Annotated in this window: 59 protein-coding genes (1 of these 59 running past the window's edge); 41 read left to right on the top strand and 18 right to left on the bottom strand. The window is 42.8% G+C overall.

From position 1 onward, the window contains the following. The 5 genes from gyrB to dnaA all read right to left on the bottom strand — a co-directional run. Nucleotides 1–1519: the 5' portion of a DNA topoisomerase (ATP-hydrolyzing) subunit B gene (gyrB, locus tag AWV70_RS03990; RefSeq protein ID WP_060204623.1), read on the bottom strand. The gene continues 404 nt to the left of window position 1, outside the view; the window shows 1519 of its 1923 coding nt (coding positions 1–1519); the start codon lies at nucleotides 1517–1519; its stop codon lies off the left edge, out of view. 71 nt (nucleotides 1520–1590) lie between these two features. Beyond that, entirely contained in the window at nucleotides 1591–2712 is a 1122-nt protein-coding gene (gene recF / locus AWV70_RS03985) for a DNA replication/repair protein RecF (protein WP_060204621.1), read from the bottom strand. Beyond that, complete coding sequence (gene yaaA / locus AWV70_RS03980; protein WP_060204615.1) at nucleotides 2702–2941, bottom strand: S4 domain-containing protein YaaA; 240 nt, start codon at nucleotides 2939–2941, stop codon at nucleotides 2702–2704. Before yaaA ends, recF begins: the two co-directional genes overlap by 11 nt. Nucleotides 2942–3103: 162 nt before the next feature. Further along, nucleotides 3104–4237, bottom strand: coding sequence for a DNA polymerase III subunit beta (gene dnaN, locus AWV70_RS03975; protein WP_060204613.1), 1134 nt, complete (start codon nucleotides 4235–4237; stop codon nucleotides 3104–3106). Nucleotides 4238–4408: 171 nt separating this feature from the next. Next, nucleotides 4409–5758, bottom strand: coding sequence for a chromosomal replication initiator protein DnaA (gene dnaA / locus AWV70_RS03970; protein ID WP_060204611.1), 1350 nt, complete (start codon nucleotides 5756–5758; stop codon nucleotides 4409–4411). Nucleotides 5759–6274: 516 nt separating this feature from the next. Here dnaA and rpmH point away from each other — a divergent pair. The 11 genes from rpmH (at nucleotide 6275) to AWV70_RS03910 (ending at nucleotide 16988) form a co-directional block, all read left to right on the top strand. After that, nucleotides 6275–6409 (top strand): 50S ribosomal protein L34, encoded by a 135-nt coding sequence (gene rpmH, locus AWV70_RS03960; RefSeq protein WP_060204601.1) that lies wholly within the window; start codon nucleotides 6275–6277, stop codon nucleotides 6407–6409. Between the two features lie 287 nt (nucleotides 6410–6696). After that, nucleotides 6697–7041 carry a ribonuclease P protein component gene (gene rnpA, locus AWV70_RS03955; protein WP_060204598.1) on the top strand — a complete coding sequence of 115 codons (345 nt, stop codon included), beginning with the start codon at nucleotides 6697–6699 and terminating at the stop codon, nucleotides 7039–7041. A 98-nt stretch (nucleotides 7042–7139) separates the two neighbouring features. Next, nucleotides 7140–7910, top strand: a complete 771-nt coding sequence (gene yidC / locus AWV70_RS03950) for a membrane protein insertase YidC (protein WP_060204596.1) — start codon at nucleotides 7140–7142, stop codon at nucleotides 7908–7910. Continuing rightward, nucleotides 7907–8722, top strand: a complete 816-nt coding sequence (gene jag / locus AWV70_RS03945; RefSeq protein ID WP_060204594.1) for an RNA-binding cell elongation regulator Jag/EloR — start codon at nucleotides 7907–7909, stop codon at nucleotides 8720–8722. The genes yidC and jag overlap by 4 nt, the downstream gene beginning before the upstream one ends. A gap of 175 nt (nucleotides 8723–8897) precedes the next feature. After that, nucleotides 8898–10283 (top strand): tRNA uridine-5-carboxymethylaminomethyl(34) synthesis GTPase MnmE, encoded by a 1386-nt coding sequence (mnmE, locus tag AWV70_RS03940; RefSeq protein WP_060204592.1) that lies wholly within the window; start codon nucleotides 8898–8900, stop codon nucleotides 10281–10283. Between the two features lie 223 nt (nucleotides 10284–10506). Further along, entirely contained in the window at nucleotides 10507–12396 is a 1890-nt protein-coding gene (gene mnmG, locus AWV70_RS03935) for a tRNA uridine-5-carboxymethylaminomethyl(34) synthesis enzyme MnmG (RefSeq protein ID WP_060204585.1), read from the top strand. Between the two features lie 62 nt (nucleotides 12397–12458). Beyond that, nucleotides 12459–13175 carry a 16S rRNA (guanine(527)-N(7))-methyltransferase RsmG gene (gene rsmG, locus AWV70_RS03930; RefSeq protein WP_060204583.1) on the top strand — a complete coding sequence of 239 codons (717 nt, stop codon included), beginning with the start codon at nucleotides 12459–12461 and terminating at the stop codon, nucleotides 13173–13175. Nucleotides 13176–13576: 401 nt separating this feature from the next. Continuing rightward, a complete protein-coding gene (gene noc / locus AWV70_RS03925) occupies nucleotides 13577–14437 on the top strand; it encodes a nucleoid occlusion protein (RefSeq protein WP_060204581.1) in 861 nt (286 codons plus the stop codon). 190 nt (nucleotides 14438–14627) lie between these two features. After that, nucleotides 14628–15389, top strand: coding sequence for a ParA family protein (locus tag AWV70_RS03920; protein ID WP_060204579.1), 762 nt, complete (start codon nucleotides 14628–14630; stop codon nucleotides 15387–15389). After that, nucleotides 15382–16218 carry a ParB/RepB/Spo0J family partition protein gene (locus AWV70_RS03915; protein ID WP_060204577.1) on the top strand — a complete coding sequence of 279 codons (837 nt, stop codon included), beginning with the start codon at nucleotides 15382–15384 and terminating at the stop codon, nucleotides 16216–16218. The genes AWV70_RS03920 and AWV70_RS03915 overlap by 8 nt, the downstream gene beginning before the upstream one ends. A gap of 62 nt (nucleotides 16219–16280) precedes the next feature. Continuing rightward, nucleotides 16281–16988 carry a DUF554 domain-containing protein gene (locus AWV70_RS03910; RefSeq protein WP_060204575.1) on the top strand — a complete coding sequence of 236 codons (708 nt, stop codon included), beginning with the start codon at nucleotides 16281–16283 and terminating at the stop codon, nucleotides 16986–16988. Here the strand turns inward: AWV70_RS03910 and yyaC are convergent. Further along, complete coding sequence (gene yyaC, locus AWV70_RS22790; protein ID WP_153009892.1) at nucleotides 16957–17535, bottom strand: spore protease YyaC; 579 nt, start codon at nucleotides 17533–17535, stop codon at nucleotides 16957–16959. The genes AWV70_RS03910 and yyaC overlap by 32 nt on opposite strands. Nucleotides 17536–17630: 95 nt before the next feature. On the opposite strand from yyaC, the gene AWV70_RS03905 reads away from it, so the two are divergent. The 3 genes from AWV70_RS03905 to ychF all read left to right on the top strand — a co-directional run bounded on the left by AWV70_RS03905 (nucleotide 17631) and on the right by ychF (nucleotide 20066). Further along, nucleotides 17631–18518, top strand: a complete 888-nt coding sequence (locus tag AWV70_RS03905; protein ID WP_060204573.1) for a mechanosensitive ion channel family protein — start codon at nucleotides 17631–17633, stop codon at nucleotides 18516–18518. Nucleotides 18519–18677: 159 nt separating this feature from the next. Then, a complete protein-coding gene (locus AWV70_RS03900) occupies nucleotides 18678–18884 on the top strand; it encodes a DUF951 domain-containing protein (protein ID WP_060204571.1) in 207 nt (68 codons plus the stop codon). An 81-nt stretch (nucleotides 18885–18965) separates the two neighbouring features. Further along, nucleotides 18966–20066, top strand: a complete 1101-nt coding sequence (gene ychF, locus AWV70_RS03895; protein ID WP_060204569.1) for a redox-regulated ATPase YchF — start codon at nucleotides 18966–18968, stop codon at nucleotides 20064–20066. A gap of 47 nt (nucleotides 20067–20113) precedes the next feature. On the opposite strand, the gene AWV70_RS03890 is transcribed toward ychF, so the two are convergent. Beyond that, entirely contained in the window at nucleotides 20114–20674 is a 561-nt protein-coding gene (locus AWV70_RS03890; RefSeq protein WP_060204567.1) for a DUF3267 domain-containing protein, read from the bottom strand. Between the two features lie 385 nt (nucleotides 20675–21059). Here AWV70_RS03890 and rpsF point away from each other — a divergent pair, with 385 nt between their 5' ends. From rpsF to rlmH, 16 genes are all read left to right on the top strand, one after another. Next, nucleotides 21060–21347 carry a 30S ribosomal protein S6 gene (gene rpsF / locus AWV70_RS03885; protein ID WP_060204565.1) on the top strand — a complete coding sequence of 96 codons (288 nt, stop codon included), beginning with the start codon at nucleotides 21060–21062 and terminating at the stop codon, nucleotides 21345–21347. A gap of 72 nt (nucleotides 21348–21419) precedes the next feature. Beyond that, nucleotides 21420–21929, top strand: coding sequence for a single-stranded DNA-binding protein (gene ssb / locus AWV70_RS03880; RefSeq protein ID WP_060204563.1), 510 nt, complete (start codon nucleotides 21420–21422; stop codon nucleotides 21927–21929). 45 nt (nucleotides 21930–21974) lie between these two features. Then, nucleotides 21975–22211 carry a 30S ribosomal protein S18 gene (rpsR, locus tag AWV70_RS03875; RefSeq protein ID WP_060204561.1) on the top strand — a complete coding sequence of 79 codons (237 nt, stop codon included), beginning with the start codon at nucleotides 21975–21977 and terminating at the stop codon, nucleotides 22209–22211. Between the two features lie 327 nt (nucleotides 22212–22538). Next, a complete protein-coding gene (locus AWV70_RS03870) occupies nucleotides 22539–23480 on the top strand; it encodes a YybS family protein (protein WP_060204559.1) in 942 nt (313 codons plus the stop codon). Between the two features lie 12 nt (nucleotides 23481–23492). After that, on the top strand, nucleotides 23493–25460 hold the full coding sequence (locus AWV70_RS03865) for a DHH family phosphoesterase (RefSeq protein ID WP_060204556.1): 1968 nt from the start codon (nucleotides 23493–23495) through the stop codon (nucleotides 25458–25460). Nucleotides 25461–25462: 2 nt separating this feature from the next. Beyond that, nucleotides 25463–25909 carry a 50S ribosomal protein L9 gene (gene rplI / locus AWV70_RS03860; RefSeq protein ID WP_060204554.1) on the top strand — a complete coding sequence of 149 codons (447 nt, stop codon included), beginning with the start codon at nucleotides 25463–25465 and terminating at the stop codon, nucleotides 25907–25909. Nucleotides 25910–25921: 12 nt separating this feature from the next. Further along, nucleotides 25922–27280 (top strand): replicative DNA helicase, encoded by a 1359-nt coding sequence (gene dnaB / locus AWV70_RS03855; protein ID WP_060204552.1) that lies wholly within the window; start codon nucleotides 25922–25924, stop codon nucleotides 27278–27280. A 269-nt stretch (nucleotides 27281–27549) separates the two neighbouring features. Further along, complete coding sequence (locus tag AWV70_RS03845; RefSeq protein ID WP_060204548.1) at nucleotides 27550–29013, top strand: M23 family metallopeptidase; 1464 nt, start codon at nucleotides 27550–27552, stop codon at nucleotides 29011–29013. A gap of 206 nt (nucleotides 29014–29219) precedes the next feature. Beyond that, a complete protein-coding gene (gene yycF, locus AWV70_RS03840; protein ID WP_060204546.1) occupies nucleotides 29220–29930 on the top strand; it encodes a response regulator YycF in 711 nt (236 codons plus the stop codon). A 5-nt stretch (nucleotides 29931–29935) separates the two neighbouring features. Beyond that, complete coding sequence (walK, locus tag AWV70_RS03835; RefSeq protein ID WP_060204544.1) at nucleotides 29936–31762, top strand: cell wall metabolism sensor histidine kinase WalK; 1827 nt, start codon at nucleotides 29936–29938, stop codon at nucleotides 31760–31762. Further along, nucleotides 31753–33090, top strand: a complete 1338-nt coding sequence (locus AWV70_RS03830; protein WP_060204542.1) for a YycH family regulatory protein — start codon at nucleotides 31753–31755, stop codon at nucleotides 33088–33090. Before walK ends, AWV70_RS03830 begins: the two co-directional genes overlap by 10 nt. Next, nucleotides 33077–33913, top strand: coding sequence for a two-component system regulatory protein YycI (locus AWV70_RS03825; RefSeq protein ID WP_060204540.1), 837 nt, complete (start codon nucleotides 33077–33079; stop codon nucleotides 33911–33913). The genes AWV70_RS03830 and AWV70_RS03825 overlap by 14 nt, the downstream gene beginning before the upstream one ends. Before the next feature lie 12 nt (nucleotides 33914–33925). Then, nucleotides 33926–34714 carry an MBL fold metallo-hydrolase gene (locus AWV70_RS03820; RefSeq protein ID WP_060204538.1) on the top strand — a complete coding sequence of 263 codons (789 nt, stop codon included), beginning with the start codon at nucleotides 33926–33928 and terminating at the stop codon, nucleotides 34712–34714. A gap of 98 nt (nucleotides 34715–34812) precedes the next feature. Beyond that, nucleotides 34813–36078 (top strand): S1C family serine protease, encoded by a 1266-nt coding sequence (locus AWV70_RS03815; RefSeq protein ID WP_060204536.1) that lies wholly within the window; start codon nucleotides 34813–34815, stop codon nucleotides 36076–36078. A gap of 204 nt (nucleotides 36079–36282) precedes the next feature. Then, the gene (locus AWV70_RS22785; protein WP_082713455.1) at nucleotides 36283–36447 is read left to right on the top strand and encodes a CxxH/CxxC protein; all 165 of its coding nucleotides are present in this window, start codon (nucleotides 36283–36285) and stop codon (nucleotides 36445–36447) included. A 79-nt stretch (nucleotides 36448–36526) separates the two neighbouring features. After that, nucleotides 36527–37006, top strand: coding sequence for a 23S rRNA (pseudouridine(1915)-N(3))-methyltransferase RlmH (gene rlmH, locus AWV70_RS03810; protein ID WP_060204534.1), 480 nt, complete (start codon nucleotides 36527–36529; stop codon nucleotides 37004–37006). A gap of 228 nt (nucleotides 37007–37234) precedes the next feature. Here rlmH and AWV70_RS03805 read toward each other — a convergent pair whose 3' ends face one another. Further along, nucleotides 37235–38287, bottom strand: coding sequence for a DUF4179 domain-containing protein (locus AWV70_RS03805; protein ID WP_060204532.1), 1053 nt, complete (start codon nucleotides 38285–38287; stop codon nucleotides 37235–37237). Next, nucleotides 38271–38834, bottom strand: coding sequence for a sigma-70 family RNA polymerase sigma factor (locus tag AWV70_RS03800; RefSeq protein ID WP_060204530.1), 564 nt, complete (start codon nucleotides 38832–38834; stop codon nucleotides 38271–38273). The genes AWV70_RS03805 and AWV70_RS03800 overlap by 17 nt, the downstream gene beginning before the upstream one ends. A gap of 457 nt (nucleotides 38835–39291) precedes the next feature. Here AWV70_RS03800 and AWV70_RS03795 point away from each other — a divergent pair, with 457 nt between their 5' ends. Continuing rightward, a complete protein-coding gene (locus tag AWV70_RS03795) occupies nucleotides 39292–39978 on the top strand; it encodes a response regulator transcription factor (RefSeq protein WP_060204633.1) in 687 nt (228 codons plus the stop codon). After that, complete coding sequence (locus AWV70_RS03790) at nucleotides 39965–42016, top strand: HAMP domain-containing sensor histidine kinase (protein WP_201024312.1); 2052 nt, start codon at nucleotides 39965–39967, stop codon at nucleotides 42014–42016. Before AWV70_RS03795 ends, AWV70_RS03790 begins: the two co-directional genes overlap by 14 nt. 105 nt (nucleotides 42017–42121) lie before the next feature. Here the strand turns inward: AWV70_RS03790 and AWV70_RS03785 are convergent, their stop codons facing one another. The 3 genes from AWV70_RS03785 to AWV70_RS03770 form a co-directional block, all read right to left on the bottom strand. After that, nucleotides 42122–43138 (bottom strand): aminoglycoside phosphotransferase family protein, encoded by a 1017-nt coding sequence (locus AWV70_RS03785; protein ID WP_060204526.1) that lies wholly within the window; start codon nucleotides 43136–43138, stop codon nucleotides 42122–42124. Between the two features lie 356 nt (nucleotides 43139–43494). Further along, nucleotides 43495–44166 (bottom strand): class I SAM-dependent methyltransferase, encoded by a 672-nt coding sequence (locus tag AWV70_RS03780; RefSeq protein WP_235588539.1) that lies wholly within the window; start codon nucleotides 44164–44166, stop codon nucleotides 43495–43497. Nucleotides 44167–44470: 304 nt separating this feature from the next. Next, the gene (locus tag AWV70_RS03770; RefSeq protein WP_060204522.1) at nucleotides 44471–45433 is read right to left on the bottom strand and encodes an aromatic acid exporter family protein; all 963 of its coding nucleotides are present in this window, start codon (nucleotides 45431–45433) and stop codon (nucleotides 44471–44473) included. 240 nt (nucleotides 45434–45673) lie between these two features. Between AWV70_RS03770 and AWV70_RS03765 the strand changes: the two genes are divergently transcribed. Continuing rightward, nucleotides 45674–46153 carry a nucleoside deaminase gene (locus tag AWV70_RS03765; protein WP_060204520.1) on the top strand — a complete coding sequence of 160 codons (480 nt, stop codon included), beginning with the start codon at nucleotides 45674–45676 and terminating at the stop codon, nucleotides 46151–46153. A gap of 91 nt (nucleotides 46154–46244) precedes the next feature. On the opposite strand, the gene AWV70_RS03760 is transcribed toward AWV70_RS03765, so the two are convergent. The 3 genes from AWV70_RS03760 to AWV70_RS03750 all read right to left on the bottom strand — a co-directional run bounded on the left by AWV70_RS03760 (nucleotide 46245) and on the right by AWV70_RS03750 (nucleotide 48272). After that, the gene (locus AWV70_RS03760; RefSeq protein ID WP_060204518.1) at nucleotides 46245–46937 is read right to left on the bottom strand and encodes an LrgB family protein; all 693 of its coding nucleotides are present in this window, start codon (nucleotides 46935–46937) and stop codon (nucleotides 46245–46247) included. Then, a complete protein-coding gene (locus tag AWV70_RS03755) occupies nucleotides 46907–47311 on the bottom strand; it encodes a CidA/LrgA family holin-like protein (RefSeq protein ID WP_060204516.1) in 405 nt (134 codons plus the stop codon). The genes AWV70_RS03760 and AWV70_RS03755 overlap by 31 nt, the downstream gene beginning before the upstream one ends. 307 nt (nucleotides 47312–47618) lie before the next feature. Then, nucleotides 47619–48272: a GntR family transcriptional regulator gene (locus AWV70_RS03750; protein WP_060204514.1), complete on the bottom strand. Its 654-nt coding sequence runs from the start codon at nucleotides 48270–48272 to the stop codon at nucleotides 47619–47621. A 357-nt stretch (nucleotides 48273–48629) separates the two neighbouring features. Here AWV70_RS03750 and AWV70_RS03745 point away from each other — a divergent pair, with 357 nt between their 5' ends. From AWV70_RS03745 to AWV70_RS03720, 6 genes are all read left to right on the top strand, one after another. Next, nucleotides 48630–49379: an SDR family NAD(P)-dependent oxidoreductase gene (locus AWV70_RS03745; RefSeq protein ID WP_060204512.1), complete on the top strand. Its 750-nt coding sequence runs from the start codon at nucleotides 48630–48632 to the stop codon at nucleotides 49377–49379. A 27-nt stretch (nucleotides 49380–49406) separates the two neighbouring features. Continuing rightward, entirely contained in the window at nucleotides 49407–50141 is a 735-nt protein-coding gene (locus AWV70_RS03740; protein ID WP_060204510.1) for an SDR family NAD(P)-dependent oxidoreductase, read from the top strand. A gap of 68 nt (nucleotides 50142–50209) precedes the next feature. Then, complete coding sequence (locus tag AWV70_RS03735; protein WP_060204508.1) at nucleotides 50210–50629, top strand: MarR family winged helix-turn-helix transcriptional regulator; 420 nt, start codon at nucleotides 50210–50212, stop codon at nucleotides 50627–50629. A gap of 211 nt (nucleotides 50630–50840) precedes the next feature. After that, nucleotides 50841–53087 carry an EAL domain-containing protein gene (locus AWV70_RS03730; RefSeq protein WP_060204506.1) on the top strand — a complete coding sequence of 749 codons (2247 nt, stop codon included), beginning with the start codon at nucleotides 50841–50843 and terminating at the stop codon, nucleotides 53085–53087. 1 nt (nucleotide 53088) lies between these two features. Continuing rightward, nucleotides 53089–54723, top strand: a complete 1635-nt coding sequence (locus tag AWV70_RS03725; RefSeq protein WP_060204504.1) for a thiamine pyrophosphate-binding protein — start codon at nucleotides 53089–53091, stop codon at nucleotides 54721–54723. 2 nt (nucleotides 54724–54725) lie between these two features. Next, entirely contained in the window at nucleotides 54726–55097 is a 372-nt protein-coding gene (locus tag AWV70_RS03720; protein ID WP_060204502.1) for a carboxymuconolactone decarboxylase family protein, read from the top strand. Between the two features lie 63 nt (nucleotides 55098–55160). On the opposite strand, the gene AWV70_RS25060 is transcribed toward AWV70_RS03720, so the two are convergent. Next, nucleotides 55161–55283, bottom strand: a complete 123-nt coding sequence (locus AWV70_RS25060; RefSeq protein WP_268777124.1) for a hypothetical protein — start codon at nucleotides 55281–55283, stop codon at nucleotides 55161–55163. Between the two features lie 160 nt (nucleotides 55284–55443). Between AWV70_RS25060 and AWV70_RS03715 the strand changes: the two genes are divergently transcribed. Then, entirely contained in the window at nucleotides 55444–55722 is a 279-nt protein-coding gene (locus AWV70_RS03715) for a hypothetical protein (protein WP_060204500.1), read from the top strand. A gap of 45 nt (nucleotides 55723–55767) precedes the next feature. Here the strand turns inward: AWV70_RS03715 and AWV70_RS24110 are convergent, their stop codons facing one another. Both AWV70_RS24110 and AWV70_RS03710 read right to left on the bottom strand, forming a co-directional pair. Continuing rightward, entirely contained in the window at nucleotides 55768–55938 is a 171-nt protein-coding gene (locus AWV70_RS24110; protein WP_201024311.1) for a hypothetical protein, read from the bottom strand. A gap of 9 nt (nucleotides 55939–55947) precedes the next feature. After that, entirely contained in the window at nucleotides 55948–56529 is a 582-nt protein-coding gene (locus AWV70_RS03710; RefSeq protein ID WP_060204498.1) for a TetR/AcrR family transcriptional regulator, read from the bottom strand. Between the two features lie 168 nt (nucleotides 56530–56697). On the opposite strand from AWV70_RS03710, the gene AWV70_RS03705 reads away from it, so the two are divergent. Next, nucleotides 56698–57612, top strand: a complete 915-nt coding sequence (locus AWV70_RS03705) for an ABC transporter ATP-binding protein (RefSeq protein WP_060204496.1) — start codon at nucleotides 56698–56700, stop codon at nucleotides 57610–57612. Nucleotides 57613–57671 lie beyond the last annotated feature (59 nt).

Raw genomic sequence — 57671 nt, 5'->3', positions numbered from 1 at the left:
CGACGTCGGCATCCGTCATGATGACGATTTTATGGTAGCGTGCCTTCGAAAGATCAAATTCATCCCCGATGCCTGTACCGAGCGCCGTGATCATCATCCTGATTTCCGCATTGCCTAAAATACGGTCCAATCTTGCTTTTTCAACGTTCAGGATTTTCCCCCGCAATGGCAAGATCGCCTGGAAGTGACGGTCACGTCCGCTTTTTGCGGAACCGCCCGCCGAGTCCCCTTCAACGATGTACAATTCACTGATAGCAGGATTACGTGATGAGCAGTCTGCAAGCTTTCCTGGAAGGCTTGATACTTCCAAGGCAGATTTCCGGCGTGTCAGTTCACGTGCATTTTTGGCAGCAATCCGAGCGCGTGCCGCCATAAGACTTTTATCGATTACCATACGTGCGGTCACCGGGTTTTCAAGAAGGAAACGTTGGAAGCCTTCCGAGAATAAAGCATTCGTAATTGTGCTCACTTCGGAGTTGCCCAATTTCGTTTTTGTCTGCCCTTCGAATTGGGGATCCGGGTGTTTGATTGAAATGATCGCCGTCAATCCTTCCCGCACATCATCGCCTGAAAGGTTCGGATCCGCCTCTTTCAGCATTCCGTTCTTCCTGGCATAATCGTTGACAACACGTGTCAATGCGGTCTTGAATCCTGATTCATGTGTACCGCCCTCATACGTATTGATGTTATTCGCGAACGAAAACAGGTTTTCCGCATAGCCGCTATTGTATTGCATCGCAATTTCGATAGAAATGCCGTCTTTCTCGCCTTCTATGAAAATCGGTTCCTCGTGGATAGGCTCTTTGTTTTTATTCAAATGTTCAACGTAGGATTTGATGCCGCCTTCGTAGTAAAACGTATCAGTGCGGTTTTCCTCCTCGCGTTCATCTGTAATGCTGATGCGCAAGCCTCTGTTCAAGTATGCGAGCTCACGAAGACGATGCGCCAATATTTCATATTCATAGACTGTCGTTTCCGTGAAAATTTCCGGGTCGGCTTTGAATCGTGTGCGTGTTCCGGTTTCGTCTGTTTCACCGATAACTTCCAATTCATGTGACAAGATACCCCGTTCAAACTTGATGAAATGAACCTTGCCATCCCGTCGAACATATACTTCCGTTTCCTCGGAAAGTGCGTTCACAACAGAGGCGCCGACACCGTGCAAACCGCCCGATACCTTATAGCCTCCGCCTCCGAATTTACCTCCGGCATGAAGGACTGTCATAATTACTTCAACAGCCGGTCTGCCTGTCGATTCCTGAATGCCTACCGGAATGCCTCGTCCATTGTCGTCGACGCGGATCCAGTTATCTTTTTCAATCGTCACTTCAATATGATCACAATAGCCCGCAAGCGCCTCGTCGATACTGTTGTCGACAATTTCCCATACGAGATGGTGAAGCCCTCGCGAACTTGTTGTGCCGATGTACATGCCCGGACGTTTACGGACAGCTTCCAGGCCTTCTAAGACCTGTATCTGATTCGCATCATATGCCGTCTGCAATTCTTTTTCTTCCATAGCCAAACTGTTCACCTTTCCTTTCCGAACATCAATCTAACCTTCTATCACTTTCAAACAGGAATGGATCTTCAATTCCCTTTATCGCTGACCTTGCCCGCCGATACTTCATACAGTTCGGCGTCGCGTATCGTCTCATGGTCGATTCCTGCAATGTTCGTCGTCGTGACGAATGTCTGCACTTGGCCTTGCATCGTGTTCAACAGATGGGACTGGCGATAATCATCGAGCTCGGAAAGCACGTCATCCAAAAGAAGGACCGGCGTCTCTCCGACTTCCTGTTTGACAAGGTCTATTTCCGCAAGTTTAAGGGACAGCGCCGTTGTCCGCTGCTGCCCTTGCGAACCGTACGTTTGGATATCATAGCCATTCACAAAAAAATGGAGATCGTCACGGTGCGGTCCGATCAGTGTCATTCCGCGTTCCAACTCACGACGTCTCACTTCGTGCAATTTTTGGCTGAGTATTTCTTCCATCTGTTCAGCAGTCTGCCCAGAATCCAACTCTTTTAATGTCCCATACGTCACTTTTAACTGCTCAAGGCCCCTGGAAATCCCTTTATGGATCGGCTCCGCCCATTTTTGAAGCAGTTCGATGAAATAAAATCGTTTCCGTATGATCTGAACAGCGAGCTGTATATATTGTTCTGTATAAATATCGAACATGACGTCCGTAAAATCCAATTTACCGCGATGATCTTTGAGGATTGCGTTCCGTTGTTTTAAGACCTTTTGAAAAGTCAGCAGGTCATGGAGATAGACGGGGGAGATTTGTCCGATTTCCATGTCTAAGAATCTTCTTCGGACCTGTGGACTTCCCTTTACAAGATTCAAGTCCTCCGGAGCGAACATGACAACATTGAGTTGCCCAATATAGAGGCTAAGCCGGTTTTGTTCCAAATGGTTGACCCGCGCTTTTTTGCCTTTTTTCGATATCGTCAATTCAAGCGGGAGACGTCCGTATTTTCGCTGGATGTCCCCTTCTATTTTACCATACTCTTGTTCCCAACGTATAAGTTCACGATCATTTGCTGTGCGATGCGATTTCGCCATCGATAATACGTAGATCGCCTCCATAATGTTCGTTTTTCCTTGTGCATTTTCACCAATTAAAACGTTGATATGCGGGGAAAAGGATAGTTCAAGAGAAGAATAATTCCGGTAATCCGTTAGAGCAAGCCGTTCAATGAACATCCGATTGACCGTCTAAGGATGTGGATATTTTGAATTTGCCTGCACCGGGAATAGTGACGATATCTCCGTCATATAGCTTTTTGCCCCGTCTACGATCGACTTCCCCGTTTACGTAGACAGTGTTTTCCTCCAAAAACCATTTGGCCATGCCGCCGGAGCTTATACAATTCGACATTTTCAGCAATTGGCCTAATGTGATGAATTCAGTATCTATTTTCATGAGTTCCATCCGCTTCAGTCCTTCATAAGTTAGTCTGTCCCTCTATTTTACCGAACTTTCAGCTGTAAGTAAAAATGTAAGTGAAAAGGATGTATACGAAATAAAAAGAAACAGGCGAAGGAAAACGTTTTGCATTCCTTTGCCTGTTGTAAATAGACAGTCTCCTGATTGTTAAAATGTCCTGACAGGTAAAATCAATTGTAAAATTGCGTCGCTTTCCATTGATTTCAAGATGAATGGCCTCATCGCACCTGTGAAATGGATCGCAATGTCCTGGCCTTCGATGGCTTTTAAGGCATCCATCATATATTTGGCGCTGAAGGAAATTTTCAAGTCCTCGCCATTTACATCGAGCGCCTCGATCAATTCCTCAACCTTTCCGATTTCCGGAGAATTGGATGAGACTTCAATAGTGTTACCGCCTTCTGCAGAGAATCGTACAATATTATTTCGGTCTTCACGGGCGAGCAACGAAGCCCGATCGATCGCCTGTAATAATTTACGGCCGTTCACTTGTACAGTCGTTTTATATTCGGAAGGGATCAATCTTGATGTATCTGGATAATTCCCTTCCAGGAGTCTTGAATAAAACAATACGTTCCTAGATTTGAAAAGGACTTGCTGATCTGCAATGACGATTTCGACAAGATCTGTGTTATCCGGAAGGATTTTATTCAACTCCTGAAGGCTTTTACCTGGAATGACTACGCTGAATGGGCTTTCCGGCATCATTTCAGGGACGATTTCCCTTCTGGCGAGACGGTGGCTATCGGTTGCTACACAGACAAGCTTTTCTTCGTCCGTTTCCCAATGCACACCCGTTAAAATCGGGCGCGTTTCCTGCTGGGATACAGCAAAGACAGTTTCCTTGATAATCGATTTCATCAAATCGGAAGGCAAAGAGAAACGGTATTCGTCTTTCACATTTGGAAGAACAGGGTATTCATCTGAATTTGAACCGATCAGATGGAATTCAGATTTTCCTGATTGGATATGGGTTTGCATGTTTTCAACTTCGATGATGACATCGTTCGTCGGCAGTTTACGGACAATTTCACTGAAGACTTTTGCCTGAAGGATGATAGAACCTGGTTCAATGACACGGATGATCTGTTCGCCATCTTGTTCAACAGGGATGAATGTGCAGATCGTAATATCCGAATCACTTCCTGTCATCGTCAATCCTTTTTCATTCACATCCATTTTTACGCCGGTCAAAATGGGGTTGGCCACTTTCTGACTGATTGCTTTCATGACGTCATTCAATCCTTCGAGTAACCAATCTCTCATTATTTCAAATTTCATTTTGCACCCTCGCTTATATAATTATTAGTTAAGTAATAAAGATAGTAATAGTAATAGGGGCTGTGGAAATGTGGATAAGCCCCAAAATCCTATATGTTAGGAAACGATTCACATGTGAATAATATGTGCACAGCTTGTTCAGTTTCTAGAAGGTTATTCACATGTGGATACTCATCCTCGACCAAGTATGCTCTTAATATCCTGAATATCCTGCTGTAAATTTTGATCATCTTTCAGCTGATTAGAGATCTTTTCATGGGCATGGATGACGGTTGAGTGGTCTCTGCCTCCAAATTCGGATCCTATTTTCGGCAAAGAGGAATCCGTTAGCTCACGCGAAAGATACATAGCGATTTGACGAGGGAATGCAATCGCCCTCGTTCTTTTTTTGGCTGTGAAATCTTCCAGTCGGATATTATAATGCTCGCCGACTGTTTTTTGGATATCTAATATGCTGACAGTGCGCGGACGGGAATTGGGAATGATATCTTTCAAAGCTTCGGCTGCCAGATCAGTCGTTATATCCATATTGACGAGAGATGAATAGGCAACGACGCGGATTAAAGCCCCTTCCAATTCCCGGATGTTCGTGTCAATTTGATTGGCGATATACAACATTACTTCGTCCGAAATATCAAGCAGCCCATCCGCCTTCGCCTTCTTTCGCAATATGGCTATACGGGTCTCCAGATCAGGCGGTGCAATATCAGTGATCAAACCCCATTCGAAACGTGATCTGAGACGATCTTCCAACGTAGGGATTTCCTTCGGAGGACGGTCACTGGAGATGATAATCTGCTTCGATTCCTCATGCAACGTATTAAACGTATGGAAAAATTCCTCTTGCGTCTGTTCTTTTCCAGCGATGAATTGAATATCGTCAATTAGCAGGACATCTACGTTCCGGTACTGGTTTCTGAAATCGCCTGCCTTGTTATTCATGATCGAATTGATGAATTCATTCGTAAACTTCTCCGATGATAAATAAACGACCTTTTTGGACGGGTCTTGTTCCAAAATATAATGCCCGATAGCGTGCATTAGGTGGGTCTTTCCGAGTCCTACGCCTCCATAGATGAACAACGGGTTATATGATTTAGCCGGTGCTTCGGCTACAGCTAGCGATGCGGCGTGGGCAAATCTGTTCCCCGAGCCGATGACGAATGTATCGAATGTATATTTTGGATTCAACATGACAGATGCTGATTGGATAGCTGACTTGTCTGCCTGTTTTACCGCAGGTTTCGGTACTTGGAAATCGTTTTCTTCCATTTCTTTTGGAACGACGAAATGTATGAGTCGATCTTCTCCGGTCAATTCCGAGAGGATGCCTGTAATCAAATGCACATAATGATTCTCAAGCCAATCCTTCGCAAACGAATTTGGAACAGCAATTGTAACGTTCTCGTCGCCATAGGACATCAATTTTGTCGATTTAAGCCAAGTTTCAAAACTGGGCCTTGAAATTTTGTCTTCAATTTTCGACAAAACATTGTTCCATAATTTTTCAAGCTGATCCACTCGTGGGCCTCCTTTACATAGAAAATAAAAAAACACAGGAATATGTATTATACACAGAATTCGCTCCTGTGGATAAGAAATATCCAAAAGTGTTGAAAAAATTATCCACAACATATCAACAATTGTGGATAAGAAAACTAGTTTTTAAATTTGTTAACAGCAAAATCCTCTATATTGTATCAAGAAACTATAAGATTGACAAGGGATTCTATGAGTTATTAACAGTAGCGACACTTGTGGAAAATTACTTTATCCACAACCTTTTGTATGTGTAAAAGGTGTAGATAAGACCTGTGCATAAAAAAACGGGGGAAAATTTCTATGAACATATTATTCGTTTGTCGATTTTTGAAGATGTGGATAACCTTGTTGTCGAATGATGGGGGTTGAATTTTGTAAAACGGTGTACTCATAGAAAACTGCATGCAGAAAAAACATTTGACATCTTTGGATATGCCCTTTATACTGTTCAAGACTGTCAGATTGTAAAGGGACAATGCAGGAGGTGTCTTTGAAATGAAACGTACATTCCAACCAAATAAACGTAAACGTAGTAAAGTTCACGGCTTCCGTGTAAGAATGAGCTCAAAAAGCGGTCGTAAAATTCTCGCTGCTCGTCGCCGCAAAGGAAGAAAAGTGCTTTCAGCATAAGACCACTAAAAATAGTGGTCTTTTTTTTTACTAATTTATAGTGAAATATATTCTGTGTCATATGAGCATCCCGTTGGTCGTTTGGATTGTAACCAGCGAATACTCATTTGTTGATTGGAGAGGAAGGCGGCGGCTGGATCGTACAAGTTCTTGTCCAGCTCCAGGCGCTAGATGCTCGGGTCATATGTCAAAATTGCTCCGTGGTAAAAACCACCACTCCGCATTTTCGCCTTATGCCTGTCGCATCTGAGCAAGCGCCTTCCGCTTTTCGTTAGGAGGTGAAGGGTTTGAAGAAACGTCAGCGGGTCAAAAAGAACGAAGACTTTCAAAAAGTATTCAAAAAAGGTAAGTCCGTCGCGAATCGGCAATTTGTTGTCTATTCCTATAGGAAAGAAGGCCAACAAGAGTTCAGAATCGGATTATCGGTCGGCAAGAAATTAGGGAATGCGGTGACGCGTAACCGTATTAAACGGTACATCCGCCAAGCCTTCTTGGAAATGAAAGAAGAGCTGAAAAATGACCGCGACTATGTTATTATCGCCAGACACCAGGCGGCCACACTTGATTTCCATGAAACAAAAAAAAGTTTGCAGCATGTCTTACGAATTGCGAAAGCGTTCAAGATGAAATAAGTACAGAGCCGTAATTGAGTAAGAAGTAGAACGTACTAAACGTTCATGATAAACTGAAATCATTGATATTTCATAGAAGCAGATTTGGGGGAAACGATTTGAAGAAAAAAGCCGCGTTATTACTTATGCTGACCGTATTGTCAGTATTCCTTGCCGGGTGTTCGGAATTCAATCAACCGATATATGACACGAGCGAAGGTTTTTGGAATAAATACATTGTCTGGCCGATTGTGTCCTTGATCGTCACGTTCAAAGACCTGTTAGGCACATACGGACTAGGAATCATCGCCGTAACAATCATCATCCGACTTATCTTGCTGCCGTTAATGATCAAGCAAGCACAAAATTCGAAGCGAATGCAGCAAATGCAGCCGATCCTTGCCGGCTTGAAAGAAAAATACAAATCGAAGGATGCTGTGACGCAGCAAAAATACCGTGAAGAAATGCAAAGAGTGATGACGGAGCAAAAAATCAATCCTGCTGCAGGATGTCTGCCGGTTTTGATTCAAATGCCAATCATCATTGGACTATATCATGCGATTAACAGGATGAATGCCACTCCAGAAATCGAAATTGGAAACTTCCTTTGGTTCGAACTTGCAACGCCAAGCATTACGCTCGCCATCGTCGCGGGACTCATGCAATTCGTTGTTTTACGGACAGGCCCTGCAATGGATAATCCGCAAATGAAAGTAATGATGTATATCATGCCTTTCATGATCATGATTTTTGGTACATTCCTGCCTGCAGCACTTGCACTTTATTGGGTTATCGGTAATATCATTTCAATTATCCAGAATATCTTCATTTACAAACCATTTAAGAAAAAAGAAGTGGCACCTGTAAAAGTAGGAGGGAAACGGAAATGAAAAAGATAACGCGAAAAGGGGCGTCAGTGGATGCCGCACTTGCGGCGGCTCTACAAGAGCTCAATGTTACGCGTGATGATGTCGAAGTCGAAATAGTGGATGCCGGAAAGAAAGGGTTTCTCGGATTTGGAGCAAGGGAGGCTGAAGTTACCGTTACCGTAAAGGAAACAGTCAAGCAAGAAACGATTGAGCCTTCTGAGAAAAGGGAATCAGTCCAAGAAGTTCCCGAATTACCGACTGAACCCACACTTTCGGGCCAACCCTTATTACCGCCAAATGTAGAAGAAACGGTTGCTGAGGCTGTCGAACTAGCGATGCAAACAATCGAGTTGGAAGGTAAGAATCCAGCTATGTCGGATGAACAGGCAATTAATGAAACGAAAGCCTATGTGACGGAAATCGCTAAAGCGATGGGAATCGACGATTTAGTCGTTAAACACGAAATGGATGGGAAATATCTTTCCTTCCAATTGGAAAGCGAGAAAGCTGCATTCTTGATCGGCAAACGTGGTCAAACATTGAACGCCTTACAGCAGCTGGCCCAGCTCGTCGCCAATAAAACGTCCGAGCAATTCAAAGTCGTGCGTCTAGACGTAGGTGACTATCGCGAACGACGCGAACAATCACTTGAGCAATTCGCAGAACGGATGGCCGACCAAGCTGTCCGGAATGGAAGGAAAGTTCAACTGGAACCGATGCCTTCCTATGAAAGAAAAGTCATTCACAACGCATTGTCGAATCGATTGGATATCGAAACATATTCGGAAGGAACAGATCCGAACCGTTATCTCGTAATCGAACCGATTAGTTAATCAGAACCCCGTGAAGCCATCACGGGGTTTTTGTGTGCGGTAAATTAAAACTTATCCACATTTTTGAACCCCGGAACTATGAGAACGGCTGGATTTATGTTATTATATGTTGTCAGATAGTCAAGTCAAAACGGGTTATCCACATGTGGGTAACCGGGTTAGGAAGGTGAAGAGTTTGCATTTTGATACAATAGCCGCCATATCGACTCCGATGGGGGAAGGGGCTATCGCCATCGTCCGGCTTAGTGGAGATGAGGCTATCGGCATTGCAGATAAAATTTTTCGTTCTCCGTCAGGGAAAAAACTCGCGGATGAACAATCACATACAATCCATTACGGGCATTTGACCGATCCATCCACGGAGGAAATCGTCGAGGAAGTCATGGTATCCATCATGAAAGCTCCGAAAACATTCACCCGTGAAGACGTTGTCGAAGTAAATTGCCACGGCGGCGTGGTGGCGGTGAACCGTGTCCTCAACCTTGTGTTGAAAGAAGGGGCTCGCCTTGCGGAACCGGGCGAATTTTCCAAGCGTGCATTTCTGAATGGCCGCATCGATTTATCGCAGGCGGAAGCAGTCATGGACCTGATTCGTGCAAAAACGGACCGAGCGATGAATGTTGCTTTGAATCAGATGGAAGGAAAGCTTTCCAAGCTGATAGGCGAACTGCGGCAGGCGCTTCTTGAAACATTGGCACAAGTCGAAGTGAATATTGACTACCCGGAATATGACGATGTCGAAGAGGTAACCATTCCGCTCATGATTGAAAAAGGGACATGGGTGAAAGAAGAGATCGAAAAGCTTCTACGCACTTCATCTCAAGGGAAAATCCTTCGTGAAGGATTATCGACCGTCATCGTCGGAAGGCCGAACGTCGGAAAGTCTTCTTTGTTGAATAGCCTCGTTCAAGAAAATAAGGCGATTGTCACCGACATTGCAGGTACAACACGTGATATTATCGAGGAATACGTAAATGTCAGAGGTGTGCCGCTACGTCTCGTTGATACGGCCGGCATCCGGGAGACGGAGGATATCGTCGAGCGGATCGGGGTGGAAAGATCCCGTCAAGTCTTGAAGGAAGCGGATCTTATCTTGCTTGTTTTGAACAGTTCCGAGGAGCTGACGGACGAAGACATCCGACTATTCGAAGCGACTAAGGGGATGGATCTCATTGTCGTCATTAACAAAACGGACTTGCCGCAGAAAATCGATATGCAACAAGTTAGCGAATTAGCTGGCAAAGGCTCGATTGTCACGACCTCCATCTTGAAAGAAGAAGGCATCGATGAATTGGAAGAGGCAATCGCCAAGTTATTCTTCGAAGGAACACTCGAAGCGGGCGATTTGACGTACGTGTCCAATGCGCGGCATATCGCTTTGCTGCACAAGGCACACAAATCTATCCAGGATGCCCTGTTCGCTGCAGAGAGCGGAGTGCCTGTCGACATGATTCAAATCGACGTAACACGCACGTGGGAGCTCCTAGGCGAAATTGTCGGCGACACCGTCCAAGACAGCCTTATTAACCAGCTATTTTCACAGTTCTGTTTAGGTAAATGATATTTATTCATTTAAATTTAAAGTAGGCACTTAGGATTGAAGCGTAAGGCGGCGACTCCTGGGGGATTAGCGGGACAGGTAAGACCCCGCAGTGTCGCATAGCGACCGAGGAGGCTTACCGCCCGCCCCCCGGAAAGCGTCCGCCTGGAGCGTAAATCCGGTTTTATGGTCAATTCATATATAAACAGAAACATAATTCATAAAATAGGAAGGATGAACGAACATGCCACAATTTGAAGCAGGCACGTTCGATTGTATAGTCATCGGAGCAGGGCATGCCGGCGTCGAAGCCGCATTGGCATCTGCGAAGATGGGTGCATCGACATTGGTGCTAACAATGAACCTTGACATGATCGCTTTCATGCCATGCAATCCGTCGCTCGGAGGTCCCGCAAAAGGGATTGTCGTGCGGGAAATTGACGCGCTTGGCGGAGCGATGGGGAAAGTGATTGATAAAACACATATCCAAATGCGGATGTTGAACACAGGGAAAGGGCCAGCAGTTCGTGCGCTCCGTGCGCAAGCAGACAAAGTCCTTTACCAACAAGAAATGAAACGTGTCCTTGAAGAACAGGAGAATTTGACGGTTCATCAAGGAGTAGTTGAAGAATTGATCGTCGAGGATAATGAAGTGAAAGGGCTCATCACACAAATCGGCGCCATCTACCGAGCTAAAACGGTCATCATTACGACAGGAACTTTCCTTCGTGGGGAAGTCATTATCGGCGACTTGAAATATTCTAGTGGTCCGAACAACCAAATGCCGGCCATTAAACTTGCTGAAAATCTGCAAGCGCTTGGCCTGGAAACGGTCCGTTTCAAAACCGGTACACCGCCGAGAATTAACGGCAAAACAATTGATTACAGCAAAACGGAAATTCAACCAGGCGATGACGTGCCCCGTGCATTCAGTTACGAAACGACTCAATTCATCATGGATCAACTGCCTTGCTGGTTGACATATACAACACCGCGAACACATGAAATTATCAATGAAAACCTTCACCTCTCCCCGATGTATTCAGGAATGATCAAAGGGAAGGGGCCAAGCTATTGCCCTTCGATCGAAGACAAAATCGTCCGTTTTGCGGATAAATCACGCCATCAAATCTTCCTGGAGCCGGAAGGGCGAAATACGAAAGAGTATTACGTTCAAGGACTTTCAACAAGTTTGCCTGAACACGTTCAACGCAGATTGATCGAAAGCGTGCCAGGATTGGAAAAAGCGGAAATGATGCGTGCCGGTTATGCAATCGAGTATGATTCAATTATTCCTACACAGCTTTGGCCAACCCTTGAAACGAAAAAAATCAAAAATCTGTATACAGCAGGTCAAATCAACGGCACATCCGGCTATGAAGAAGCAGCTGCCCAAGGAATCATGGCGGGAATCAATGCTGCGAGCAAAGTGCTTGGCAAGGAAGAAGTCATTCTAGGAAGGTCGGATGCTTATATCGGCGTTCTAATCGACGACCTCGTAACGAAAGGAACGAGCGAGCCATATCGTCTTCTCACTTCAAGAGCCGAATACCGTCTCTTGCTACGCCATGACAATGCGGATATGCGCCTGACGGAAATTGGATACAAGCTCGGGATGATCAGCGAAGAACGGCACGAGAAGTTCCTCCTCAAAAAGCAGCAAATTGAAGAGGAAATTGACCGACTTCGAAAAGTGACGATTAAACCGAGTGAAGCAGTCCAAGAGATCATTCGTGAATCAGGCGGAACAGAGCTTCGCGAACCGATGAAAGCGGCAGATCTGTTAAAACGGCCGGAAATGAAATACGAACAAATCATCACTGTTATGCCACCTGAGGAAGAAAAATCCGAAGAAGTGGCGGAGCAAGTCGAAATCTTCATCAAGTATGAAGGATATATCGAAAAATCGATGCAACAAGTGGAACGCATGAAGAAGATGGAGAACAAAAGAATACCTGAGAACATTGATTACAATGCAATTTCAGGCATTGCCAAAGAAGCGAAAGCGAATCTGTCCGCTGTCAGACCGTTATCCATTGCGCAAGCATCCAGGATATCCGGTGTGAATCCAGCAGACATATCTATCCTGCTCGTTTATATCGAACAAGGGAAGATTGCAAAAATTACTGGTTAACATCATGTGACTGATGTGGGGATAAGTCCGCATCAGTCTTTTTTTAAAGAAGGAGGATTCAATTGAACGAAGAACAATTCATAGAGGCGTTGAAAGAGAAGGGGATCGACCTTTCGGAACAGCAACTCCTCCAATTTAACAAATATTTCCAAATGTTGGTCGAATGGAATGAAAAGATGAACTTAACAGCAATAACGGATGCCACATCGGTTTATCTGAAACATTTTTATGATTCCATTACCGCCGCATTCTACACAGACTTGACTGGAAATAAAACTATTTGTGACGTAGGTGCTGGAGCAGGATTTCCGAGCATTCCTTTGAAAATCTGTTTCCCTGATCTATCTGTAACGATCGTAGACTCGTTAAACAAAAGAATTACATTCTTAACCGAGCTTTCAAAAGAACTTGAACTTGATAACGTAAGATTTGTCCATGATAGAGCTGAGGATTTTGGACAAAATCCAAAATATCGTGAGCAATTCGATATTGTAACTGCCCGAGCGGTAGCTCGTTTATCTGTACTTTCTGAATTATGCCTGCCCCTTGTAAAAGAGGGTGGAATCTTCCTATCCATGAAAGGTGCAGCTGCGGAAGAAGAGTTGGTGGATGCAAAAAAAGCAATCAATGTACTGGGAGCGGAACTCGTCGAGAAATTTTCTTTCAGTTTACCGATGGAAGAAAGTGAAAGAAATATATTCATCTTGAATAAAGTCAAAAAAACACCTAAGAAATATCCTCGAAAGCCAGGCATCCCAAATAAAACGCCAATCAAGTAAAATGTTTCACGTGAAACAAATATCTACTTATCCTGAATTCTGATTCAAAAGAAGATAAAAATAGGTACTTTTTATAAAAGAGATATCTTTGTTAAGTTCTTCTAAATGCTTAATTCTCGTAGCTCCGTTAATTGGAGTGTAAGGCGGCGACTCCTGTGGCAAAAGCGTGTCCGGGTGAGACCCCGAAGAAGCGAAGCTTCGAGGAGGCTCACGGACCGCCCACGGAAGCGTCCGCCTGGAACGGGAATTAACAATATTCTTGAACAGGGACTTGTAATACTTAGTAATAGTTTTGTAATCTTATAGAATTCTACTCTTTAATAAGTAATAAAGAGGATATATAATAGATATGACGAAATAGCTATTAACGATGAGCAGTTTTGTAAAGGTGGGTGCCGGCGATGAAAAACACGTTTTCACGGTTTTTTGGTAGTGGAGAAAAAGAACCTGATTTACAGAACATAGATAGTACTCCACAAGAAAAAGTCGATCAAGTAAAGATTGATTTGATTAAACCGAATAAATATCAACCTCGTACTATTTTTTCTGAAGAGAAGATTGAAGAGCTTGCGCGTACAATCCATACACACGGCGTGATTCAACCAATCGTCATTAGAAAAAGCGACGATGGATACGAAATCATTGCAGGTGAACGAAGATTTCGCGCAATGAAGAAGCTGGGTTGGGAAGAAGTACCAGCGATTATTCGTGATCTTGACGATAAAGAAACAGCGTCTATTGCGTTGATTGAAAACTTGCAGCGTGAGGAATTGACAGCAATCGAGGAAGCATATGCTTATGAAAAGTTGTTGGAGCTACATGGGTTAACCCAAGAAGCTTTAGCGCAGAGACTGGGAAAAGGACAATCCACAGTTGCCAATAAGCTGCGTTTATTGAAACTTCCGGAAGAAATTAAAAATAAAATCCTTACAAAGGAAATATCCGAAAGACATGCGAGGGCATTAATTTCTGTTAAAGATGTTGAATTGCAACATAAGTTGTTTCAAGAAGCGATTGACGAACAGCTCAATGTAAAGCAATTGGAAGAACGAATCCAGCTAGCATTGAACCCGGTTGAAGAAGAGAAGGAAAAAAAGAAAGTCATTAAAAGAAAATCGGTCAGCAAAGACGTCCGAATTGCTTTGAATACGATTCGGCAATCATTGGCGCTTGTTACGAAAAGCGGTATCGACGTAAAAACAGAAGAGGAAGATACTGAGGATTTTTACACGATTACTGTTAAAATACCGAAAAAGAAATGAAAAATAACATAGTATTCTCGTAATATGTGCGAGATGACTCTTGCTTGACTGAAGCAGGAGTTTTTTTGTGCTATACATTACCACGGGCAACGTTTTTTTGATAAACTAGTAAAGAGTAACGGAAATAGAATGAATCTATTCATTATTAACGATAACTGTTTGATAGATGAGTGAGAAAGCAGGTGCAAGTGTGGGTAAAATTTTAGCCATTGCCAATCAAAAAGGAGGAGTTGGTAAGACAACCACTTCGGTAAATCTTAGTGCTTGCCTTGCACATATCGGCAAAAAAGTTCTTTTGATAGATGCCGATCCACAAGGAAATGCGACGAGTGGGGTAGGGGTCAATAAAGGAGACGTTCATCAATGCATTTATGATATGTTAATCGATGATGTCAACATAAAAGAAGTCATCCATCAAACGAAGATGGAAAACTTGGATATTGTACCGGCAACCATTTCATTGGCCGGAGCGGAAATTGAACTAGTTTCAACGATTTCTCGGGAAGTTCGTATGAAACACGCCATCCAAGAGGCAAAGGAATTGTATGATTATATCATCATCGATTGTCCACCGTCGCTAGGATTATTGACGATCAACTCTCTGACTGCTGCAGACTCAGTCGTTATTCCGGTTCAATGTGAGTATTACGCTTTGGAAGGATTAAGCCAATTGCTCAGTACCATTAGGCTTGTCCAAAAGCATTTGAATGAAGGTCTCACGATTGATGGTGTGTTATTGACAATGTTCGATGCGAGGACAAATTTAGGAATTCAAGTCATTGAAGAAGTGAAAAAATATTTTCAAGATAAAGTGTACGGAACGATCATTCCTCGAAATGTACGATTGAGTGAAGCGCCGAGCCATGGAGAGCCGATCATTATGTATGATTCAAGATCGAGAGGCGCGGAAGTATATTTAGAGCTGGCAAAGGAAGTGGTGCACAATGGCTAAAGGTCTTGGAAAAGGATTGAACGCTTTATTTCCAGATGAGTCTCTAACAAAAGCGGAGTCAATCGAAAGTATCCGATTGAAAAGTATTACAGTGAATCCGTATCAGCCAAGGAAGTTATTTGACGAAAATGCCATCCAAGAGTTGAGTGAGTCAATCAAGGAGCATGGAATATTACAGCCGATCATCGTCCGAAAAGTAGGGACGATATATGAAATTGTAGTAGGGGAAAGGCGATTCAGAGCTGCTAAACTGGCGGGACTGGCAGAGATTCCAGCAGTCATCCGTCAACTCACTGATGAAGAATCGATGGAAATGGCGATTCTTGAAAACTTACAACGTGAAGATTTAACACCGATTGAGGAAGCGGAAGCTTATCAAAAGCTTATGGATAACCTTAGTCTTACGCAGGAACAACTTGCATTCAGACTAGGAAAAAGTCGTCCACATATTGCCAATCATATCCGATTGCTCACCTTGCCTGAAAAAGTGCGCAATATGATTACAGATGGAAAGCTGTCGATGGGGCATGGTCGCACATTGCTTGGTCTCCGGAAGAAAGAACAAATCCTGTTGATTGCTGAAAAAACAATTAGTGAAGGCTTAAATGTCCGCCAATTGGAAAAGCTAGTTCATAGAATAAACGAAAATGTTCCACGTGAAACAAAACCAGAAAAGAAAAACATCTTCCTAGAGGAGCAGGAGTCAAACTTGAGGGAATACTTCGGAACAAACGTGACGATAAAGAAATCAAAGAACAAAGGTAGAATTGAAATAGAGTTTTTCACGGAAGAGGATCTTGAAAGAATCCTAGATCTATTGAATGAATAAGCCTGTACCTATTTTGCTTAATGCAAAATAGGTATTATTTTTACAGATGGAAGTGAAAAACGATGATTTTATTCGGTTCGATTGTAAATGCCCTTCTTATCGTAGTCGGAGCTATGCTTGGCCGATTTTTATATAATATACCGGAGCGGATGAAAGAGACCGTCATGTATGGAATCGGATTGGCGGTTACAGCAATCGGAGTTCAAATGACATTTGAAAGCACACAAATATTGATTGTTATCATTAGTATCGTTATTGGAGCAATTATTGGGGAATGGATGAACCTAGATGATAAAATAAACAAATTGGGAAAATGGATTGAACGGAAGCTTCCTTCGAAAAATGAAGGGCCTGGCCTTGCGCAAGGATTTGTCACTGCAACACTCATCTTCGTGGTGGGCTCAATGGCCATTATTGGAGCGATTGACAGTGGATTGCGGAATGATCATGATGTATTGATCATGAAGGGGATCATAGATGGATTTACCTCTGTCATTCTCAGTTCCACGCTTGGCATCGGTGTCATGATTGCTGCAATACCGGTATTCCTCTATCAAGGCATCATTACAATATTCTCAACACAAATTAGCCGCTTTGTTCCGGATGATCTATTGCAATTTTTCATTTCTGAAATGACTGCGACAGGTGGTTTAATGATTGTCGGCATCGGTTTGAATTTGATTGGTATTACAAAAATACGGGTGGCGAATCTCATTCCGGGAATTGCTGTCGTCGCTGTTATTGTGACAATCGTTCATTTCCTGTTTTGAATCTTCCGTAGGCTAGTTGTAGGGACCGGGAAATGATTCGGCTCATTTCAAAAGGAAGGTGCAGCCGGGTGCTTTGCAGAACAGCTTGTTCCATGAAACCTGAAATGTTGACGACCCCTTTTATGGATAAATTACCGACAGGCGGCAATTCCTTACCGACTGCTTTGCCTGGGTAAAGTGGTCCTTGCTGGAAGAGTAAGTGACCGATTGAATCGCTTTTCCCTAAGCAGGCATCGATTGCAACGATAAAAGGGGAAGGGTCCATCGCTAGTCTTTCATCCAGATGTTGTTGTAAATTAAGGGCATGTAATGGCTTTTCCAATGTCCCAACGACATGAAATGGAAACAGCAAAGACTCAGCTAAATGGGATCCTGTTAACGGTCCTAATGCGTCTCCCGTCGATCGATCTGTTCCGATGCAAAAAAATGTCAAGGATTCCTCATGAAATGGGATTTGTTCAAGGAAATAAGTGCTGAGCTTCCAAACAGCACCCGTTTCATTATAATGAAGCCGGAAATCATAATCTGTGGAAAGTACTGTGTGCATGACAAAACTCCATTCTTGTTCATAGTCTACAATGAATTGATTGTGTAGCAGTATACGCGGCTTCGAGTTGATTTATACGGAAAGGCAGGATGCGAATGACGAGCAAGTTAACAGAAATTATTAAAGAACAGTTGTTTGGTGATGAAACAGAAAAAATCGGCAAATTCCTCTTCTCCGAAGAAACGTGGGTTCATTTAATAGTTATCGCTATTAAGATTGCCTTTATCATCGCGATCTCTATTATTGTTGTACAAGTAGGCAAGTATATTATTCGAAAGATCTTTAGGATCAAATTAAAAGGTCCTATTCGAAAAGAAGTGCGCAGGGAACAGACATTGCTTAAACTGCTCGAAAACGCGCTTAGTTATGTTGTTTATTTCTCTGCAATCTTGGCCATCCTCCAAGAGTTTAATATTGACGTGAAGGGTCTTCTTGCAGGAGCAGGCGTACTGGGCCTCGCTGTCGGTTTTGGAGCACAGAGCCTTGTGAAGGATGTCATTTCAGGATTCTTTATTCTTTTCGAAGACCAATTTTCAGTTGGCGATTACGTTAAAATCGGAACCGCTGAAGGCAGCGTTGAAGAAATCGGTTTGCGGACTACGAAAATTAAAAACTTTACAGGTGAAATTTTCATTTTACCGAATGGAACAATTTCACAAGTCGTCAATTATTCAATGAAAAATTCATTGGCCATTGTCGATGTCACCATTCCGTTTGAACTCGGCGTCGAGAAAATCGAAAAGTCTATTAATTTATTTCTTGAGTCGATGGGCAGAGATAACCCTGAACTTCTGGGAAAACCGAAACTGATCGGCGCGCATGATTTCACGGAGGACTCCGTTATTGAACGCATCATTGTGGAAACGAGACCGATGCGTCATTTCGATATTGCGAGGAACATTAGCATGGGAGTAAAAAGACATTTGGAACAAGAAGGAATCGAAATTCCTTATCCAACACTTGTGTCGAAGTCATTTAACTGAATTCAGCCGGGGTTCAAACCCCGGCTGAATCAGTTAAGCCTCCGGCGGATGTCACAAATTTTAAGTGGAGATTTTCGAGCAAGCTCGAAAAAATCTGGACGCAATTACGCCAAGGCGTAATTGATTAATCAGTAGGTAAATAAGGGAGGAAAGAGAGAAATGGTGGAGAAGGAGTTTCATTTAAAAGACGTAGTGGAAATGAAAAAACCGCATCCATGCGGAACAAATGCATGGAAAATCATCAGGATGGGCGCTGATATCCGGATAAAATGCGAAGGCTGTGGCCATAGTGTAATGATTCCACGAAACGAATTTGCAAAAAAGATGAAAAAGGTGCTTGTCAAGGCAGAAGCCGAGCAAAATTAGACAGGAACGCCAACAATTCTTATAATAGAAGAGTTGCAAAGATGATTATGAAATTGACCTATATGAAAGGTTGGGAAATAAATGGCGTTAACAGCAGGTATCGTCGGTTTGCCGAACGTAGGAAAGTCGACACTATTCAACGCAATAACGAAGGCGGGAGCGGAGGCTGCCAACTATCCATTCTGTACAATCGATCCGAACGTCGGAATCGTAGAAGTGCCGGATGAAAGGCTCCAAAAATTGACGGAGCTCGTCGTACCAAAAAAGACAGTCCCGACAGCATTTGAATTCACAGATATAGCCGGAATTGTCGAAGGGGCGAGCAAAGGGGAAGGGTTAGGGAATAAATTTCTATCCCATATCCGCGAAGTCGATGCAATTTGCCAAGTTGTCCGTTGTTTTGATGATGAAAATATTACACATGTATCAGGAAAAATAAATCCAATTGATGATATAGAGGTCATCAACTTGGAATTGATCCTCGCTGACATGGAAAGTGTGGACAAGCGGTTGACACGTGTATCCAAAATGGCGAAGCAAAAAGATAAAGATTCCATGGCTGAAGAGCCGGTGCTATTGAAGTTGAAGGAAGCTTTCGAGAACGAAAAGCCTGCTCGCTCTGTCGAATTGTCACCGGAAGAGTTCCAGCTCATCAAAGGGATGCATTTGTTGACGATCAAGCCGATGCTTTATGTCGCAAACGTCTCTGAAGATGAAATTGCAGATGCAGAAAACAACGAATATGTGAAAATCGTCCGAGAATTTGCCAAGAAGGACAATGCTGAAGTCATCGTTGTCTGTGCGAAAATTGAGGAAGAGATGGCAGAGTTGGATGAAGAGGAAAAAGCGTTGTTCCTTGAAGAACTGGGCATCAAAGAATCCGGTCTCGACCAATTAATCAAAGCAGCTTATCATTTACTGGGCTTAGCCACATATTTCACGGCAGGCGTCCAAGAAGTCCGCGCATGGACATTCCGTAAAGGGATGAAAGCACCACAATGCGCAGGCGTCATCCATACAGATTTCGAACGCGGCTTTATCCGTGCAGAAACCGTGTCCTATGATGCACTTGTTGAAGCAGGCTCCATGGCAGCTGCAAAAGAAGCAGGCAAAGTCCGTCTAGAAGGAAAAGAATACATCGTCCAAGACGGGGACGTCATGTTATTTAGATTTAACGTATAATAAAGTGAAAATAAACAACCGGAGAAGGGGTGTCCTTTTCCGGTTGTTTACTGTATATTTCGATCAGGTTTAAACAAATATAGCTTCGGCAGCTCGGGATCATCCTTCACAAGCCAATCATCCGGAAGCTTTTTCAACTCTTTATACATCGCAAAGTCACCAGCGGCACCACCAATCAGAAAAGCAGCCAAGCCGAGCCATATGCCATTTCCGTTCATCAATCCAATAATCGCGGGCACTACACCTGTCGTCCAAAAAGGAAGCAACAAAGCCTTCCGAATAGCCCTGTTCGTCATCGGCACATCCGTCGTCGCATAAGCAATCCCCAGCTTAAGATTCATCCCAACAATCATCTTTTTCCAAGGAACCTTGCCAAACACCCGGAAACCAAGCAAATGAAAAAGCTCATGAAGGACAATCAAAACCACATAACCCCCCACAAATAACAGCACATTCCAAATGGAAAACGTGAAAGAAAGCCCCTGATTAATAAGCCCATCTACGACCAGCAATCCAATGAGCGTCACAATCGTGATCCACAAACCATTCTTAGCTACCTTAGGCAAATCAATCTCAATTATCTTATCCGGTTGAGTAGAATTCTCCATCACAAATCACCTCTTCTTATTAAGTATACACAATTGGATAAACCGAAATAAAATTAAGCAGGACTTGCTTAGGATTGGAGTGGAAGGCGGCGACTCCTGTGAAAGCCGTCACGAAGAACGGCTTTTGCGAGCAGGTATTGTCAGGCGGATGCCTTAATTTCTGCAAAGAACGCAGAATTAAGGCCAATCGAACTCTTCGTGGTTCGATTGGCTTACCCGCGCCCCACGGAAAGCGTCCGCCTGGAACGGAAATTCGATTTACTCATATTTAATAGTTGATTGTCCGAAGACATCATGTTAAAATATGATGATGTGAGTAATAAACATTACTTACTCCTTGCCCGCCGTAACAAGTGGGCCAAAGTCCATAAGGAGGTGACTAAAGATGAGAAAGTACGAAATCATGTACATCATCCGTCCAACAGTAGAAGATGAGGCGAAAAAAGCATTGATCACTCGTTTCGATGACATCCTTACTTCTAACGGAGCGGAAATCATCGAGTCGAAAGAGTGGGGCAAGCGCCGTCTTGCATACGAAATCGACGACTTGCGTGAAGGCTACTACCAATTGGTAACAGCAAACGCAGGCATTGAAGCAATCGATGAATTTACACGTCTTGCGAACATCAATGAAGATATCATTCGTCATATGGCTGTTCGTCTGGACAACTAATCCATATAAGAACGAAATGCAATACCTTGTTAAAAGGTGGAGCTTGAAAATGATGAGGGAGGTTGCATTCTGATGATTAACCGTGTCGTTTTAGTTGGCCGATTGACAAAAGATCCCGAGCTCAAGTACACACAGAGCGGAATCGCGGTAACACGCTTTACGCTAGCGGTGAATCGGACATTCGCAAGCCAGTCGGGCGAGCGTGAAGCTGATTTCATCAACTGTGTTACTTGGAGGAAACAAGCGGAAAACACTGCGAACTTTTTACGTAAAGGAAGTCTTGCCGGAATCGAAGGCCGTATTCAAACGAGCAGCTTCGATGGACAAGACGGCAAACGCGTCTTCATGACAGAAGTCGTGGCAGACAGCGTGCAATTCCTTGAGCCGCGCAGTGCAAATGCTGAGAGATCTGGAGCTGCTTATGGTGGAGCACCACAGAACGAACAACCTTATTATCAGAATCAGCAGCCGAACCAGCAATATCAACAACCAGCTCAACAAAACTATACACGTACTGACAATGATCCGTTTTCGACGAGCAGTGGTCCGATAGAAGTATCGGATGACGATCTGCCGTTCTAATGGTCGATTGCCAGGTGACGTAGTCAAGTAAGGAGGGAAAGCGATATGGCACCACGCCGTGGAGGTCGCAGACGTCGTAAAGTTTGCTATTTTACATCGAACAACATTACACATATCGATTATAAAGATACTGATCTACTTAAGAAATTCGTTTCTGAACGTGGAAAGATCTTGCCTCGCCGTGTAACTGGTACAAGCGCAAAATATCAACGTAAATTAACGTCTGCTATTAAACGTGCTCGTATTATGGCACTTCTTCCGTTCGTTTCGGAAGAAAGATAAAAATACTTTTTTAACCGCCTTGTGATACCGGCATTCCCCGGTCCAAGGCGGTTTTTTGAATTTCATTTTTATGCGTGATTTGTAATCATTTATGAACGTTTCCTGGGAAATATGCGTTTCTGGGGATATTTATGCGTGATTCGAAATAGTTATGCGTATTTGCCGAAAGGGGCTTGCCGGTTTTATCATTTGCATGCAAAAAAAGCCACTGGTTAGGATCCATCCTGTCCTTTGGTTAATCGGCAACAATCATGATACAATTATAGGAACTCACTTTCAATGAGGAGAAAGACAATACAGAGTCCATTGACTGGACGGAGGAACTGAATGATGCAGGACCAATCACAAAAAATTACATACGGTGCGATGATGCTCGCATTGTTCATGATACTTCTGGCGGGGGCTTTCTTTATCCCTTTCCTTGGAAATATCATTATGATCTTCATCCCGTTGCCGATCATGCTTTATCGGCTGCGCTATGATAGAATCTCTACGATTTTCGTGGCGATTGCCGGTACCATCCTTTCCCTCATCGTTGGGGGCATTTGGTTAGTGCCTTTTGCAGTGATGTTCGGATTACTTGCCATCCTGATTGCCGAATCAGTGATGTTGGGTAAATCAAAGCTATACACGTTCATGGCATCGGGACTTTTTTTCATCGTGATAGGCGTATTAGTTTACCTTATCGCCGCCCTTGTTTTCGAGGTCAATGCCATCGACAGCCTGATGGCAATGCTAAAGGAATCGGAGACGCAATTTAAGGCATCGCTTGAAAGCTTGGGGGCATTGCCGGAAAGCTATGAAAAAATTGTGGAAGAGGCATTCACGATGTACCGTTCTGCCATTCCGGCACTGTTCATCATGTCGGTGTATGTGTTTACATTCATCATGGTCATTCCCAATTTCGAGTTGCTGCGAAGACTTGGCCATGAAGTGCCAAAGTTTCCGCCATTCCGGGAGATGAGGCTGCCTGTGATCACTATTTTCATTTACGGGCTAATCATTATACTTCCTTGGATGATGGAAATGAAGCCTGACTCATCGGCTTATTTGCTATATGTCAATGCGACATTAATTTTACGATTCCTCTTGCTATTGCAAGGGGTGGCATTAGTCCACTATTTTATGTACAAAATGAAATTGCCTACTGTTGTCACGGTGCTCTCCACCATTTTCGCATTGCTTTTCAGTCCAATAACCACACTTCTTGGCATACTTGATATAGGCGTGAATATCCGTGCTTGGATCGGAAAAGACAACTTGAAGTAAGGGGATGAGACAATGAGGTCATTTTTTAGAAGAAGAGCTGTCCGTTATCCATTGACTGTCATATCTCTCCTTGGATTGATAGCAGCTGTCCTATTGTTCCTGTCGAATTTCTGGGAGGGTCTTTTATTCACAATTCCTTTCACGGTAGCGGTAGGAGTCGCTTGGAAGCTGGAGGAACAGACGTACATCGAAACGGAGAAGCATATCGAATCCCTCTCCTATCGGATGAAAAAGGTCGGCGAAGAGGCGCTGCTTGAGCTGCCGATCGCCATCATCCTTTTTAATGAAAAAAATATTATCGAATGGGCGAACCCCTTTGCCGTCAATATCTTTGATAAAGAGACGTTGATTGGGGAAGAATTGTTCCAGCTATCTGAAACATTCCAATCCATTCTTAAAAATGATGGGCAGAAGACGATTTTGAAAGTCGGCGGATCTACCTATCAAGTCATTTACAGGGCTGAGGAAAAACTGATTTATTTATTCGACATCACTGAAAAAGTGGAGATCGAATCCCTTTATCATCAGGACCGTACTGTCCTCGGGGTTATGCTTATCGACAATTATGATGAACTTGCACAAACGATGGACGACCAGACGAGAAGCAATCTTAACTCGCTTGTCACCTCACTTGTGAATCAATGGGCGTTGGATAACGGTATTTTTGTGAAAAGGATTGCATCTGATCGTTTCTTAGCGGTTTTCAATGAAGCGATTCTCTCCAAGTTGGAAACGGTGAAGTTTACGATATTGGATGATATTCGGGAGAAGACCGCTAAGCAGAATGCAAGTCTGACGCTGAGCATAGGAGTCGGAACCGGCTCCGCCTCGCTGACAGAGCTGGGAGAGCTGGCGCAATCCAGTTTGGATCTTGTCCTTGGGCGTGGCGGCGATCAGGTCGCCATTAAGCATAAGGATGGCAAGCTCAAGTTTTTCGGCGGCAAGACGAATCCGGTGGAAAAGAGGACCCGTGTACGCGCAAGGGTCATTTCACACGCTTTACGGGATTTGATCCAAGGAAGCGATAAAGTGCTGATTATGGGTCATAAAATGCCCGATATGGACGCGATCGGAGCTTCCATCGGTGTCCGGAAGATGGCGAGAATGAACAACGTGGAAGGCCATGTCGTCCTTAATTTTGACGAGTTGGATGGAAGCGTGACCCGACTGATGGATGAAATCAAAAAGGACGACGGGTTATTTTCACAATTTGTCGATCCGGAAACCGCATTATCTATGCTGACCGAAAGATCCCTTCTTGTTATTGTCGATACGCATAAGCCGAGCATGGTCATCGATGAGCGGCTGATTGAGAAGGCCGAAAAGGTTGTCGTCATCGACCATCATCGACGCGGCGAGGAATTCATCAATAATACGATGCTCGTCTATATGGAACCATACGCATCCTCGACGGCCGAGCTGGTGACGGAGCTTGTGGAATATCAGCCGAAGAATGAAAAGTTGACGATGCTTGAATCGACTGCATTGCTCGCGGGAATTGTCGTCGATACGAAAAGCTTCACCTTGCGAACGGGATCAAGAACGTTCGAGGCGGCATCCTATTTACGGACAAATGGAGCAGACACCGTCCTCGTACAGCGGCTGTTGAAGGAAGACATCGAGACGTATATCCAACGGTCCAAATTAATTGAAACGGTAGAGCTTACCTCTGCCGGCATTGCGATAGCAAAAGGAGAAGAAGGCGTCGTCTATAATTCGGTGCTGATTGCACAGACTGCTGATATCCTTCTGACGATGCAAGGGGTTATCGCCTCGTTTGTCATCGCATCCCGCGCAGACGGGAAAATCGGAATCAGTGCCAGGTCCCTTGGAGAGCTGAATGTACAGCTTGTCATGGAGGAGCTGGGCGGCGGTGGACATTTGACGAATGCCGCTTGCCAGCTTGAAGTGGAAACGATAGAAGAAGCGGTTCATTTATTGAAATCTGCAATAGAAGATAAATTGGAAAGGGGAAAATGAAAATGAAAGTTATTTTTTTGAAAGATGTTAAAGGAAAAGGTAAAAAGGGCGAAGTGAAAGAAGTATCAGTCGGTTATGCGCAAAACTTCCTGTTGAAAAACAAATTGGCGATTGAAGCGACACCCGCAAACTTGAGCCAACTTGAAGGCCAGAAGAAGCGTGCTGAAAAAGACGCGGCAGCGGATTTGGCTGAAGCGGAAAAACTAAAAGAGCTTATCGATGAGAAGACGGTGGAAATGAAAGCGAAATCCGGAGAAGGCGGACGTCTCTTCGGCTCCATTACAACAAAGCAAATTGCCGATGCCCTTGAAAAAAATTATAAAATCAAAGTGGATCGCCGTAAGATGGAACTGCCTGACGCTATTCGGGCTCTCGGTTATACAAATGTGCCGATCAAACTGCACCCGGAAGTTACAGCTACGCTTAAAGTCCATGTAACCGAAGAATGATAGGGAGCGATAATGATGGACCAGATGTATGATCGCGTCCCCCCGCATAATAACGAAGCCGAACAATCTGTCATTGGGGCGATCTTCCTTCAGCCGGAAGCATTGATCACGGCTTCCGAAGTTCTTCGCCCGGATGACTTTTACAGGACGGCGCATGAGAAAATCTTCGACACGATGCTAATCCTGAGTGATAAAGGACAAGCGATTGACGTCGTCACGGTAACAGAAGAGCTTTCAGCGAAGAAGGAATTGGAAGACGTCGGCGGCATTTCGTATTTGACCGAAGTTGCAAATGCTGTCCCGACTGCTGCGAATATCGAGTATTATGCCAAGATAGTTGAAGAGAAATCCATCTTAAGACGGCTTATCCGGGTAGCGACCAATATCGTCGAGGAAGGTTTCACGAAAGAGGATGAGGTGGAAGCGGTCCTTTCCGAAGCGGAAAAAAGGATCATGGAAGTTTCCAATCGAAAAAATGCCGGCGACTTCAAGCATATTAAAGATGTGCTTGTAGAGACGTACGACAATATCGAGCTCCTTCATACTAGAAAAGGTGAAGTGACAGGCATTCCGACCGGTTTCCGTGATCTCGATAAGATTACGGCCGGTTTTCAGCGGAATGACTTGATCATCGTTGCAGCCCGTCCATCTGTCGGTAAAACGGCGTTCGCCTTGAACGTGGCGCAAAACGTGGCAACCAAAACGGATGAAAACGTCGCGATTTTCAGTTTGGAGATGGGGGCGGAACAACTCGTCATGCGTATGCTTTGCGCGGAAGGGAATATTGACGCACAAGTCATGCGGACAGGGAATTTGGAAGCGGAAGATTGGCGTAAGTTGACGATGGCGATGGGAAGCTTGTCCAACGCGGGAATCTTCATCGACGATTCCCCGGGAATCCGGATTAATGAAATCCGTTCCAAATGCCGACGACTTCAGCAGGAACACGGACTTGGCATGATCATGATCGATTATTTGCAGCTCATCATGGGAAGTGGTCGATCAGGCGAGAACCGGCAACAGGAAGTTTCCGAGATCTCCCGTTCCTTAAAGGCGCTTGCGCGGGAATTGAAAATCCCAGTCATCGCGCTCTCCCAGCTTTCCCGGGGCGTTGAGCAACGGCAGGACAAACGTCCGATGATGTCCGACTTGAGGGAATCGGGAAGTATTGAGCAAGATGCTGATATCGTTTCCTTCCTGTACCGGGAAGATTACTATGATAAAGAAACAGAGAATCAGAACATGATTGAAATCATCATCGCGAAGCAGCGGAACGGCCCAACCGGCACCGTCACTCTCGCTTTCGCAAAGGAATATAACAAGTTCCTGAATATCGACTGGAGCCAACACCAAGCTCCGTCTTATGAATAATGGATAGATAGAGAAAAGCCTTGATGGCCTGTCAAACAGGTCTATCAAGGCTTTTTGCCATAAGACTATTTTCACAGCCGATGTTCTCCTCATTTACAACTAACATATGGAAGATAATAAGGAATAATTGGTTGCAATACTACAAGTTCATTACAAATGATCACAAAGCAACAAGCGACTTACTAGATATGATAAATTGGAGAAGCGTGAAAATCTTTCAGTATGATAGGCGTCTAGTAGCAGTTGCCAGTCGGAAGGAGTAATAAACGATGTTTTTCAAGAAACAAAACATGAACGGACAACAGAATAGAACCACCCTATATAAAAAAGTTCAAAAGGTAGGCATCATAACGGTCCTCTTTGCAGGAATCGGCATCAGCTCGGGGTATGCACTCGAAAAAGAGGGAGATTCCTCTATCCATACCGTCTACCATGTATATTCGGACAGCGAGTATGTCGGAATGCTATCCGACGACAAAAAGATCGAACAACTCAAACAAGAGGAATTAAAGAAGGCGGCTTCCGAATTCGAAGGTCTCCCATTGACAATCGGGACTGAATTGTCTGTCGTGCCGGAAAAAGTATTTTCGGTCGGAACAGACGATGAACAGGTCCTTGGAAAACTTGAGGACATGCTTACCGTGGAGGCGGAAGCGATCGGTGTCCAAGTTGACGAAGAAACAGCGTTTTACGTCAAAGACATGGCCGACTATGAAGAAGTGATCCAGGAACTGACATTACAAACAGTCACAGAGCAGGAGCTTGCAGCATTCGAAGCCCGCCAACAATCTACTGAACCTATACCACCGTTACAAGAAAATGAAACAAGATTAGCGGATATTCAATTCAGTGCTACTATCGAGGCGACGGAAGGACAGATAGCACCCGAAGAGGTACGAAGCGTGGAAGAGGCAATGACCTTATTGAATAAAGGCACATTGGAAGAGAAGAAATACGCCATACAGGCAGGGGACGTATTAGGAAAGATCGCCAGTGCCCATAATATGAAGACAGCAAAACTGATGGATATCAATCCGGGCATTACGGAAGATACGGTTCTTCAAATTGGTCAGGAGCTGAATGTGACGGCGCTTGAACCCTACATAGAAGTGGAAGCACACTATGAGTCAAAAGAGATTGCCCCGATCCAGTTCAAGAAGCTGACCGAAAAGGATGCATCGACATTCAAAGGTGAAGAGAGAGTTAAGCAAAAAGGAATAGACGGCAAGAAATCGGTCACCCATTTGATTCGCAAAAAGAATGGGGAAGTGATCGGCAAGTCCGTGGCGGAGGAACATGTATTGGAAGAGCCGGTCCATGAAGTGACGGTCGTCGGTACAAAGGTCATCCCTTCGCGCGGGACGGGCAACTTCAAGTGGCCGGCAGACGGTGGATATGTTTCGAGCCAAATGGGGAAACGATGGGGCAGAGTACACCAAGGCATTGACATCGCTCGACCATCATCACGTTCGATTGTCGCTTCAGATAATGGAGTCGTGACGGACGTCGGATATCATGGGACATATGGAAATCGCATTGTCATTACGCATAACAATGGGTATAAGACGCTATACGCCCATCTGGCATCCATCGAAGTCAAAGTGGGACAAACAGTTCCTCAAGGTTCGAAAATTGGTGTCATGGGCTCCACGGGACGCTCAACAGGCATGCACTTGCATTTTGAAGTATTCAAGAACGGTTCCAATATCAATCCGTTGAGTGTGTTAAGATAAAGAGAAGGAATGGAGACGCTACAGTATTCTGTTGCCGTCTCTTTTTCTAATTGGGTATAGGTTCAGAATGGAAGGTTTATCGCGAAAGAAATAGAATATATAATAAAGGCGATAAAATTGAAATGAGAATAGTTGCAAGCTAAGCATGTAAGAGGAATATATAAGATAATAAGCAGGCGCCAATCTGGCGGGAAAGGGAATGAATGATGCAAAATAAAACGATCTTAGTCGTAGATGATGAAAAACCAATAGCGGATATATTAGAGTTCAATTTAAAAAAGGAAGGCTTTACCGTTCACTGCGCCTATGATGGCGAAGAAGCGCTTGAAAAAGTGGAAGAGGTGCAGCCGGATATTATGCTGCTCGATATCATGCTTCCGAAGCGCGATGGCATGGAAGTATGCAGGGAGGTTAGGAAGAAGTATGATTTCCCGATCATCATGCTGACGGCGAAAGATTCGGAAATCGATAAAGTGTTGGGATTGGAATTAGGCGCGGATGACTATGTGACGAAACCATTTGGCACACGTGAATTAATTGCAAGGGTCAAGGCCAATTTACGCAGACATTCGAAAACGTTGTCAGAGGAACAGGATGAAGCGACAAACGAAATTACAGTCGGCGTTCTCGTCATCCAGCCAGATGCTTATTTGGTCCAAAAGCGTGGGGAGTCAATTGAACTGACGCACCGCGAGTTCGAGTTGCTGCATTATTTGGCGAAGCATATCGGACAGGTCATGACGAGGGAGCATTTATTGCAAACAGTATGGGGCTATGATTATTTCGGAGATGTGCGGACAGTCGACGTAACGATTCGCCGTCTTCGCGAAAAAATCGAGGACACTCCAAGCCATCCGACGTGGATTGTGACAAGACGTGGAGTCGGCTACTATTTGCGTGATCCGGAACAGGAGTAAGGACAATGCAGAAAGTCGGTTTTTTTCGATCCATCCATGTAAAATTTGTCCTCATATACATCATGCTTATCCTTGTGGCGATGCAGATCATCGGCTTGTATTTTGCAAGTAAGCTTGAAGACACGTTGAAGACGAACTTCACGACATCGGTCAGAGACAGGGTGAACCTTGTCGAATTCAGTGTGCGTGAAGAGATGATAAAAGACCGGTCTCCGGACGATCCGACGCCCGAACAGAGCTTGCGGACCGTCCTTTCGGGCTTTACTTCGGAAGATATAAATGAAATACGGGTCATCAAATCAAATTACCGCATCTTGGCCACATCAGAATTGGGCAATCAATCATTGGTCGGCCAACGATCGATGGAAGACAGTGTAAGAAGGTCCATCTCCACCGAAACGTTCTATGAGAATATTAACTATGACCCGGCAAAACGCGAACGCGTCATGGTTCGTGTGACGCCGATCATGGATAATAATATGGAAGTTGTCGGCGCGTTATACGTTACGGCCAATATTGAAAAAGTGTACAAGCAGATCAATGAAATCAATCAAATACTCGCGGGTGGAGTGGCGGTTTCCTTATCATTTACGATTATTATCGGCATCTTCATAGCCCGGACTTTCACGAGACCGATCTCAGATATGAGGCGCCAGGCACAAGCGATGGCGCAGGGGAACTTCTCAAGGAAGGTCCACGTGTACGGAAATGATGAAATGGGCCAACTGGCGATCGCTTTCAACCATCTGACGAATCAGCTCCAAGAGTCGCAGTCTACGACGGAAAGCGAGCAAAGGAAACTCGCCTCGGTTCTAGAAAATATGACGGATGGCGTCATTTCAACGGACCGCAAAGGCAGGGTGAGCCTCATTAACGACTCCGCGCTCATGATGCTGCGGATGACGCGCGACCTTGTACTGAACCGCCCGATTGCAAGCATTTTGGGCATGGAGCAAGAGTATACATTCGAAGATCTCATTCAAGTGAAGGATTCAATCGCACTTGACTTCAGTACGGAGAAGGAACCTTACATCCTGCGGGCGACTTTTTCAGTGACGCAGCGGGAGACGGGATTTGTGAATGGCCTCATTGTTGTCCTTCATGACAATACAGAACAGGAAAAGATCGACATGGAGAGGCGGGAATTCGTTTCCAATGTTTCTCACGAGCTCCGTACGCCGCTGACGACGATGCGCAGCTATTTGGATGCATTGGCGGAAGGCGCTTGGAAGAACGAGGAGATCGCTCCTTCCTTCCTACGGGTGACGCAGACGGAGACAGAGCGGATGATCCGGCTTGTCAATGACCTGTTGAAGCTCTCAAGAATGGACAGCAAAGAATATGAGTTGAACACCGAATGGGTGGAATTCAATCATTTCTTCAACTCGATCATTGAGCGGTTCGAGTTTTCTAAGTCTCAGAATGTGCATTTCAAGCGGTTATTGCCTTCCGCGGATCTCTTCGTTGAAATTGATACTGATAAGATGACGCAGGTCATCGATAATATCATTTCGAATGCGCTGAAATATTCTCCGGATGGTGGAGATGTACGTTTCGGAGTGACGACGTCAGGGACATACATCAAAGTGATGATTTCCGACGATGGCATGGGAATTCCTAAATCGAATGAAAAACGTATTTTCGACAGGTTCTATAGGGCGGACCGAGCGAGATCAAGGGCGATGGGGGGGACGGGTCTCGGACTCGCAATCGCAAAAGAAATGATCATCGCACATGGCGGGGAAATATGGGCGGAAAGTGAAGAAGGCAAGGGGACAACAATATTTTTTACATTGCCTTTTGAACAACAAGAGGAAGGTGAATGGGATTGAAGTATATCGAGCCGATTAAATCGATCATCTTACTATTGCTCGTCTTGTTGAGCGTCACATTCACTTTCTCCATTTGGACGTATTCCCCACAGTTGGACACGATTGAACAATCGCCGACTGTTGATATTTCCATTGGTGAACGGAAGCAAGAGGAGGATGTCATCAAGCCCTATAAGTTTCTCATTAAATATGAGGAGACGCTTAACGGGACGACCGAGCAGGAGCGGATTGATCATATTGTGAGGGAAATGGGCACTTGGAAAGTCTCCCAATTGGTACGGGAACCAAACGAGATGAACAAGGGACAGATGAAGTCCTTTTTCGAACAGGCGAATCAGTTCACTTTGTTTTTTCAAGGGGAAGTGCCGTTGCCCGTATATGATGAGATCTTTCCGATTGAGGATGATATTCAAATTCCGGAATTCAGCTTTGACCGTCTTGTCGTGAGATGGAATCCGAAGGAAATCGCTTTTGAAGCACATTTCATCAACCGTGCAACAGGAATCCATTATCATGGAAAAATAGCAGCCACGGATACAATGAAGTCGTATCGTCAAATCGTTCTGGAAGGGGAAAACCTGCCTTACTACGCGGAAGTGAATGCCCAAGAGCCGGTCTATTTGGCGGTGCCGACCGAACCGGTCAGGATGCTTCAAAGCACATATTACCAGGAAGAAATCAGTCCGACCCGCTTCCGGGATGCATTATTCAATGACCCGAATGCAGTGCGGCGCAGCCAAGTGGATGCGACACATGAAGAATTCGGTGACGACCATGCGCTGCTAAGCGTGAATACAGAAACGAAAATTTTGAATTTTGCCCATCCCGCTGCGTTAAGCAGGGAGCCTGCAGAAACCCCTTCCGATTTATTGATTGATGTCATCGAATCAATAAATGAGCATGGCGGATGGACAGATTCATACAGGTTCTCGTATATAAATCCTTCTTACAGGTATGTGAAATTCCAACTGTATATTCATGGATATCCGGTCTTCAGCGAGTCCCCGCGTTCAGGCACGACGGAAATTGCACAGTATTATGGAGAGAATCGGGTTTTCCGATATATCCGCCCGTACTACACGCTGGATGTGTCGCTGAATGATGAAGAGGAGGAGCTTCCTTCAGGGACGACAATTGTTAATGAACTAATGGGAATTGAGAACTTCGATTTCGGAACGGTCGAGGAAATCACCACCGGCTATATGATGAAACATGACTTGGAACAAAGGATTTATATTATGGAGCCGACCTGGTTTTATTATGCCAAAGGAGACTGGGTTCCCTATACACCTGAACAAGGCGGGGGTGAGCAGATTGGATTGGAATAAAACGAAAACAATCTTCATCGTCGTTTTTTCGATATTGAATATCTTCCTGTATTCCTTATATATTAATCAGCGAACCGAGGCGCAAAATGTGCAGGTCGCGGGGAAAACGTCGATTGAGGATTTGATGAAGCAGGAGAATATAACGTACAATGTGCCGCAAGTGGTGAAAAGTGACTTTTCCTATATCTCTGCAAACATGAAGTCCTTCTCGCAGGAGGAATTGGAGTCGCTTGAGGATCAGTCCATCGATATCATCGACAATACAACGATTGAATCCGAAATGCGCACTCCTGTATCTATTTTGAATACAAAAGAAGAGTATTATTTCAAGGATTTCCTCACGAAGTATGTCTTGAATGGAGCCGAATATGAGTTCTGGCAAGTGGATGAGGAATCACGGAAAGCCATCTTCTTTCAAAAAGTGAATGGGGAACCGATTTTTTACAGCTCGAATGCGACGTTGACGATCTATTGGGACGAGGACTATGAAGTAACCCATTATGAGCAACGGATGCTAGAGGAATTTTCAAGCGACAACCATAAAAAAGAAGTGTTGACACAAGATGAAGCGGTCGGATCACTTGCAACGCGAGGGTTTTTGAGGCCGGATTCCAAAGTATTGAAAGTGACGCCAGGATACTCGTCGCTCGTCCAATTGACTGGAAAGCAAGTATTTGCCCCGACATGGAATATTCGTGTAGAATTGAAAGATGGCACCATCGAAGATCACTTCATCAATGCCATTGAAGGTAAAGTGATAGAGTTCAAACTGGACAAGTTGGAAGAGGAAAGTCTTGATGAAGTTGAAGATGAAAAAGAATAAGGAGTTTTTCATATGCGTTTCAGTGTGCTCGCGAGTGGTAGTACGGGCAATTCCATATATATAGAGTCCGAACAGCATGCTTTTCTGGTCGATGCAGGACTTAGTGCAAAAAGGATGGAACAGCAGCTTGAAAATATCGGCCGCTCCATGACGAATGTAGACGGCATTTTTGTCACCCATGAGCATAGCGATCACATAAAAGGGATTGGTGTGCTTGCGCGAAGATACAAAGTGCCCATTTATGCGAATGAAAAGACATGGCTGGCGATGAATGGCCTCGTTGGTGAGATTCCGACAGAGCAGCGCTTCCATTTCGACATGGAGACGCATATGTCATTCGGCTCGCTCGATGTCCAGTCGTTCGCCGTTTCTCATGATTCCGCGGATCCGATGTTCTACGTTTTCCATGAAAATGACCGCAAGCTGGCAATCATCACGGATACGGGGTATGTGAGCGACCGGATGAAAGGACATATCCATGGTTCCGATGCGTTCGTGTTCGAAAGCAATCATGACGTAAGTATGCTGCAAATGGGACGTTATCCATGGTCCGTAAAACGACGGATCTTAAGCGACGTCGGGCATGTTTCCAATGAAGATGCCGCAGTTGCGATGAGTGAAGTCGTCGATCAAAAAGAGACGAGAATTTATTTATCGCATCTAAGCAAGGATAATAATATGAAAGACCTCGCAAGGATGAGTGTATCGCAAACATTGGAATCATGCGGGATCCGCACGGGGGAATTCGTGCATCTGTATGACACCGACGCGGACAAACCAACAGAGCTTGTCACTGTCTAATAAATTGCAAAAGCCTTGCCTTTGGGTGAGGTTTTTTGATTTTAAACTACTGGATTAGGGTAAAGTGAGTGTAACTGTCTACAGAAAGGGAGAGGAGAATGGACGAATTCAATCAAGGTCCGCGCAATGAAGAAGAAAGGCCGGATATCCAAGAACCGGAACGACGTGAAGAACCGCCTAGATATAGTGACAGACCATCCAAGCCAAAGCGACGGGGCGGATTTCTGCCAGCTCTTATCGGAGCAATTCTCGGAGGACTCATCGTCTGGTTCCTGATGAGTTCCACTTTTAACAAGGAGAAAGGGCCGCCGCAAGTCGGAAGCGAGACGACCGGTGAAAAGAATCTAAAGAGCGAGCGGATCTCCGTTGATATCAATACGGACATCACCGATGTCGTCTCCGAAGTCACGGATACGGTCGTTGGAATTACTAATTTGCAAACCGTACGCGATTTCTGGTCGACATCTGAAACGACAAGGGAGACAGGCAGCGGATCTGGCGTCATCTATAAAAAAGAAGGCGACAAAGCATATATCGTTACAAATCATCACGTCGTTGAAAATGCTCAAGGGCTTGAAATCACATTCGACGATGGGACAAAGGTAGATGGAAGGCTTGTCGGCAGTGACATGTGGACAGACTTGGCTGTAGTGGAAATCGACGCGGCACCTGTGAAAACAGTGATCTCTTTCGGCGATTCTGACGCGCTAAAGCGGGGCGAAACAGTTCTCGCGATTGGCAATCCGCTCGGCCTCGGTTTTGCAGGATCCGTCACGATGGGTATCGTGTCTGGAAAGGACAGATCGATTCCAATCGATTTCGATCAAAACGGAACAGCCGATTGGCAAGCCGACGTTCTCCAAACGGATGCCGCAATCAACCCCGGAAACTCGGGAGGCGCTCTTATTAATATGGCGGGCCAGCTGGTCGGCATCAATTCGATGAAGATTTCCGAAGCGACGGTAGAAGGAATTGGCCTGGCTATTCCAATAAATATCGCAGTGCCTATTATCAAGGACTTGGAAATGACCGGAACGGTTCAGCGACCGACAATGGGGGTAAGCCTCCTCGATTTGCGAGATGTCCCTTCAACGGAACAGCAAAGAGTATTAAAACTGCCGAAGGACATTGCAAACGGCGTTATCGTCACCCAAGTATTCCGGAATACACCAGCTGAGAAGGCGGGTGTTCAACAATATGATGTCATTGTAGAGATGGATGGAAAGAAAATCGAAGATATGGTCGGCTTGCGCAAGCATCTATACAATGACAAAAAAGTCGGCGACACGATGAAGATGAAAGTGTACCGTGAAGGAAAAACAATTGAGATTGAAATGGAACTGAGAGATGGTAATACGTTCTAATGGATTTTATATAAAAGCGGGCTAAAAACCAAATAGAATGTTACACTTTTTACAAGGATGTAATATTATTTATCCACAACAGGCAGCATAGCAGAACATCGGCTATACTGCCTGTTTTTCTGTGAAAGTTATGGATATGTGGATAACAAAATGAAATTGTGCATAACATTGTGTAAAAAATAAATGATGAAAGAAGCGTGGATAATGAAATTATATAGCTGTGAAACTCATATCAATCATGCACTTGACGTTTTTGTCGCGAAAGAGGAAACGTTTCCGATCATGGAAAAAATCATAGATGACGAAAAGTTATCCACAAAGTGTGCCTACTGTGACACGCCCGCAACGTATATTGTGGCGAACGAATAATCGGGCACAATATATAGTTTTTCCTGTGGATATGTGAATAAGTTCTGTGTATAACATTTCAGCAAAGGTGGACAACCCTGTGAATATTACAATTGTGTCAGTTGGCAAACTAAAAGAAAAATATTTGAAAATGGGCATCGAGGAATACGCCAAACGACTCGGCGCCTATGCCAAAATCGATCTTGTCGAAGTGGCGGATGAAAAAGCACCCGAGTCATTGAGCGACGCAGACATGGAAATCGTCAAAAAGAAAGAAGCGGATCGGATCCTCGCCAAAATTGGTCAGGATGCCTACGTGATTGCACTTGCGATTGAAGGGAAAATGAAAACGAGCGAGGAATTGGCGGCTGGAATGGAGTCATTAATGACGTACGGCCGAAGCAAAGTCGTCTTTGTCATCGGGGGATCGCTTGGCTTACATGAAGACGTACTCAATCGGGCAGATGAACTGCTGTCGTTTTCAAAAATGACGTTCCCGCATCAGTTAATGAAATTGGTATTGTTGGAGCAAGTGTATCGGGGGTTTAGGATTATTAAAAATGAACCGTATCATAAGTAAAGACGGTTTTTTATAAGTAACTATTCACGGCAAATGAGAATATGAATGATGCTTTTAGTAGAAAAATAAATGATGTATTTGAGCTACTAGATTAAGGGAAATTAGTGGCAGAAGCTGTATGTAAGAGCACAAGTAATAAAGAATAATTAATAAACCACTCAAAGTATTTTCATAATGCTTTGAGTGGTTTGATTTTATCCTCATTTCATTATTGAGCATTTGTATTTGTTATCGCTCAATTTCTACAATGATATCATCTAGTTGCATTGTTTCAACCGACTCATAAATGTTATCTAAATTTTTAAAGTGGAATACTGGTGTGAAAATTAGCGTTTTTGCATCAGGATGTAGCTGGCCAAAAGTAATCATATAATTAGTTACACCTAAAGTACCTTGACCACCGTTAAACTTGGATTTATACGTATTTCCTAAGTCATCCTTTAACAGTAATTCTGAATAAATTACGTTATATTTATTATTTAGCATTTCATTGTGTATGCCTTCTTTGTAATTAACGATGGATGAGTATGATGTATACGTAATTTTGTTGATTTCTACGTTTAGATCGTTCTTTTCTGATTTAGGAACTTCAACTGTTTGAACAATTGTATCAGAGGCTTCTGCATAAATTTCGAAATCCCATTCGCCTTGAACGACATCACCGTTTTCAGGATTAGATAATTCACGGATATTGAATTGGAACGTACCTTCATCAATGGAGTGTGATAAAGGTAAAATAGCGGTTGTCATACCTACATATTTATTGTGAGCGATTTTATAAATGTCATGCTCTGCATGGAACAAGGAGTTTTGCTCACCATTTAATGTGAAGCTTCCATCGATTAAAGCGATTGGCCCTAAATCTTTTTCTGTATCAATTGAGTAGCTAACGAAAAGCTTTTTACTGTCTAATAATGTTTCGGTAATTGTAATTGTCGTACCATTACTTTCAACCGTCATATTTTCAGCTTCTGCAAATCTGTCATAGCCAACTAATGTTGTGCCATATTCTTTTTCAGAGAACAGCTTAAAAATACTATTTATGAACGGAATTTCCTGTGCAAATGTTGTGTATGAAAGTCCTACCAATGAAGTGGCACCAATACCAATAGCTAGGCATGCAGCTGCAATTCCTTTCGTCCATTTTTGAGAGCTATTTTTCTTGATTTGTTCTCGCAAATCCTTTTTATATTGTGCCTTTTCAAACTCTGATACCTCCACCTTGTCAAATTCATGGACACTTATATCAATTTCATTAAAGTGATTAAATAGTTTCTTCAATTTGAAAACCTCCCAATGAATTTTTAAGCTTCTTTTTTCCGTGATAAAGTCGATTATAGACAGCAGACTTTGTCAGTTGAAGCTGACGTGCGATTTCCTCTGTGTCAAAGTCTAGTAAGTATTTCATAATAAATATTTTTTGATCGACTGGTCTTAGTTTTGAGATAATGGCGTAAATATTTTGCTGCTCTTCGAGTAGCATATTTTTTTGGTACGTTAATTCGTCTGCTATGAAGTCTAAATTAAGAGAAAGGCTCTCTTTTTTTCGCATTTCGGTACGGATATAATTGACTGCCTTATATTTTGCGATGACACAAACCCATTTTTGAAAATCCGTAGGCTCACCCGTAAACTTTTTGGCATTTTTCCAAATCGACAATAAAATTTCGTTACAGCATTCCTTAGACAGATCATTTTTATTAAGTGGTCCTAATGTTTTTACGACCACCCCTTTAATAAGTGGTAAATAATGATCAATTACATAATCAAGAGCCTCTTCTTTGCCGGCTTGAAGAAGAGCTATAAAATTTTGCTCGTTAATTTTCATCAGAATCTCCTTTCCTTGGAACGATTGTGTAAAAGCTTTTACACTTTATATATCGTTAAGAAACAGACAGTTTTCGCAAATAAAAATTTTTTAAAAAATAGAAGTCAATTACTTCATTTATTCTCGTTATGATGGAACAATATTAAGAGAGTTAAAAAATTGAAGAAGTATATGGTGTAATATGTGGAATTAAGGATAAATAAAAACCGCATATAGAGATAGTGCGGAGAACCGTACCATAAGTAAGTAGTATTTTTGCGTTAAATTAGGTATGAAAACAAAACGAAAGCCGATTTTCTGATCAAACAGGAAATCGGTTTTTATATACTTAGGAAAAACACTAAGAAACTATTAAGAATTGGTGTGTGTGTTTGTTAAGATTTAATTAGTATCATACTCTTATACGAAATTTATAGGGGTGATCACATGAGCCTAAGGGATGGAGGAGCGATTGCCGTTGAACATTTTGATTTGTGATGATGATAAAGAAATTGTAAGGGCGATTAGTATTTATTTGGAAAATGAGGGCTATCAAGTATTCAAAGCTTACAATGGGATAGAGGCAATCGATCTTATTAGAGATAACGTAATTCACCTAATTATTATGGATATTATGATGCCGAAAATGGATGGAATTACGGCGACGATGAAGATTCGGCAAGATAATATGATTCCGTTAATTATGCTTTCTGCTAAGTCGGAGGACCATGACAAAATACTCGGATTAAATATCGGAGCAGATGATTATATGGCCAAGCCGTTTAATCCGTTAGAACTTATGGCCAGAGTGAAATCGCAGCTGCGAAGGTATACGACATTTGGGAGTCTTGAGGTGAGTAGTCATGTATTTCAATCGGGTGGGCTCATGATTGATGATGAGCGGAAAGCCGTTACGGTTGATAAAGAAGAGGTCCATTTGACGCCCGTGCAGTATAAAATTGTAAAACTTCTCACAGCAAATGCCGGGAGAGTATTCACAATTGAAGAGATTTACGAAAAGGTATGGAATGAAAGAGCCGTCAATCCAGAAAACACGGTTTCCGTTCATATACGAAAAATTCGCGAGAAAATTGAAATTAACCCGAAAGAACCGAGGTATTTAAAAGTTGTATGGGGAGTTGGATATAAAGTTGAAAAATATTAGTCATGCACGCATTACGAAAGTGATTGTGTTTCTCGTGGCAATCGTTTGCTTAACAGGTATAGCGAAGGCACTGGTTGACTTGGAATACAATAGGGTTCATCTTAGCGATGTAAATACGGATAGTTATTTTGAAAGCCAATCGTTCGCCGAGGAAAAATACGGCTTGTTTCACACCTTAACAGAAATAATCGGAACATATAAAAGTGAAGAATATATTTTAAGTGGTATGGCACTGACGAAAGAAGATAGCCGAGTCATTGAAGACGAGTTATACAATGAATATTATTATTCAAATGAATATGATTACGACCTGAAAGAAGCGGATAATAAGCGCATTTTCAAAGAAGAATATGCGGATAAGATCAAGCGTAAAAAAGAAGAACGTATGCGAATGCAAGTCAGGGAATTTTATCAGTTAGTCGATAGACTAGAAACCTATGAAGGTGTCATCTATTATGCGAGTGATGGTGAACATGTATTTTCCAATAGTGAAATGAATAAGAAAGAGCAATTTGAAACCTATGATGCCTATATGCTATTCGGGGATTATCAACAAAAAATGTACCCAGATAAAGTGGCGGAAAGTCACTACTATGATTATTTTACGCCTACAGTTGATCAGTTGAATTCACAAACAGATGCGATATATGTCGCATTTACGGATGCTTTTCTACAGAAAAAAATACAAGAATGGGAAACAGATAAAGCAGAAGCCAAAAGGTTTCTAAATGAATCCATAGCATTTTTAGTAGGATTTATTGTATCTTTTATTTATTTAATGATTGTGATTGGAAGAACATCGTTTAAAGATAAGGACATTCATTTTCATGTCATTGACAAACTCTATAATGACCTGAATGTGGCGATCGTTGTTTGTTTACTGTCGATGTGGTTCGTCATGATTGTTGAAGTGTTCCGTGAAATCTACCTGCTTCTCACGGTACCTATTTTTATCATTGTCTTACTGCTGATTTTATCGCTCGTCAAGCATATTAAAAATAAAACAATCCTTTCGCATACACTCATCTATCAAATTCTTAAAAAGGTATTTCTTGCGATAAAACATGTATTTGACAGCGGTAGCTTAGCCGTGAAAACTGTGCTGCTTGTCATTGGCTATCCAATAGTTGTGGCGGCAACGTTTTTTATGTTTCCGATTACGATTGGTCTAGCTGCCTGGCTTGCGCTAAAAAAGGTAAAGTCGTTTAACCGTATTAAAGAGGGTGTAGAGCAAATTAAAAATGGTGATCTTCAGCATCGAATTGAAATGGACGGAAAAGGGGAGTTTAGCCAACTCGCGGAGAACATTAATCGTATTACCGAGGGGTTAAATAAATCAGTAGATAGTGAAATTAAGAGCGAGCGTTTAAAAACAGAGCTCATTACGAATGTTTCACATGATATCAGAACGCCTTTAACGTCAATCATTACCTATGTCGATTTATTAAAAATAGAAAACGACCCTGAAAAAATTGTTGAATATATAGACGTATTAGACCAAAAATCGAAAAGACTCAAGCATTTAACGGATGATTTATTCGAAGCGGCTAAAGCGTCAAGTGGAAGTATGCCTGTTCAGTTAGAACGGATTGACATCATATCATTACTAACGCAAGGAATCGGAGAAATGGATGAAAAAATTGAAGCGTCTGCATTAGATGTCAAGTTAGCTCATCCAACAGAAAAGGTGTATGTGAAGGCTGATGGTAAACTGCTATGGCGCGCCATCGAAAACTTATTTTCGAATATTTTTAAATACGCACTGCCTGCATCAAGGGTATATATAGATGTTGAAAATGTAGGGACTGAAATACTCGTGACATTTAAAAATATTTCAGCCTATGAATTAAATATTTCAGTCGATGAGCTAATGGAACGCTTTACACGGGGAGATGAATCTAGATCAAGTCAAGGTAGCGGATTAGGATTGTCGATTGCTGAAAGCCTTATTCATATCCAGCATGGAAAATTTTTAGTTCAAGTCGATGGAGATTTATTCAAGGCGATGATTTATTTACCGAAACTTCTAAATGAATAATAGATAAGATAGGTGAGTGTCCTATTCCGCCGCCGACAATCGAACGGAACGAAAGAAACTCCGAAACCCACTACATTGTAGGGTTTTCGGAGTTTCTTTTTAGAGTCAACCGTGCACAGGAATGTTCTTCATTTCATAGATTTTTTGGAGAGTAAGAACATGTTTTGTCTTCTCGTCATCGTCCTTTGTGTGGAGATACCCCTCCACAAGCCTGTACCCGAATACGAGTAGGATCATCTCGTAGACGCAATGACCAGCGATATGGGGTACATCCGCATACTCCGAAAAGCCTTTATAATACGCGGGGACACATCGCTCGTAGTATTCGACCATGTGATCGATATCTGCTTCATCCGCAATCAGGCTTGCGAGATCCTCGCCTACATAGCCCCATCCGGATGTATCCCAGTCGATCAGCACGATTTTCCCGTCGGCATAGATCAAGTTGGTCACCCAGAAGTCCCGGTGGCCTAACACGAGGGGTAATTTTTCGATACGGGCGAATATCTCGTCAGCTTGCTCATCAATGTCGACGAGCATTTGCCGCAGGTGCAGCGGGAATTCGCAGTCCTCCGAGCGTATATAATCGTAAACGACCGGCCATGACCGGTAATGCAGATACGTATTCTTCATAAGATCCGCATGGCTCAGATTGGTCAGACTTCGCAGAACATCGGGTTGCTCCGCATACAGCTTGCCTTGATAGCGTCCCAACTCCAGTGCGGCCTGTTCATACATATCACCGGTCAAGTCTAAACCAGTTACGCCATCGATATATTCCAGCCATAGTTGGAATTCAGTTTCTTCGGCATTAATTTCGGCGTGAAACAATCTCGGCCAGCGAAAGGCATCAGAGAACGTCTCTCCCAAGTCGGACGTATAGAGGTCATATTCCCGTCGCCATGAGTCCGGATCGCCGTAGCGCTCCCATTTCTTCTGGATTTTCAGCACGATACGGTACGACAATTTCTCGCCACCCGCAGTTTCGGCAATCCCCGTTACCAAGTAGACATTTCCCACAGTTCCACCCTGTAACGGTATGGTTTGACAGTCTGCCGAGATAATATCCTTTTTAAAATGTCGGCTTAAGGCATAGATCAGCGAATCAAATTTCATATTCATTTTTTGTTAGCTCCTTTAATGTTGTTTTTGGACGCAAAAATGCCATGGACAAGCAGCCTCTAAAGAAGCTGCTGTCGCACGGCATCAGGACGCAAAAAAGATACGACCTTCATCGTATCCTGCAAACAGCAATATTCACGAAAGGTTACTTTGGATGGCATACCAAATAATACGGGCGTTTTCCCGCTTTTATCGCGTATGCCTACTATTCAGTTTTAAGACCAAACCACCATATAAGTAGTTGCCATTAAAAACATCTCCCTTCGTGTCAGGAACTTGCTTATCGCTAAGCTGTCTTTAGAATAGCTCGTATTGTAAAAAAAATCAATACATAACAGCATCCATGAAATTTCAGCTTATTTTGTACATGAATAAATTCTATAGCCCAATTTTTCTTTATACCTCCTCATCATATCAGAATGTTTATCCAAAATTTCATAAAGCTCGGCTTCTATAGCATCTGAGTCATGTATATCAGGCACTGACTCGATGGATGTATTTTCTTCTATACGAATATGTTCAAAACCTGCTTGTTTTAATGATGCCACCCAATCTTTTTCCGTAGAGAGGGAGTTAAACCCATAAAATTGTTTGATTTCGTTTTCCTCATTTTCCTTTAGACGCTCGTTAATCGTTTGTTCAATAGCAATGAAACGACCGCCATTTTTTAATAAACGAAATACTTCTTTAAGGGCCCTTGGCTTATTTACAAAAGCAAGAACAGATTCAGAAGTAATAAAATCAAAATGATTATCCGGTAACGGGATTTTTTCTACTGAGCCTTGCATAATTGTTACCGGTAATCGATTTTTTTTCATTCTCATTTCAGCCTTTGCAACCATTATGGGATTGATATCTATACCAGTTACTTTTGCTCTATATCTATAAGCTAAATAGGCAGCAGTTTGGCCAGTACCGCACCCAACATCTAGAATGTGAGAACTTCTGTTAATGTTCTCCCTCTTGAAAATTTCCTTTGTTAGATTAATACCGCCAGGGTGTGCACCCCCAATACCGAGTTTAGACAAAAAATCTAGATACTTGGAATTCTGAATTATGACCACCTTCTTTACTTGTTTTTGAAAAGGAAAGAAGTACAAATGTTACTGCTTGAACGCAGTTATGTGGGCACGAATATGCTTTCTTGTATAATATGAATTTAAAAAAATCTGGTTCTTGAAAGAGAAGTTGATGAAAATCAATTAGAATTATTACGGTGACCCTATCATAAATAAGTGGGAATTTAAAAACCACGGGGACAGACTCCTTAGCTTCGTAAGCCAAGCAACCTGCCCTCGTGGTTATTTCTAAGATAATGACTAGCCTCCGAGGCTAACATTTACTTCTGTTAAAAATGTCCTTCTTAATAATTAAGTAGTTCTTGATCTCGAAATTCAAATAAAATAGATTCGCTCTGATTTCAAATTCTTCCCTTGTCTTCGGTAATTCTGTTTCCCGCATGGACTCTTCGTATTCCTCTAATAGCTTTAATGCAATCGTTGTATCTCCCGAATCTACATGTTGACTAATGTTCAGAAAAATGCCAGCAAGCATGCCTCTTTGTTTGATGTCCAACCCTGATGAGGAAACAATACTTATGATTCCTACCATCTGTTTTAGGATTTCCAGTTGATCCTCCCGCATTTCCAGATAATAATAATCTTTATTTTCTTTTCGTAACAGATGATTTTCTACATCCTGTATAGCAATATTTTTAGCCTGGTTCAGGATATTTTCTACTTCGATTAACTCTTTGCCATCCCACTTTTGCTCACTATCTTTTAACAGTAAAGAGAACTGGTATAGGATTACGCTGAATTTTTTTTCGATTTCCGTTTTATACTTCTCAATTTCTTTCTTAAAGCTTGGCATTATGCTGTTTACAAGTATTGCGATTCCAATGCCAATGAAAATAATATAGAGTTCGTTCAATAAGTTCTCTAGATTGGCTTCTTTGACGGTATAAATATGCAAAAGGACAACGATGCTTGTAATAAATCCTTCCTGAATACGTAACCTTACAAGGATTGGTACAAACAATAAGATAAATAGAGTTAAGATAATAGGATGATATCCTAATAGTTCAAAACATATGGAACCAAGAAGTAAAGATAACATAGACGCGAAAAACTTTTTCTGGATGGAGTGCAATGTCTTTTTCTTAGTCTTCTCAATACACATGATGACGATTATCGCTGCAAATGATCCAAACTCCAAGTTGAAAAGACTCGCAATCCAAATTGCTAACCCTGCCCCGATTGCGGTTTTAATTGTCCGATATCCCATACCCACCATAAGCATCATCCTTTTGTTTTCTATATTTTCATTATACCCAAGAGCGTTACCAAAAAATTATGGGTTCATTGCCGAAGGTAGGTGATCTCAATTTGCCTTCGTCTCAAGCAAACTGAGTTCACTCTTTCAGATTGGTTAATTATGTTATAGTTGTTATATAAACTTGCTATTTTACTACTAGCAGTCTTCGTAAATCGATATGTTGACTGAAATGGAGATGCAAACGAGGAGGATTCAATTATGATAAGTGATTCAGATTTGAAGTACCTACGACGTTGTATTGAATTAGCAGAAGCTGCGCTGGAGAAAGGTGATGAGCCATTTGGTTCTGTCCTTGTCTCATCCAACGGAGAAGTGCTGGCAGAAGACCATAACCACGTTGCAGGCGGTGATCATACACAACATCCGGAATTCGCTTTGGCGCGATGGGCGGCTGCGAACATGACACCTGAAGAGAGAAGCAAGGCGACAGTATATACTTCTGGGGAACATTGCCCTATGTGTGCTGCGGCTCACGGGTGGGTTGGCTTAGGACGGATTGTTTATGCAAGTTCATCCGAACAGCTGGTACAATGGTTGAGTGAAATGGGGGTTGCTCCATCGCGCGTTCGGAATCTCCCTATTCAAGATGTCATTCGCGATACTACAATAGATGGACCGGTTCCTGAACTAGCGGAACAGGTTCGCCAACTCCATCACCGGTTCCATGCAAGCAGATGATGAACATACCAAACTCACAACCATTTGGAACGTTGATATGATGACGTTCCAAGTGGTTGTTTCATTTATAATTTCACATTCCCTGAAATGCTTACATATGAAATACCCAAACAACAATTGGTCCAAGGACGGAACCAATAATTGCGCTTAATGCCATCGTCACAGAGCTCATCGAAAAGGTGAGTTCACCGTATTCGGCTGCTTTGGCAGTCCCTATTGCATGTGATGCACTGCCGAGCGCGATGCCCCTGCCTAGGGGGCTATGCACACGCAATAATTTAAAAATAGAAGGCGCGGCGATTGCCCCAAAGATGCCTGCAATCATCACCCCGACAACTGCCAGAGAGGCATTTCCACCGATTCCTTTAGCGACTTCAATTGCAACCGGGGTAGTAAGGGATTTCGGAATAATTGAAAGGGCTAATGATTGCTTGACCCCGAAGACTTTTGCCAGGAGGGCAACAGTGACCATTCCGGAACTGGCACCTACGAAAACGCCTCCTAATATTGGAAGTAAGTGATCACGTAAAAAATGGCGTTGCTTATACAAAGGGTAAGCAAGTGCAACAACGGATGGACCCAAAAGGGAACTGATCCATTGCCCCCCAATCATATAGCGTTCATAAGGGATTTGAAACAATGATAAAACAATGATGATCAAAGTAGTCGCAGTTAAGACAGGTATTAAAACGGAGTACGAATACCGTTTATATATTCTAGCCATCGCAAGATAAGCAAAGACGGTCAACAGAATCATGCCGAATGCGAGTGGAACTTGCTGCATTCTTTCTCATCCTTTCTTTTTTGTGCTTTTTTCTCAAAAAATTGACCCGCTGTTCCTGTAATGGCGATGGAAATGATTGTACTTGCTAGAACGGCTAAAATGAACAACGCACCGTGTAAAGAAAGTAACGAAGCATAATTCATGACTCCGACTGTTGTGGGAATGAAAAACAACATTAATAAACGTAGTAGAAATACCGCTCCATCTTCAATCCATTTTACGGGAACTATTTTGAGACATAAGCAAGTAAAAAGTAATAGGAGTCCTATGATACTACCGGGAATGATTAAATCAAAAAAGTTTTGAATAACGGTTCCTATATATGAAAAGATATATAAAATACAAATTTGAAAAACGATAGTTAGAATTCTCATAATATGTTGTCCCTCCTCTTTGGAAAAACAACTTCCCTTCTTTCTATATAAGTTGAACTTAATATTTTACCTATTAACTTAGTTGATTGGAGTGCAGAGCGGCGACTCCAGCGGGAACAGCGCGAGCTGAAGACCCCGCAGGAAAAGCCGTCACGAAGAACGGCTTTTGCGACCAAAAGCGCAGCGTTGGGAGCACATCTAAGGAGGCTGAAGCCGTGCCCGCGGAAAGCGTCCGCTCGGAACGGAAATCAACGGTTAGAAGAAGTTGTTTATTTCAACTTATATAATAAAAAATTGTCCTTTCCTTTCACTCCTGGAGATTTGCAATTATTGTGGCATATGCATTGTCAATATGGTTCAAAACCGCATCCGTCGTTTGACGTATATTCCTTGCTTTTAGACCTTCAATAATTAACGTATGTTCGTAATAAATTTCATCCAAGCTTTTTCCGGCCTTCAGTGCAGCGAATCGATACCAATTAAAATGGTCTGTAAGATTTTCAATTAATTGATACAGCCGGAGATTTTGACTTAATTCCGCTAAAAATAAATGAAAGGAAGAATCATAGTACACAAACTGTACAGGATTTTCCTTATGAACTACTAATTGATTATCAACTTTCTCGATTGTAGCAATTGTTTCGTTATCAAGAAGAGGAATGAGTAGTTCGATGACCAATACTTCATTCGCTTTTCGAAGTTGAAAAATATCGTCCACATCGCGCTTATTGATGGTTTTAATGAAAATTCCTTTCCTCGGTACAGAGGTAATCCATCCTTCCAGCTCCAGTTGTTGCAAAGCCAATTTTAAAGGGGTACGGCTAATCCCAAGGCTTTCGCTAAGGGAACGTTCATTCAACATGGAGCCTGGTTCGATTTCGTGTTGAATAATGGCCTTCTTAATTTCGTTATAGGCATGGTCCTTAAATAATGGGGGTTGCTCTGCCTTAAGGAAGTTCATCAATATCACCCTTTATCATAATAGTCGTTCGATAGATTTTTAGTGAGTAGTAATATTGGTATCTGGAATACCAGATACCGGCATTGAAAATTATATCACTGGTTTTGCCTGTTTACAATCAACAAATCCGGATTTACATGTATAGACAAACCATAGTAGTAATGCTCGTGTATAGCATAGGCAGTCACCAATTGAAAAATAAATATATTGATTAACAGAGCAGCACATAGGATTTGTTATTATCATCATTCTTTTAGTCCAACCAAACATTCATATTGAAAAACGGTCAAAATTTTGATAACATTTAGGTGTAAAACATTTAGACATCTAAATATATATAAGAAAAGAGGAATACTCATGAGGTTACAAGGTAAAGTCGGAATAATAACTGGCGGTGCTTCAGGTATCGGGAGAGGAATTGCTCTAGCTATGGCAAAGGAAGGTGCCCATATAGCAATCGTTGATGTGAATGAGGAAAAAGGAAATGAAACATTGGCTGAGGTAAGTCATTATACAGATGGCCTACTTTTCATTAAGGATATTACGAATAAGGAAAACGTTTATGAAGTTGTGGCTGAAGTCGTAAAGAAATATGGCCAACTCGATTTTCTAGTTAACAATGCGCATGTATCGAGACAGGCGCTTTTTGTGGAAACTACTCAAGAACATTTTGATTTATCTTTTGGGACTGGTTTTTATCCGACATTCCATTTCATGCAAGCGGCATATCCGGAATTAAAGAAAACACAAGGCAAGGTCATCAACTTTGCATCAGGCGCTGGACTTGAAGGACAAATGACACAAACTTCCTATGCTGCTGCAAAAGAAGCGATTCGGGCAATCTCGCGTGTCGCGGCAAATGAATGGGGCCCTGAAGGGATTAACGTCAACTTGATCTCACCAATTGCCTTAACACCGGGCGTAGAGCAATGGCGTGAAAGTGCTCCCGAGTTATTTGATGCGATGATTACTAAAATTCCACTGCGCCGGCTTGGAGATCCTGAACAAGATATTGGGCAAGTAGCTGTGTTTTTAGCAAGCAGTGATTCGGATTATATTACTGGTCAAACCATCATGGTTGACGGTGGTTCAATTAAATTACGCTAAGAAATATACAATAAGGAGTGTTTTTACATGGGAAGATTAGCTAATAAAGTGGCAATCATTACTGGTGGAGCATCGGGCATCGGCGCATACATGGTTGATTTATTCAGTCAGGAAGGCGCGATTGTCATCGCCGCAGATATTAATGATGAAGCGCTTGAAAAGGCAAGCGAAAAAGAAAATGTCTATGGGATGAAATTAAACGTTGCTTCAGATGAAGGATGGGCGGCATTTGCAAAAGAAGTGAACGACCGTTTCGGTAAAATTGATATCCTCGTCAATAACGCAGGTATTTCATCTGAAAAACCATACCAAGATATCAATCTGGACGATTGGCAAAAGATGCTTTCCATTAACGGCTTTGGTCCCTTTGCCGGCATGAAGCATGTCGCTCCGTATATGGCAGCACAAAACCAAGGTTCGATTGTTAATATTTCATCTTATACAGCTCAGATTGGCCAAGGATTTAATCATTATTCGGCATCCAAAGGAGCAGTACGTGCGATTTCTAAAGCGGCCGCCACCACGTTTGGCCGTCAAGGCGTCCGTGTAAATACACTATTTCCTGGAATTATAGAAACTCCGATGACGGAATCGTTAAGCACATCCCAAGAGCTTCTTGGGCGCTTGATCCAAGCAACTCCATTGCAACGGTTAGGGAAGCCTGCAGATATTGCCAATGCTGCATTGTTCTTAGCTTCGGATGACTCATCTTATATCACAGGTTCAGAACTAATCATTGACGGTGGATTCTCAGCACAATAATAGGTAAGCTAAACAGGGCTCCTAATCTTATTAGGGGCTCTTACTTGTAGAAAGTGGGAAATGAATGTATGAAAGAACGGACTATTTTTGAAATCATCCATAATATGGACAATGTCACGAGTAATTTAATTATTCAGTGGAACAAGCTATTCAATGAAGATCTAGGTGTCTCCCATATACTTGTGCTAGCCCATCTGAAGACGCATGGTAAAAGCCGACCATCCGATATTGCAAAAGTTTTAGGGCTGACTCCTCCTACGTTAACGCATTTAGCCGAGAAGCTTGTAAGGAAAAAATTAGCCATTCGAATACCAGATGAGTCCGATCGGCGAATCATCCATTTAGTTATTACCGATGAAGGTAATGATATGGTTATGAGGGCAAATCAAGAGGGAGCAAAACTTCGCAAAAAAATGTTTGAAAAGTTAACTGATGAAGAAAGGGAACAGCTGTTACGAATTTATGAAAAACTAAATGGCCCTGAGTGAATGCGATAGCCTGTCTTCAGGCTGTTTTTTTTGTTTTTTGTGTATAAATAATGGATCTGAAGATGTGAACATTGAATTTCTACTATGTAAACATTATAATTATCAAATATATTTTAACAATCACCTTGGTCATTGAATAAGCAATTGAGATATTTTTATCCCTTGGTTTTGGCTCTCAACACTATAGATTGACAGATTTGGAGAGAAAAGCATGAGTAGTCATGATAATTTTTATATAACAGAGTCGAATCGGTTTTGCGAAGAGGCAGGAATGGATCCGAATGTTGTGTCCAGACCAAAGCATTTTTTAACGGATAAGGAACTGACGGCAAAGAGAAATTCGTATAGTGAAATATTATCCGTGGTCCGCTTTTTTTCCAATAAGCTATTGGCCTCCTTAAAAGGCACTCCAATCCTTGTTGTCGTATCGGATTCGAATGGGTATCTTCTTGAAATAGAAGGTGATGAGACGATCAAAGAGACGATCAAGCAATTCGGGATTCGAATAGGCAGCTTGTTTACGTTGGAGGATACAGGAACGAATGTGATTAGTCTGGCTTTACAGCAAAAGCATCCGATTAGTATTATCGGCACCCAGCACTATCATTCATTTCTTTATGAGATTGCTTGCTATGGCACTGCATTTCATTATACAGATGAAAACAGCCTGCTTGGCAGCGTGTCCATTATGATGCCCATCCAGTTTCAGAATCCATTGTTCCTAACGATGTTGACGCAAGCTGTAGACTCGATTGAACGCGAACTCTTATTACGGAAGCAGAATAAGAAGCTCAATATTATGAACCAAATAATGCTGAGCCGAACTAGAAATGCGATTGTCATTACGGATGAGAAGGGCATCACTACCGAATTTAATGATTTTGCCCAACAACTTTCGAAAAACAGCAGGGAAGCAGTGGTTGGAAGAAATATTTACGAATCCCCTATAACCGGGACATATTTTAAGGAAGTTCTCGAGAAGGGGAAAATAGTTAAAGATGAAGAGATTCAATTTATCGATCAAGAAGGAAAACTCGTAGTGTGCCTGTTCGATGCGCAGCCAATTTATGAAGACGACAAAATGATAGGCGCCTTTGGTCAGTTCCGGGATATTTCGGATCGACACTTCCTTCAGGAGAAGTATAATTATTTAGCCTATCATGATGATTTGACGAACCTTCCCAATCGGAGATATATCAATGAAGAGATTGAAAACATCATCAAGGAAATAAACGCCGGTCATGAGAGGTCGTTGGCCCTTTTATTTATCGATTTAGATCGTTTTAAAGTTATTAATGATAATTTCAGCCATTCATCTGGAGATGTGTTTCTGAAGAAAGTAAGTGAACGTTTATCTAGCTGTCTCGGGAAAAACGACGTACTCGCCCGCATGGGGGGAGATGAGTTTATTTTCCTGCTAAAGGATTTTGAGAATCCCGATTATGTAACGGCGAAAGCTGAAGAGGTTCTAAAGCTTTTTGATGAATCGATTTTCATAGGTAATGATGAATTGCATACATCGGCGAGTATCGGAATAGCGTTTTACCCGGATCACCCTATTTCAATGGAAAAGCTTATGATCTATGCGGACAATGCGATGTACCAGGCAAAGGAAAAAGGGAAAAACCGTTATAGCGTATATACTTCCGGATTATTAGCAGGGATGGAGGATGAATACAGACTGGAGACCGATTTACGGAGAGCAGTGGAGAATGATGAATTTGTACTCCATTATCAGCCGCAAATTCATCCTAAAACTGGTAAGATAGTTGGATTGGAAGCGTTGATCCGCTGGCAGCATCCTTCACTTGGACTTCTTCCATCGGGTAAATTCATCAAGTTGGCAGAAGATAACGGTTTGATTAATCAAATCGGCAAGTGGGTCATCAGCGAGGCTTCTTCTCAAAATAAAAAATGGCAAGATGCCGGATACAATCCGCTCAAGGTATCTGTCAACCTATCTACACAGCAATTCCTTACGAAGGACCTTGTTACATTTATGGAGGATACGCTTGCGCGGACCGGACTTGATCCAGAATATCTAGTAGTCGAGATTACTGAGTATATGGCAATGGAGTATGAGTACTCCCTGAAGGTATTGAAACAATTAAAAGAGATTGGAATCGGAATCAGTATTGATGATTTCGGAACAGGTTACAGCTCGCTGACGTATTTAAATAATTTTCCAATCGATTTTATCAAGATCGATAAATCATTTGTCTCTGAAATCATGAATGATCATCCCAATGCCTTTATTGTGAAAGCAATCATCACACTCGCCCATAACCTTCAAATGCAAGTCATTGCAGAAGGAGTCGAAACAAAAGAGCAGCTTGATTTTCTTATCGATCAACAATGTGATTTTGTCCAAGGTTTTTATTTCAGCAAACCGCTTTCGGCAAATGAAATTGAGAGAAACTACTTAGAAAAGAACAATGACAGAGAGAGAGATTACTAAAATGAAAACAATCGCTTCCGTCTTAGCTGCAAATTTTAAACATTGGGGACTTCGTCATATTTTCGGCATTCCGGGAAAAGCGGTATCACCGATCCTTTTCGAGTTATTAAACGAGGATATTGAGTTTGTATTGAGCAAACACGAAGCAGCTGCAGGCTTCGAAGCTGCGGGTTATGCGTTACTGAACGATAAAATTGGAGTCGCTATCGGCACATCCGGACCTGGCGGGACAAATCTGATTACGGCTGCCGGTCAGGCGTCAGCCTCGCACTTGCCGTTGTTGATCATCACCGGACACCCTTCCATGAAGGAGACTGGAAAGGCATTGGGACAAGACTCCAGTCCGTTTGGCACTGATTTAGTGAATATGTTTAAACACGTAACCAAGTTCAGTGAACGTGTCGAGCGTGGTGATATGCTGCAGCCATACTTGCAGCATGCCCTTGAGAAAGCGCTATCGGGCGTAAAAGGACCTGTGCATCTGTCCATCCCGTTCGATGTATTGTTGGAAGAAATCGAGCCATTCGAACTGGACCTTCCGAAAACATACGATATGATCTCACCGAACATAGGGGATGTGATTGAAAAATTGGATCATGCGGCTCGTCCCCTCCTATTCCTAGGGAAGGGTGTACATTCCAGCAGAGCATATGAAGAGGTGCAACGTTTCGCTGAGCACTGGAAGATTCCTGTCATCACAACGCCGGGTGGAAAGGGGACTTTCCCGTCCAACCATTCACTTTCGTTAGGAGCTTTCGGATTAGGTGGCACCCCGGAAGCGGCCCAATACTTCCATGACAAGGTTGACTTGTTAATCGTCATCGGTTCCAGTTTAAGTGATATGTCGACTGCAGGCTTATCCGAAGCGATGTATCCTGGGCATGTCATTCATTTCGATTATAATCCTACATTCATCGGGAAATCCATCCAAGTTCCAACGACGCCTGTGCTTGGTGACATTAAAACGAATTTGAGAACGATTCTATCGGATATACCAGAGTCAAACAACGAAACGTTTTTATCGGAACCTGAGCCGATTCTGCTTCATGAAAATGATCCAGGCGAGCGAATGTCAGCAGTACAAGTAATACGGGCAATGCGCAATGCCCTTCCGGAGGACGCTATCGTATTCGGGGATGATGGAAGCCACTCCTTCTATGGCATCCAGCATTTTGACATTTATAAGCCAGGAACCTACTATTTTGACGATATTTTTGGTGCGATGGGGAACGGAATCGGCTATTCCATTGGTGCTCAACTGGCTGCACCTGAAAAGACCATCGTCTGCTTAGTGGGGGATGGTTGCATGTTCATGCATGGCACGGAAATTTCGACTGCATTCAATTATGACGCACCTGTCCTCTTTATTGTCGTCAATAATGGGCGGCTGGACATGGTGGAAAAAGGGATGCGAAAAATGATCGGTACATCTATTGGGGGCATTTACGAGACGCCGATGGATGCTGCGAAGTTTGCGGAATCGATGGGGTTGTCAGCGTACACTTGTCTTAATCCGTTTGAAGTAAGGGATTGCATCCATGAAGCCTTGCAGATCATGAAAGAAACGAACAAGCCGATTGTAATCGAAGCATTAGTCGATGAAAATGAAATTCCACCAACGATGGGGAGGCAGTGATAATGGAAAACAGCAGAAGATATGAAGCCGGCGCAAAAGTTATGGAAGAGCTATTTTCAAAAGAAGTCCGTACAGGCATGGGAGAAATTAAAAAGATATCACCCGACCTTTGGAACATGATTGTTTCCTTCGGCTTCGGGGACCTCTACGCCAGAAAAACACTTTCCCTCGCTCAAAGGGAAATCATCACACTGACGACACTTATCACACAAGGGGCGTTTGAACAGTTGAGAGTCCATCTGCAGGCAGCGTTGAACACCGGGCTATCGAAAGAAGAGATTATCGAACTCATTATCCATTGTGCGGGGTATGTCGGATTCCCGAAAGCCGTGCAGGCCATGGGAATTGCTGGGGAGATCTTTAAAGAGAATTAAAAAGTGCCAGCATGGAGATGCGCATAAAATAATAAAAACACCAGCCTCACCCGGCTGGTGTTTTTAATCATCATTAGTTAGAAGTTCCTCATACAGAGCATGAGCCTTTTCTTCGGCTATATTCTTATCTGTATCATAAATGGTGATGAGTTTATTTCCGATAATGAAGTTCCATTGTTTAGTCATGATGTTCACCTACCTTTGATCCTATCTTCTATGTATACCCTCCATAGCAATTTGTAAACATTGGCCAGCAAACGAAATGCTGGTCAGCGCATACTTTCACGATAAATTACGATACTAAGTTCGCTGTCACTTATTTTATTTGCAGGAGGGGAAAACAGTAATGGCGAAAGACTCAAAACCGAGTTGGAAAAAGGATCATCCGAGCACCTTTCTCAGCAACTCTGTCCTAAAGGCTGATCGTTCGGTAAAGCAGGCGATGTCACATCCTGAAGAGATGGCAGTTGAGCATGCGTTCAATTCATTGGAACGTGCGGAAAATGCACTCGATAATGCAGAGCAGCGCGATGAGCATATGGATACAGTTCAGCAAAACAAGGAACAGTTGGATTTGATGAAGCGGCAATTGAACGAAGTGCAGGGACAAGTGGAAGACCGGTAATAAGAGACGATGACCCCCATAGACTGTTGGTGGTCATCGTCTTTTTTAGTAAGGATTCCGTTTTCCCTCTTTCACCGACAAAACCTCCACGTCAGTGCCGTATTGCGCTCGGATCAATTTCCTAGCACCGACAGAGTTTCTTGCGGTGACTTGCTTGACTTGCTTTGTGCCATTCAGTTCCATCTTCACAACAAAGCATTTTGATCCGCACAGCATATGATCCCCTCATTTCTTTCCTACAATCCCGTAAAACAATATATTCATGATTTCCTCAGTCAAGGGAAGTATATGTTGATAAACATCCTCTCTTTTTATATATTCATTAACCGCCTGCATATAAAAGAGGATGGCTTCATTAGATAAATTCGGATCTACATACCCTTGTTCTCTCCCCTCATTAAATAACTCAATAATACGGGGAAGTACCTTTTCTACATATAATTGTTCTGAAAAGCTTTCGCCAGTCGTATATTCCTTCATGATATATTGATAAAAGTCTTCATGAATCTCTCTAGCAGCTTCATTTTTTGCGAAAATAACCTGCTTAACCTTTTCAGGAAAAGCGATGTCACTAGTAAGGATTTTGTCAAATTCATTTGATACCTTTTCTACATAATAGATAAAAACTTCATGAGCTAAATTATGTTTGCTCTCAAAGTAATTATAGATTGTGACTTGAGAGACCTTTGCCTTTTTGGCTATTGCAGAAACCGAAATTTTTTTCACACCAAATTCCATGAATAATGAAAGGGCTGATTCTACTATATCCGATTTTTTCAGTTCCCTGCGTCGTTGAAATCCATCCATTACGATCACCCCAATTTTAGTGTAGACAAAGTTATGTAATAAAACAATATAGATAGTTCATAAACTATTGTCAGGAGTCCTTCTTTTGTATATTATGAACTTAATAGAATCAAATATTTCATAATTTGAAAAATGCCGGGATTTGGATAAGGAAGGGGTGGCTACAATATGTCGGTAGTGAAGACAGTGAATGTAACGAAAACGTTTGGAAGGTTCACAGCTTTAAATGGAGTGGACATTGAAGTGAACGAGGGCGAGGTGTTTGGATTCATTGGACCGAACGGCGCCGGAAAGTCAACGACAATCCGTATATTGCTCGGTATTTTAAAGGCATCGGAAGGTGAAGTAAAGATTTTTGGAATGGATGCATGGAGAGATGCTGTTGAAATTCATAAACGAATTGCGTATGTCCCGGGGGACGTCAACTTATGGCCTAACTTAACGGGTGGGGAAGTGATCGATCTTTTTGTGAAGCTGCGTGGGGTGAATCATAAAAGCAAACGCGAAGAGCTGATTCACAAGTTCGATTTAGATCCTACTAAAAAATGCCGGACGTATTCAAAAGGGAACCGGCAGAAGGTCGCGCTTATTGCGGCTTTTTCATCGGATGCGGATCTTTATATTCTCGATGAACCAACGTCTGGTCTCGATCCATTGATGGAAAGAGTCTTTCAAGAATGTGTTCTGGATGCAAAAAGGCAAGGGAAGAGTATATTGCTCTCAAGTCATATTTTGTCTGAGGTGGAAAAGTTGTGCGATCGGGTGGGGATTATTCGGCAAGGGAAAATTATTGAAACAGGGACGTTAACGGAACTGCGTCATTTAACGAGAACTAGCTTGCTTGTCGAGACGAAGCAACCGATGTCTTCTTTACATGAGGTGAAAGGGGTTCATAATATCGAGATGAAGGAGCAAGCTCTTTCATTCCAAGTGGATGCAGACGTACTGGACGATGTCATGAAATATATCAGTCCATATGGAATTGTGAAATTGGAAAGTTCGCCGCCTACATTAGAAGATTTATTTATGCGTCATTATGAAGGGGCGGGAAAGGCCTCGAATATAGGAGCGGGGAGGGCGTAATCATGGCAAAGCTGATTGTCCATAATTCGGGGAGACTCGCAAGGATGATGGTACGGCAA

It is taken from the genome of Sporosarcina koreensis, assembly GCF_001531445.1.
Classification (GTDB): domain Bacteria; phylum Bacillota; class Bacilli; order Bacillales_A; family Planococcaceae; genus Sporosarcina; species Sporosarcina koreensis_C.
The sequence above is the reverse complement of the archived record's forward strand: the minus strand, read 5'-3'. Positions and strand labels throughout refer to the sequence as shown.

Bases quoted from the DNA above. Each gene is read 5' to 3' on its own strand.
- recF (WP_060204621.1), bottom strand. From the start codon at position 2,712: ATGTTCATTGAACGGCTTGCTCTAACGGATTACCGGAATTATTCTTCT.
- yaaA (WP_060204615.1), bottom strand. From the start codon at position 2,941: ATGGAACTCATGAAAATAGATACTGAATTCATCACATTAGGCCAATTG.
- dnaN (WP_060204613.1), bottom strand. From the start codon at position 4,237: ATGAAATTTGAAATAATGAGAGATTGGTTACTCGAAGGATTGAATGAC.
- rpmH (WP_060204601.1), top strand. From the start codon at position 6,275: ATGAAACGTACATTCCAACCAAATAAACGTAAACGTAGTAAAGTTCAC.
- jag (WP_060204594.1), top strand. From the start codon at position 7,907: ATGAAAAAGATAACGCGAAAAGGGGCGTCAGTGGATGCCGCACTTGCG.
- mnmG (WP_060204585.1), top strand. From the start codon at position 10,507: ATGCCACAATTTGAAGCAGGCACGTTCGATTGTATAGTCATCGGAGCA.
- noc (WP_060204581.1), top strand. From the start codon at position 13,577: ATGAAAAACACGTTTTCACGGTTTTTTGGTAGTGGAGAAAAAGAACCT.
- AWV70_RS03915 (WP_060204577.1), top strand. From the start codon at position 15,382: ATGGCTAAAGGTCTTGGAAAAGGATTGAACGCTTTATTTCCAGATGAG.
- AWV70_RS03910 (WP_060204575.1), top strand. From the start codon at position 16,281: ATGATTTTATTCGGTTCGATTGTAAATGCCCTTCTTATCGTAGTCGGA.
- yyaC (WP_153009892.1), bottom strand. From the start codon at position 17,535: ATGCACACAGTACTTTCCACAGATTATGATTTCCGGCTTCATTATAAT.
- AWV70_RS03905 (WP_060204573.1), top strand. From the start codon at position 17,631: ATGACGAGCAAGTTAACAGAAATTATTAAAGAACAGTTGTTTGGTGAT.
- AWV70_RS03900 (WP_060204571.1), top strand. From the start codon at position 18,678: ATGGTGGAGAAGGAGTTTCATTTAAAAGACGTAGTGGAAATGAAAAAA.
- ychF (WP_060204569.1), top strand. From the start codon at position 18,966: ATGGCGTTAACAGCAGGTATCGTCGGTTTGCCGAACGTAGGAAAGTCG.
- AWV70_RS03890 (WP_060204567.1), bottom strand. From the start codon at position 20,674: ATGGAGAATTCTACTCAACCGGATAAGATAATTGAGATTGATTTGCCT.
- rpsF (WP_060204565.1), top strand. From the start codon at position 21,060: ATGAGAAAGTACGAAATCATGTACATCATCCGTCCAACAGTAGAAGAT.
- ssb (WP_060204563.1), top strand. From the start codon at position 21,420: ATGATTAACCGTGTCGTTTTAGTTGGCCGATTGACAAAAGATCCCGAG.
- rpsR (WP_060204561.1), top strand. From the start codon at position 21,975: ATGGCACCACGCCGTGGAGGTCGCAGACGTCGTAAAGTTTGCTATTTT.
- AWV70_RS03870 (WP_060204559.1), top strand. From the start codon at position 22,539: ATGATGCAGGACCAATCACAAAAAATTACATACGGTGCGATGATGCTC.
- AWV70_RS03865 (WP_060204556.1), top strand. From the start codon at position 23,493: ATGAGGTCATTTTTTAGAAGAAGAGCTGTCCGTTATCCATTGACTGTC.
- rplI (WP_060204554.1), top strand. From the start codon at position 25,463: ATGAAAGTTATTTTTTTGAAAGATGTTAAAGGAAAAGGTAAAAAGGGC.
- dnaB (WP_060204552.1), top strand. From the start codon at position 25,922: ATGATGGACCAGATGTATGATCGCGTCCCCCCGCATAATAACGAAGCC.
- AWV70_RS03845 (WP_060204548.1), top strand. From the start codon at position 27,550: ATGTTTTTCAAGAAACAAAACATGAACGGACAACAGAATAGAACCACC.
- yycF (WP_060204546.1), top strand. From the start codon at position 29,220: ATGCAAAATAAAACGATCTTAGTCGTAGATGATGAAAAACCAATAGCG.
- walK (WP_060204544.1), top strand. From the start codon at position 29,936: ATGCAGAAAGTCGGTTTTTTTCGATCCATCCATGTAAAATTTGTCCTC.
- AWV70_RS03830 (WP_060204542.1), top strand. From the start codon at position 31,753: ATGGGATTGAAGTATATCGAGCCGATTAAATCGATCATCTTACTATTG.
- AWV70_RS03820 (WP_060204538.1), top strand. From the start codon at position 33,926: ATGCGTTTCAGTGTGCTCGCGAGTGGTAGTACGGGCAATTCCATATAT.
- AWV70_RS03815 (WP_060204536.1), top strand. From the start codon at position 34,813: ATGGACGAATTCAATCAAGGTCCGCGCAATGAAGAAGAAAGGCCGGAT.
- AWV70_RS22785 (WP_082713455.1), top strand. From the start codon at position 36,283: ATGAAATTATATAGCTGTGAAACTCATATCAATCATGCACTTGACGTT.
- AWV70_RS03800 (WP_060204530.1), bottom strand. From the start codon at position 38,834: ATGAAAATTAACGAGCAAAATTTTATAGCTCTTCTTCAAGCCGGCAAA.
- AWV70_RS03785 (WP_060204526.1), bottom strand. From the start codon at position 43,138: ATGAATATGAAATTTGATTCGCTGATCTATGCCTTAAGCCGACATTTT.
- AWV70_RS03770 (WP_060204522.1), bottom strand. From the start codon at position 45,433: ATGGTGGGTATGGGATATCGGACAATTAAAACCGCAATCGGGGCAGGG.
- AWV70_RS03765 (WP_060204520.1), top strand. From the start codon at position 45,674: ATGATAAGTGATTCAGATTTGAAGTACCTACGACGTTGTATTGAATTA.
- AWV70_RS03760 (WP_060204518.1), bottom strand. From the start codon at position 46,937: ATGCAGCAAGTTCCACTCGCATTCGGCATGATTCTGTTGACCGTCTTT.
- AWV70_RS03755 (WP_060204516.1), bottom strand. From the start codon at position 47,311: ATGAGAATTCTAACTATCGTTTTTCAAATTTGTATTTTATATATCTTT.
- AWV70_RS03750 (WP_060204514.1), bottom strand. From the start codon at position 48,272: ATGAACTTCCTTAAGGCAGAGCAACCCCCATTATTTAAGGACCATGCC.
- AWV70_RS03745 (WP_060204512.1), top strand. From the start codon at position 48,630: ATGAGGTTACAAGGTAAAGTCGGAATAATAACTGGCGGTGCTTCAGGT.
- AWV70_RS03740 (WP_060204510.1), top strand. From the start codon at position 49,407: ATGGGAAGATTAGCTAATAAAGTGGCAATCATTACTGGTGGAGCATCG.
- AWV70_RS03735 (WP_060204508.1), top strand. From the start codon at position 50,210: ATGAAAGAACGGACTATTTTTGAAATCATCCATAATATGGACAATGTC.
- AWV70_RS03730 (WP_060204506.1), top strand. From the start codon at position 50,841: ATGAGTAGTCATGATAATTTTTATATAACAGAGTCGAATCGGTTTTGC.
- AWV70_RS03725 (WP_060204504.1), top strand. From the start codon at position 53,089: ATGAAAACAATCGCTTCCGTCTTAGCTGCAAATTTTAAACATTGGGGA.
- AWV70_RS03720 (WP_060204502.1), top strand. From the start codon at position 54,726: ATGGAAAACAGCAGAAGATATGAAGCCGGCGCAAAAGTTATGGAAGAG.
- AWV70_RS25060 (WP_268777124.1), bottom strand. From the start codon at position 55,283: ATGACTAAACAATGGAACTTCATTATCGGAAATAAACTCATCACCATT.
- AWV70_RS03715 (WP_060204500.1), top strand. From the start codon at position 55,444: ATGGCGAAAGACTCAAAACCGAGTTGGAAAAAGGATCATCCGAGCACC.
- AWV70_RS24110 (WP_201024311.1), bottom strand. From the start codon at position 55,938: ATGCTGTGCGGATCAAAATGCTTTGTTGTGAAGATGGAACTGAATGGC.
- AWV70_RS03710 (WP_060204498.1), bottom strand. From the start codon at position 56,529: ATGGATGGATTTCAACGACGCAGGGAACTGAAAAAATCGGATATAGTA.
- AWV70_RS03705 (WP_060204496.1), top strand. From the start codon at position 56,698: ATGTCGGTAGTGAAGACAGTGAATGTAACGAAAACGTTTGGAAGGTTC.